The sequence below is a fragment of the Streptomyces sp. NPDC029526 genome (assembly GCF_040637405.1).
Lineage (GTDB): Bacteria > Actinomycetota > Actinomycetes > Streptomycetales > Streptomycetaceae > Streptomyces.
On the sequence record NZ_JBEZWE010000003.1, the window covers coordinates 400,339 to 441,859 of the forward strand.

Consider the following 41,521-nt stretch of genomic DNA (forward strand, 5'->3'; position numbering starts at 1 on the left):
CCGTGGGCCAGTGGCAGCGTGCGCCGGACCCGGCTGGGGTCGGTCAGGCCCAGCACCGTCTCGCCCGGCGCCGTGACGAAACGCTGGGCGGCCACATCGGTGGGCAGCGGGTCGAGGACGCGCACCGTGAGCCGGTTGCCCTCCTCGTCCCAGTCGAAGTGGTACTCGCGGCAGCGCCCCGACTTGGCGGCGAGCAGGTGCTCGATCCGGGCCCGCGCCTCCGGTTCGCCGTCGGGGAAATAGGCGGGGTAGGCGATCACCAGGTGGGAGATCCGGCCGGTGCCGTCGAACTCGTACTCCGGGAAGGCGCTCTCCCACGGCCCGCCGTGGAGGTAGAGCGGCTCCGGGTCGTCGGCGGCCGAGAAGCAGGGCACGAGGGCCTCGTAGAGGGACTTCAGCCGCTGGACCTGCGACGGGTCGGGGCCCTCGGGAGCCTGTGGGGTGCGGTCCCGGCCCTGCCAGGCCGCCGCCGCCATCAGGGTGATGCCCGCGAGGAGCGGGCCGTACGGCACCAGGGCCACGACCAGGATCAGTGACGCCACCAGGAAGAGCAGCGCGCCGCGCTTGTCCTTGGGGGTGTCGGCCCATCTGCGCCGTCCGGCCGAGGCCAGCCGGCGCAGACCGCGCGTGATCGTGATCAGCGGGTGGAGGACGTCGGTGGCGCTGTCGGCCGCCGTCCGGGCCAGCTCCCGGCTCCGGGCGAGCTGTGCGCTGCCGTTGCTCAGGATGCGGGGGAGGGGGCGCCGGGCCACTGCTGTCTCCAGGGGGTGCGTACGGGCGGGGCGGGGGTGGGGCGGCTCAGAACTTGATGCCGCCGAGCAGGCTGGCCAGGCTCTCGCCGCCGGCCTTGATGCTCGGTGCGATGGCCGTACTGGCCAGGTAGAAGCCGAAGAGCATCGCCACGATGGCGTGCACCGGCTTCAGCCCGTCCTTGCGGCAGAAGATGAACAGGACGATGCCGAGCAGGACGACGCCGGAGATCGAGAGGATCATGTGAGTTCTCCTGGTTTGCGGGGACAGTCACCATGAGTACTTCCAGGATCACAGAATGTATCTATACTATTAAAGGTGCAAGTGGGTGATTTACGGGCTTTTTCGCCCATCGGGCCGAGTGTCCGGGAGGCGCCCGCGCGAGCCCGGGTACCCGGGGACCCGTCCCCGGTGATCTTTACCTCGGGCACCCCGGCCCATGTGCCGCGCGAGCCAGTACCCTGGCGATTCACCCGTACGACCGCACCGCTCGCAGCCGTACGCCCTGTCCCCCTGTACGACGTGATCCGCAGTGAGAGGCGGTCCGGCCGATGACCGAAGCCTTCGACCCAGGGGTCGTGGAGCTGGCGACCAAGATCTTCCAGCTCGCCCGGCGCGGGCGGGCCGACGACCTCGCGGCCTACGTGGACGCCGGCGTCCCGGCCAACCTCACCAACGACCGGGGCGACTCGCTCGTGATGCTCGCCGCCTACCACGGCCACCCCGAGGCGGTGCGCGTGCTCCTGGAGCGCGGCGCCGACGCCGACCGCGTCAACGACCGGGGCCAGACGCCCCTCGCCGGAGCGGTCTTCAAGGGGGAGACCGAAGTGATCGACGCCCTCCTGGAGGCCGGCGCCGATCCCGCGCTCGGCACCCCCTCGGCCGTGGACACGGCCCGGATGTTCGAACGGACGGAACTGCTGGAGCGGTTCGGCGCGCGCTGAGACGGGCGCGCCGGACGGGACGCACGAGGACAACGGGGGAGGCGGTACGGGGCCGCCGGTATTTCGGTCGCGGCGGATGTGACCGCCGGGTCATCATGACGACGTGATTCACGGACGCGATGGCCGGGCAGGTGTTGCCGCACCGCGCGGGCCGTGACGCGGCCCGGATGGGCCACCGACGAGAGGCAGAGGAACATGGTCTACAGCAAGCAGGAAACGGCGGGCGCCCCGACGTGTTGTCACGCGGCCAGGTAATGCACGTCCCCGGTTGCGTCGACGCTTGATGTGAGGCTGTTTCCCATGTTCGATCCGGACATAGCGCCCAGCGGTACGCTGCTCGGCCTGCTCCAGCGAGGTCGCGGCGACGGCACGCTCCACGCGCTCACCGCGCCGCGCCCCGAAGCGCTCGCGGCCCTGAACCACTGCGTGCTCAACGACCCGCGCCACGACTGGCAGCTCGAGAACCGCTCCCTCTATTACGCCCGCCTCTGCCTCGACCTGCGCGCCGACCTGGACGCCGTCGAGGCCCACCTCTTCGGCCCCGAGGACGTCCTGGACACCGACGAGACCCGCACCGGGCTCGCCCTCGCCGTCCTCGGCCACCTCGCCTCCTACGGCAGGCCGGACGCCCTCCACCTGTTGCGCAGGTACGCCGCCCACGGCTCCAACTGGGCCTGGGCCCTGGACGAACTCGCCCTGCGCGACGACGACGCCGGGCTGCGGGCCCTCGCCGGGCCCGTGCTCGACCGGTTCGGCACCGACCCCGAGGGGGAGGCCGAACTCGCCGCCACCGTCCGGGACGCCTTCGAACCCCGGCCATGGCGCCTGTGGGCCGACGATCCCCGACCGGCCGTCTCCGGCCGGGTGCGCGCCGCCCAGGAGGCGGGCTGCTTCGACCGCTGGCAACGGCAGATGCGCCCCACCGGGCCCCGCCCCGGCTGGAGCGTCCGCGCGGTGTTCGACTGGGCCGAACAGGGCCTGGAGCGCGGTGCCGCCCTCGACGTTCCCGCCGCCCGCTGCCTGGCCGCCGTCGCGGGCCCCGACGACCGGCCCGACATCCTCCGGGCCGCCGACGACGGCACCGACGGTGCCCGGTGCACCGCCCTGAGGTACCTCGCCGACCACCACGACCCCGACGCCCTCACCCTGATCGAGCGCGCCGTCGCCACCGGCTCGGCCGCCGTCGCCGACGCCGCGGTCGACGCCTTCGAACGCATGCGGAGCCTCGCCGCCGTCGACCGGGCCCGCCGCTGGGCCGGCCGGCCCGACCGGCTCGGCGCCGCCGCCGGACGCGTCCTCGCCTCCCGGGGCGGCGTCCACGACCGCGAACAGGTCCTGACCGCGCTGCGCGAGGCGGTCCGGGGCGAAGGCCCCGACGCGACCTCCCTGCTCACCCTCGTCGACGGCGCCGGCCGCCTCGGCATCACCTGCGCGGCCCCCGTCCTGCGCCACGTCTACCGCGAGACCGCCTCGTCCCACCTGCGCGGCCGGACCGCCCGGGCCCTGGCCGCGACCGACCCCTCCTTCGCCGCCGGCCTCGCCGTCGAGTGCCTCTGGGACTGCGAGGAGTCCACCCGCGAGATCGCCGCCCGCCACGCCGGGACCGGTGACACCCGGGTCGTCGAGCGCCTGCGCCGCCTGGCGGCCGATCCGGCCGAGGAGGCCGAGGTGCAGACCGCGGTCCGCAGCCGCATCGGGCCGGAGGAGCCCGCCGTGTGACGGGCGGGCCCTCTCGCGGCGTCCAGCGCGCGGTCAGGGGCGTCGGCGCACCGCGACGAACCGGACCGGCGTCCCGGGTGCCGCCTGGGCGGCGGCCGGGAGGTCGGCCGGGTGCACCACCGCGATCACCGGATAGCCCCCGGTCGTCGGATGATCGGCCAGGAACACCACCGGCGTCCCGTCGGGCGGCACCTGGACCGCCCCCAGCACCATCCCCTCGCTCGGCAGCTCCTCCGTGCGGGCCCGCCGCAGCGCCGGCCCGGCCGTGCGCAGCCCGATCCGGTTGCTCGCGGACGAGACCCGGAACGCCCGGGACGTGAAGGTGCGCACCGCCTCCGGGGTGAACCAGTCGTCCCGGGGGCCGGGTGTCACCCGCAGCACCAGCTCGGCGGGGGGCGCCGGCAGCGGGGCGACGTCCACCCGTGCGGCGGGCCCCGCCGGGCAGCCCAGCGGCAGCACCGCACCGTCCGACAGGGGAGCCGGGCCCAGCCCGGAGAGCAGGTCCGTCGAACGGCTGCCGAGCACCGGATCGACGGCGATCCCGCCGGAGAAGCCCACGTAGGAGCGCACCCCGGCGCGGGCGGGGCCCACCTCCAGCAGCTCCCCGGCCCGCACCCGGACCGGCGCCCCCCAGGCGGCCGGGCGGCCGTCGACAGTGACCGCGCAGGGCGCGCCGGCCACCGCCACGGCCACGGTCGACCGCGGGCGCAGCGCGCAGCCGGTGACGGTGCTCTCCAGCACGGCCGCGTCCCCGGGGTTGCCGACCAGCCGGTTGACCAGTGTCGCTGCGGGCGCGTCCAGAGCCCCCGAGCGCGGCACGCCGAGGTGGGCGTGGCCGGGCCGGCCGCGGTCCTGCACTGTGGTGAGCGCCCCGGCCCGCATCACGGCGAGCGCACGGTCCGTCATGCGGCACCTGCCGGGCCGGCTTTGCCCACGGTGGCTGTCGCGACTGGGCTGCCTGCGACGCCTGCGGTGCCTCGGGTGCGTGGGGTGCCTGCGACGCCTGGAGCGCCTACGGTGCCTGCCGTGGCCGCGGTGCCTGCCGTGTCTGCGGCGCCTGCCGTGGCTGCGACGCTCGCCGTGTCCGCGGCTCCGGGCACGTTCGGTACGGCCGTCGGGTCCGGGGTTCCCCCCTCCTCGTCCGGACGCCCTGGTGCGTGGGCGTCCGGGCCGACCGGGACGAAGCGCACCCGGGTGCCCGGCGCCAGCAGCGCCGCGGGCTCACGGTCCGGGTCCCACAGCACCAGGTCCGTCGTGCCGATCAACTGCCAGCCGCCCGGCGAAGTCCTCGGGTACACGCCCGTGTACGGACCGGCCAGCGCCACCGAACCCGCCGGCACCGCCGTGCGCGGTGTCGCCCGGCGCGGGGTGTCGTACCGCTCGGGCAGTCCCGTGAGATAGCCGAAGCCGGGCGCGAAGCCGCAGAAGGCGACCCGGTACGTGCAGCCCGCGTGGATCCGGGCCGCCTCCCGGGGCGACACCCCCCAGTGCGCCGCGACCTCGGCGAGATCCGGGCCGTCGTAGCGCACCGGGACCTCGACCGTGCGCCGCGCGGGAGGCGCCAGGGGGGAGGGCCGGGCGCGGGTCAGTTCGGCGGCCAGCCGGGCCGGGTCGGCCAGACCGTCCAGCAGGACCGTGCGGGCGGCCGGCACGATCTCACGGACCGTCAGCGTGCCGTCCGCCCGGCGGCGCAGCAGCTCGGCGTGCAGCGCCTGGGCCTCCTCGCCCGTGGAGACCTCGACGAGCAGGGCGTCCGTACCGACGGGCAGCACGTTCACGCGAACGCCTCCAGCCGCACCCCGGCCCCCTCCAGCCGCTCCCGCACCAGCCGCGCCAGGGCCACCGCCCCGGCCGTGTCGCCGTGCAGGCACAGCGAGCGCGCCCGCACCTCGATCCGCTGCCCCGACAGGGTCTCCACCCGCCCCGAGCGGGCGAGTTCCACGGAGCGGGCCACCACGACCTCCGGCTCGGTGACCAGGGCGCCGCTCACTCCGCGCGGGACGAGGGTGCCCTCGTCGGTGTAGGCGCGGTCGGCGAACGCCTCCGGGACCGTGGGCAGGCCCGCCTTGGCCGCCAGTTCCAGCAGCCGGGAGCCGGGCAGGCCGAGCACGGGCAGTGTGGTGTCCGCCAGCAGGACGCCGTCGACGACGGCACCGGCCTGGTCCTCGTCGTGCACGACCCGGTTGTAGAGCGCGCCGTGCGGCTTGACGTAGGACACGCGGCTGCCGGCCGCGCGGGCGAAGACCTCCAGGGCGCCGATCTGGTAGGCGACCTCGGCCGCCAGTTCGGCGGGCGGCACGTCCATCGCGCGCCGCCCGAAGCCGGCCAGGTCGCGGTAGGCGACCTGAGCGCCGATCCGCACGCCCCGCTCGGCGGCGAGGTCGCACACCCGGCGCATGGTGGCGGGGTCCCCGGCGTGGAAGCCGCAGGCCACGTTGGCGCTGGTGACCACCGACAACAACCGGTCGTCGTCGGTGAGGTGCCAGCGGCCGAAGCCTTCGCCGAGGTCGGCGTTGAGATCGATCGAGGTCATGGGTCCTTCGTTTCTCCTTCTGGCGGGCGGGCGGGCGGGCGGGCGGAGCGGGCGGGGTGAGGTGAGGTGGGAGGGACGGTCGGGCGCCCGTCGCCCCGCGGCTCGATGGCACTCCGCGCGGCGGGTCATAACACCCGGTACCGGTCGTCACGGGCGTCCGTGACGAGCATGCGGCCCGGCGCGTGCGTGAGGGCGAACGGCGGGCGGGAGGCCGTCAGCGCGGCCTGCGGGGTCACCCCGCAGGCCCAGAACACCGGGATGTCGTCGGCCTCGGCGTCCACCGCCTCGCCGAAGTCCGGACGGTCCAGGTCGACGATGCCCAAGCCCGCGGGGTCACCGCAGTGCACGGGCCCGCCGTGGGCGGCCGGCAGGAGGCTGCTCTCCCGGATCGCCGCCGCGAGGTGCCGGGGCGGCACCGGCCGCATGGAGACCACCAGGGGGCCGCGCAGTCGGCCGGCCGGACGGCACTGCCGGTCGGTCACGTACAGGGGCACGTTGCGCCCCTGCTCCACGTGCCGGACGGGCACACCCGCCGCCGACAGGGCCCACTCGAAGGTGAAGCTGCACCCGATGAGGAACGAGACCAGGTCGCCGCGCCAGTGCGCGCGCACGTCGGTCGGCTCGTCGACCAGCTCGCCGTGCTCCCACACCCGGTAGCGGGGCAGATCGGTCCGCAGGTCCGCGCCGTCCGCGAGGACGGTGGTGACGGCCCCGGCGTCGGTCACGTCCAGCACCGGACACGGCTTCGGGTTGCGCTGGCAGAACAGCAGCATGTCGTACGCCCAGTCCGCCGGCACCGAGATCAGGTTCGCCTGGGTGTGGCCCTCGGCGATCCCGGCGGTCGCGCCCACCAGCCCGTCCCGTATCCGGGCGCGGGCCGCCGTCGGGCTCCAGCCGCGCGCCTGCCCGTCGGCCAGGACCACCGGACGGTCGTCCGCGGCGGTCGTGGGGCCCGTGCCCCGGCGGACCGCCGGGCGGCCGTCACCCGGCCGCCCGGTGGGCCGGGGCACGGTGGCCGTGTCCGGCCGCCTCCCGGTGCGGTTCACACCAGCTCCTTCCCGCGGGTCTCGGGCAGTCCCAGCAGCGCCAGCGCCGCGAGGCCGTAGCCGATCGCGCCGAAGACCAGCGCGCCGCCCACGCCCCAGCTGTCGGCGAGGAAGCCGACCGTCGTCGGGAACACCGCGCCCACCGCGCGCCCGGTGTTGTAGGTGAAGCCCTGTCCGGTGCCGCGCACCGCCGTCGGGTACAGCTCGCTGAGGTAGGAGCCGAAACCGCTGAAGATCGCCGACATGCAGAACCCGAGGGGGAAGCCGAGCACCAGGACGAGGGTGTCCGCGCCGCTCGGCAGGTTGGCGTACGCCAGGATGCAGACGGCCGACAGCAGGGCGAACAGCCAGATGTTGCGTCGCCGCCCGAGCCGGTCCGTCAGGTAACCGCCTGTCAGGTACCCGAGGAACGCGCCCGAGATCAGGAACGTCAGGTAGCCGCCGGTACCGACGACCGACAGGTCCCGCTCGGTCTTCAGGTACGTCGGCACCCAGGTCGCCAGGGTGTAGTACCCGCCCTGGACACCCGTGGAGAGCAGCACGGCGAAGACGGTGGTGCGCAGCAGCCCCGGGGCCCCCGGCCGGCCGGGGCGCAGGATCACCGCGAACGAGCCCTTCTGCGGGCTCCGTTCCCGCGCGGCGGCCGCCTCCGGCGCGTCCTGCACGCTGCGCCGGACCCACACCACGAGCAGGGCGGGCAGGGCACCGGTCCAGAACATGACCCGCCAGGCCAGGTCGTGGTCGAGCAGCGAGAAGATGACCGTGTACACCACCACGGACAGGGCCCAGCCGACGGCCCAGGAGCTCTGGATCGCGCCCAGCGTGCGGCCCCGGTGCCTGGCGCTCGCGTACTCGGCGACCAGGATCGCGCCGACCGCCCACTCACCGCCGAAGCCCAGGCCCTGGAGCGCCCGGAAGACCAGCAGTGTCTCGTAGTTGGGGGCGAATCCGCAGGCGACGGTGAACACCGCATACGTGATCACCGTCAGCAGGAGGGCCTTGACCCGGCCGATCCGGTCCGCCAGGACCCCGGCGAGGGCGCCGCCCACGGCGGAGACCACGAGGGTCACGGTGGTGAGCAACCCGGTCTGGGAGCTGGTCAGGCCGAAGTAGGCCGACAGCGCGACCATCGTCAGGGGCAGCGTGAAGTAGTCGTAGGAGTCGAGGGCGTAGCCGCCGAACGCGCCGCCGAAGGCGCGCCGGCCGCGCGGTCCCAGGGCCCGCAGCCAGCCGAACGGGCCGTCGTCAGGGGCCCGTTCCGCCGGGGCGGGGCGCGACGTGCCGGTGAGGGTGCGGGGCGGAGGGGTCGTGCTCATGAACACCTCGCAGGGTGAGGAGGACGTGCGGAGGGTGGTGATGAGCGGGTCGGTCGGAGCGTGCGCGTGCGGCATCCGTGGGTGCCAGGTGCGCGCCGTCCCTGCGCGGGACGGCTTCGTGCGGGAGGTGTCGTGCGGGACGACGAGGTGCGGGGGCGGCTTCGTGCGGGGTGCCGCCGCCGGGCCACGACGCCGTGTGGCGACGCTGCGGAGCAACGTAGAGGATCGTTGAACGATCCTTCAATACCCCTGTTGTCTCGCCTTCCCTCATACGATTGAATTCCGGGCATGGCGGAGCAGCTGAGCGGACTGGTCGACGACCGTGCCCTGCTGGGGCGGACCAGCACCGCGGAACGGGTGTCGGACATCCTCAGGAGCCGGATCGCCGACGGCTACTTCCCGCCCGGGACGCGACTCTCGGAGGACAGCATCGGCGGTGCTCTCGGTGTGTCCCGCAACACGTTGCGCGAGGCGTTCCGGCTGCTCACGCACGAGAGGCTGCTCGTCCACGAGTTGAACCGGGGCGTGTTCGTGCGCGTGCTGGCCGTGGAGGACGTCGAGGACATCTACCGCACCCGGCGGCTCGTCGAGTGCGCTGTCGTGCGCGGGCTCGGTGACCCGCCCCACCCGCTCGACGCGCTCGCCGCGGCGGTCGAGGAGGGGCGCGCGGCGGCCCGCGAAGGTGACTGGAAAGCAGTGGGTACGGCCAATATCCACTTCCACAGCGAACTGGTGGCCCTGGCCGGCAGCGAGCGCACCGACGAGTTGATGCGCAGCGTCTTCGCCGAACTCCGGCTGGCCTTCCACGTGGTGGACGAGCCGCAGCGTCTCCACGAACCGTACATCGCCCGTAATGTCGCGATACTTCAGGCGTTGCGTGCGGGGGAGGCCCGGCGCGCCGAGGAGTTGTTGGCCGGGTACCTCGACGACTCGCTGGAACGGGTGGTGGAGGTCTACCGACGCCGGGTCGGGGACGACGGCCGGGCGGACTGAGCCGGGCGGACCCGTCAGGACCGGGAGCGGCGGGCGGGGCTGGGGGTGGGCCCTGGCAGGCCGGGGGCGGGGTGGCCCCGGAGCGAGTGGCCCGGGGCGGCTCGGGTGGACGGATCGAGCCCGCGCGGAGGTGAGGGAGTCCGGGGGGTGTCGGGGCCGGGAGCAGTGGGCGGAGCGGCGGCCGGTGGCCCGGGGCGGCACCGCCGGGAGGCCGGGTCGCGCGGCGCGCGGGCCGAGGGGAACCGGGTGTGCGACCGGCCGTGCGACAACCGTGACGCCGGGGCGCATCTGCCTCGTTTGGGTCCTTGTCAGACCGAGGATCTAGTCTGTGCACCGTGACTTCGCCAGCATCGACGGACAGTGTTCCGCCCCAGCTCAGCGCGGGGCCGCGGCCCGCGCCGGGCCCGGCCGCCGACGAAGGGCTGGCGCGGCGGCTGCGCGCGCTCGCGTGCACCGCCCCGCTGCACGACCTCGACGCCCGCAAGGCCAACCTGGCCGGCGAGTACTCGGTGTACGGCATGGCGGAGATCGCCCTCGCCGCCATCGACCTGGTCACCCTGAACATGGACTTCGACACCGGCGCCGACCACGACCAGATAGTGGCCCGGCTGATCCCGCGCATCGCCGCCCAGGCCCCGCAGCGGCCCGCGGCCGAACACGAGCGGGTGGCGTGCTGGGTCCTGGAGAACCTGATCAACGTCGGCAGCGTCGACCGGGGCTTCCGCGCGGTGTACGGCGTGTTCGGCGCGGACGGCACCTACGTCCGCCGGGACTACGACTTCAAGCTGATCGAGGAGGTGCCCGGCCCGGGCGGCACCGTCTACCTGCGGACCACCGACGAGGCGGTGAACGTCCTCGTCGGCGCCCTGGACACCGACGTCACCAGCGCCCAGATCGCCGCCGAGGTCAAACTGGAGGTGCTGATCAGCCGGGGCCGGCTGGCCGACGCCCAACTGGCCGCCGAGCAGGCCCGTTACCGGACCGTGCAGTACAGCGAGTCCCTGCGCAGGGCCCTGGACGCCACCCGGCGCAACGTCCGCGCGGTCGACTGGCTGAGCGCCGTCCCCGACATGATCGCGGAGGCCCTGGACCACGTGGCGGACCGGTACCGCCACGAGAACGCCATCCTCACCAACATCCGCAAGGCCCGCGACGAGTCGGAGGACCCCGAGCACAAGCGGCGCGCCGCCGAACTGGTCGACATCGTCAAGGACTGCATCCGGCGCCACACACAACTGCAGTCCCGGCTGCTGGAGGCCGGCCCTCTCTTCCGTGCCGAACAGGACCGGCAGGCCTTCGCCACACCCACCGCCACCTCCGGCACCGACCTGTACGGACACCTGCTGTCGCCGCTGCTCCCGCTGCCCGTGGAGCGGGCGGCCCGGGTCACCGACGCCTTCTTCGCCCACGGCACCGGACTGCGCACCCCCGTGTCGGTCCGCCTCGTCGACCTCGTCGACCTCCTCCTGACACCGCCCGTCGAACGGGAGCACCTCGGCGCCGAGATGCCCGAGCCCGACCTGATCGCCACCCCGGACGACAGCCGGTTCAGCGAGGAACAACTGGCCGCCGCGACCGCGCTGCTGGACCTGCCCGCCGACGCGCCCCGCAGACTCTCCGGGCTGCTCGCGGACGCCCGCCGCCAGGACCCCGAACTGCCCTACCTGGTCGCGCTGCTGGCCGTGCACGCCGCCAGCCCGCCGGTCGGTACCGCCTACCGCCAGGGCGAGCGGACCCTGCTGTTCGCCGTCGACGACGGCACCGAACTCGACGACCCCGAGTTCGGTGGCGCCGACCTCATCGTCGGTACCGCACTGCTGGACGCGGCGGGCATGGCGGCGGACCGGACGGAGGCCGCGTGAACCACCCCTCGCCGCCCCGGCCCCTGCCGTCGTTGCCGCATGGGCGATCCCGGTCCCTGCCGTTGTTGCCGCATGGGCGATCCCGGTCCGTGCCGCCGTTCCCCGGGCGGCCCGCGTCCGTGCGGTCGTTCCCCGGGCAATTCCGGTCCGTGCAGCCGTCCCCCGGGCAGCTCCGGCCCGTCCCGCCGTTGTCGGGGCCGGGCCCCGTCCGGCCGGCCCCTCCCGGACCGGCCCGCCTGCTGTGGTCGCCCCTCGGGCCGGTCCGCCCCCTGCCGTCGTCCTCCGGACCGTCGCGAACCGGCCGCGCCCCCCTCGGGCGCGCCGGCCGCGCCGGCTCACCCCACCGCGCCGACCCCCACATCCACACCGAGGAGCCCCGACCGTGACCGAGCATGCCGAGTGGAGCGACACCGAGACCGGTGCGGTGGCCGCCGGCGGCGCTGTCACGCCCGCCGACGCCGCCGACGCGGCCCGGCTCGTCGCCTTCGGCCTCCAGCCCAAGCTCCAGCCCGCCCGCGACCAGGAGTACGCCGACCTGCTGCGCCGCTACCGCGAGGACCCGTCGTTCGCGCGGCTCGCCGACGCCGTGGCCACCGGCCTCGGACTGGTCGTGCTGGAGGTGTCGCCCCGCGCGGGCATGGCCGTGACCGCGGCCGAGGACTCGGTGTTCGCCGTCCGCATGGGCGACTACGCGCGCCGCACCTCCGCCGACGGCGGCGACCGCTTCCTGCACGGACTCGCCCACCTCGCCGTCGCCGCCCTCGCCTTTCCCCGCCCCGAGGACCTCGCCGACGACGGGTACATCGGGCGGGTCACGGTCAACGGCGTGGACGCCTTCGTCCGCCAGGCCTGTCACCGGCTCGAGGAACGGGCCGCCGAACAGGGCGAGATCACCGACCCCGCGAGCGACGCGCCCGGCCTGGAGGCCGCCTGGCGGGTGTGGGCCCGGCGCAGCGCGACCGGTGCCACCAAGGACGCCCGTCGGCTCTCCGGCTCCACCACCGGCATCGTCGCCAAGGCCGTCACCTTCCTCACCGACTCCGGCTTCCTGCAGCGCACCGGCGACGACGGCGGCGGCACCTACCGCACCACGGCCCGCTACCAGCTCCAGGTACGCGACATGGCCGGCAGTGCCGCCCTCGCCGAACTGCTGGAGCTGGGCGTCGTCCCGGTCACCGACGGCACCCCCACCCTGCTGCCCGCCGAGGACGGGGACGACCTCGACCTCGTCGCCGACGCCGGGCTGCCGTTCCACTCCGCCTGACCGCGTGACGGCCTGACCGCCCGACCGCCCGATCTCCGCCCCCCACTCACGACGCCTCACGAGAGTCCGCCATGTACGAGCTGTCCCGGGTCCGCCTCTACTCCATCGGGCCCGCCGGTGCGCGCTACGCCGACACCGTGCTTGACCTGCGCGGTGTCGGCGGGACCGTGCCCGACCCCGCCCCCATGCAGGCGGAGTTCTTCCAGGACGAGCCCGTCGGCCCGCCGCGTCGTCCCGCGCCCGCCGGGGTGCTGTTCCTGGAGAACGGCGGCGGCAAGTCCGTCCTGCTCAAGCTGATCTTCTCGGTGATGCTCCCCGGCCACCGCAACACCCTCGGCGGCGCCAGCTCCGGTGTGCTGCGCAAGTTCCTGCTGGCCGACGACTGCGGCCACGTGGCCCTGGAATGGCAGCACGTGCAGACCGGCGAGTGCGTGGTCGTCGGCAAGGTCAGCGAATGGCGGGGCCGCCAGGTCTCCAACGACCCGCGCAAGTTCGCCGAGGCCTGGTACTCCTTCCGGCCCGGCCCCGGACTCAGCCTCGACAGCCTCCCCGTCGCCGAAGCCACCACCGTACGGCCGCCCGTCGAGGGACAGTCGGGCGCGCGCGGCCGGCGCCGCACCATGAAGGGCTTCCGGGACGCCCTCACCGAGGCCGGCAAGACCTACCCGCACCTGGAGGTGCACTGGGAGGAGATCCACGAACGCTGGACCGAACACCTCGGCGACCTCGGCCTCGACCCCGAACTCTTCCGCTACCAGCGGGAGATGAACGCCGACGAGGGCGAGGCCGCCGGACTCTTCGCGGTCAAGAAGGACTCCGACTTCACCGACCTGCTGCTGCGCGCCGTCACCGACACCCGGGACACCGACGGGCTCGCCGACCTCGTCAGCGGCTTCGGCAACAAGCTGGGCCGGCGCGCCGAACTCATCGCCGAACGGGACTTCACCGCGGGCTCCGTCGACCTGCTCGGCCGGATCGTCGAGGCCGCCGACGCGCGCGCCCGCGCCCGCGACATCCACACCGCCGCCGAGCGCCGCACCCGCACCCTGGCCCGCCGCCTCTCCGCCCGCGGCACCCGCGAACGCCTCCGGGCCGCCGAGCTGGCCCACCAGGTCACCGCCGCCGCCCACACCGTCACCGAAGCCGGGTCGGCCCGGGACCGCAGCGCGCTGATCGCCGCCGAACTCGCCTACCGGCACGCCTCCCTGGCACTCGCCGCCGCCGAGAAGTCGGCCGCCGCGCAGAAGCGCGAACTCGCCGACGCACGCACCCTGCACGCCGCCTGGCAGGCCGCCGAGGCCGTGCTCCGGCACCGCGCCGCCGCGGACCGGGTGGCCAGGGTGTCCGCCGCGATCCAGGAGGCCGAGCGGGACGCCGCCCCGGCCCTCGCCGCCCGCACCCGCGCCGCCGTGGACCTCGTCCGTGCCCTGCACGCGGCCGCGCGCGACGCCGAACAGCTCGCCAACGAGGGCGACGAGCGGTCCGCCGCGCTCCAAGAGGCCGGCGACACCGCCCACCGCGACGCCACCGCCGCCGCCACCGAGGCACAACGCGCTCGCAGCGAACTCGGACACCTCAAGCAGCGCCTGGCCGAGGTCGAGCAGGAGACCGCCGAGGCCGTCCGGGCGGGCTGGCTCGACGACAGCGCCCCCGACGCCGACCCCGCCCGGGCGGCCCTCGCGGCCAGCGACGCCGAGAAGACCGCCGTCGACGCCTGGGACACCGCCCGCGAGGCCGCCCGCAGGGCCGGTGAGCACGCCCGCGAGGCCGCCGCCGCCGAGGCCCGCGCCGAACTCACCGCGGCCCGCGCCGCCGACGCCGCCACCGCGGCCGAGCGCGCCCACGAGGCGGAACGCCGCACCGCTGCCGCCCTCGCCGCCGAGGAGCGCGCCGCCGAACTGCTGGGCCTCGCCGGCGGCGCCACCGCCCGGCCCCCGGTCCCACGCCCCCGGCACGGCACCGACACCGCCGAAACCGCCGCCCCGGCCGAGGGTGCGCTCACCGCCGAGGAACTGGACCGCTTCGCCGACGAGCTGCGCACCCTGCTCGACGACACCGTCTCCTCCGCCGAGCGGCAGCTGTTCGAGCTGCGCACCGCCGCGGCCGACGACGCCCGGATCCTCGGCGCCCTCGGCGACGGCGGCCTCCTGCCGCCCGGCCCGGACGTCCTGGCCACCGTGGAGTTCCTCGGCGAGCACGGCATCCCCGCCCTGCCCGGCTGGCGCTACCTCGCCCAGGCCGTCGACCCCACCGACCACGCCCGCGTCCTGGCAGCCCGGCCCGAGCTGGTGGACGGCGTCGTCATCACCGACCCCGGCTCCCACGCCCGCGCCCGTGAGGTGCTCGGCGACGCCGCCCTGCTGCCCCGCTCCGCCGTGGCCGTCGGTACGGCGGCCGCCCTGCTCGCCCCGGCCCCGGCATCCGGCGCGGACACCGGCGACGTCTTCCTCGTGCCGCCCAACCCGGCCATGCACGACGAGCACGCCGCCGACGAGGAACGGCACGCGCTGCGCGCCCGGGCCGCCGAACGCGACGAGGAGATCCGCGCCCTCGCCGCACGGCTCGCCAAGGACCGTGAGCTCGCGGCCCGCCTCGCCTCCTGGCGCACCGGCTGCCCGGCCGGCCGGCTCGCCGAACTCGCCCGGGCGGCCGAGGAGGCCCGGACGTTCGCCGCGGAGACCGAGGCGGAGCTGGCTGAGGCGCGCACCGTGCGCGCGGAGGCCGAGGAGGCCGCCACCGAGGCCGCGCGGGTGCGCGACGAACGGCAGGAGGCAGCGCAGAAGGCCCGCCGCGCCGCCGACGCCCTCGCCGGACTCGCCTTCCGGCTGCGCGAACGGGCCGGCTGGCAGGCGAAACTGCGGGAACTGGCCGACGACGCCGCCGAGGCGGAGGCCCGCGCCCAGACCTGCCTGGAACGCGCCCGGGCCGCCGACGAGGACCGGCGCGCGGCGCAGCGGGCCGCGGACGACGCCCGCCGCACGGCGCGCGCCCTGCGCGCCGAACGCTCCGAGATCGCCGGCGCGCCCGACGACGTGCCTGACACGCCCGACACGCCCGACGCGACGGCGGACGGCCCCGACGGCCCGGCCGCCGACGGCGCTCAGGACGACCGTGCCTCCCGGAGCCCCCGGGACACGCCACCGCGGGCGTCCCTGCCCGCGCTGCGCGAGGCGTACCGGGCGGCCTCCCAGGTGTACGAGAAGGTCGGCGTCGGCGCCGACCTGCGCGCCGAACAGGCACGGGCGGAGAGCGACGAGAGCGCCGCCCGCGCGGAACTCGACCGCCTCAGCAACAAGGTCCGCAACCGGGCCGAGCACCTGCTCCAGTCGCCCGACGGCTCCGACGGCCCCAGCCGGCAGGCCGCCGCCGCCCGCGCCGAGGAACTCGTGCAGCTCCTGGAGACCCGCATGTCGGCCGCGAGCGAGCAGCTCGGCCGGCTGCGCGGCGAGGCCGAGCGGCTCGCCCCCGACGACGGTGGGGAGCACACCGCGCTCCCCGAGGACACACAGCCCTCCGACGCCGAGCACGCCCAGACGCTGCTGCGCACCGCCACCGCCGAACTCGCCGCGCGCACCGAGGCGTTGAACCAGGCCCGGGAGGCCCACGCCGAACTCCTCGACGCCCACCGGGCCGCCGAGGACGCGGCCGGCGGCTTCGACGAGATCGCCGCCCTGCTCCGCGACCTGCTGCGGGAGCACACTCCCGACGAGGAAGCCGACCAGCCCGAGCCCTACCCGGGCAGCCCCGAGGAAGCGCGGCAGGCCGCCGCCGAGGCGCGCCGCTCGCTGCGTGGCTGCGCCGCCGACCTGACCGCCGCCGAGACGGCCGTCCGCGAGGCGAGTGACATCCTCGTCCGGCACGCCAACTCCACGCGCTACGAGCAGGTCCGCACCCCCGCACGGCAGCAGATCCGCGAACTGCCCGCCTCCGCGCTGCCCGAGCACGCCCAGAAGTGGGCGGACGCCTTCGCTCCCCGGCTGCGGGTCCTCACCGACGAGCTCGAACAACTGGAACGCAACCGCGACTCGATCGTGGACCGGCTGCGCGGCCTGGTCGAATCGGCTCTCGCCACCCTGCGGTCGGCCCAGCGGCTGTCCCGGCTCCCCGAAGGGCTCGGTGAGTGGTCGGGACAGGAGTTCCTCCGCATCCGCTTCGAGGAGCCCGACCAGGCCACCCTCACCGAGCGGCTGGGCGAGGTCATCGACGAGGCCACCAGCGCCGCCGTGCGCAAGAACTCCGACCTGCGGCGCGACGGCATGTCCCTGCTGCTGCGCGGAGTCGCGGCAGCGCTCCGGCCGAAGGGCGTCTCGGTCGAGATCCTCAAGCCCGACGCCGTGCTGCGCGCCGAGCGCGTCCCCGTCGGACAGATGGGCGACGTCTTCTCCGGCGGCCAGCTGCTCACCGCGGCCATCGCCCTGTACTGCACGATGGCCGCACTGCGCTCCAACGACCGGGGCCGGGACCGGCACCGGCACGCGGGCACCCTGTTCCTGGACAACCCCATCGGCCGGGCCAACGCGACCTACCTGCTCGAACTCCAGCGGGCCGTGGCGGACGCGCTGGGCGTGCAGCTCCTGTACACCACCGGCCTCTTCGACACCACGGCGCTCGCGGAGTTCCCGCTGGTCATCCGGTTGCGCAACGACGCCGACCTCCGGGCCGGCCTGAAGTACATCAGCGTCGAGGAGCACCTGCGGCCCGGGCTTCCCCAGCAGGACCCGGGGCAGGAGGCGGTCCACAGCGAGATCACGGCGACCCGCATGTTCAAGCGCCCCACGGCGGAACCGGGCCGGGACCACGACCCGGTTCCCGACCCCACCGCCGACGCCGCTCCCGCCGCTGATCCGGACGGCGACCCCGGCCGGGAGCGGGACGAGGAGCCGGACACCGGGCTGGACCAGGGACCGGGCGGGGGACCGGACGCGGGACCTGGCAAGGGGCCGGGCGGAGCACAGGACGGGCGAGAGACACCGGGCCGGAGAGGCGGAGTGGGGGAGCCTCGCCCGGCCCCGGCCGCGGCTCCGGCCGCGGTCCGGACCGAGGGGTGATCCGTCGGTCCGGCGGCAACGGATCACGGGAGCGGACGTGAGCCGGGCGGCCGGGGCCGGCGGCCGGTGGAGCGCGCCGGTCCCTCACGACGTCCCCACCCGGCGTCGTCCGTACCGGCATCGTCCGGACCGGCGTGGTCTCTGTACCGACATCGTCCGGACCGGCGTGGTCCGTACCGACATCGTCGGGACCAGGCCGAAGGTGACCGGGACTGACTCTGACTCCCCTGGGCGGAAGGGCCGGCCATCGCCCGCCCTTCGGCGCCTGCCCTGCTATGACGGTGGCCCGCCGGCACCCCGCCTTGTTCGTGGTGGTACGTCAGAAGCCGTATCCCATCCGCCGCGACAGATCGGCCGCCGCCGCAGCGGTCCGCCGTCCCAGCGCGGGCAGACGTTCGGGGGTGAGCCGGTACACCGGTCCGGAGACGCTCAACGCGGCGATGACTTTGCCCTCGTGCGACCGGACCGGCGCCGCCACCGCCGCGAGGCCGACTTCCAGCTCCTCGAGCGTGGACCCGTAGCCCTCCTCCACCACTGTGTCCAATTCGCCCCGCAGGGCGACCGCCCCGGTGACCGTGCGCTCCGTGAACCGTTGAAGGGGGCGGGCCAGCAGTCCTTCCCGCAGGGTGGGCGGAAGGTGGGCGAGCAGCACCTTGCCGCTGGACGTGGCGTGCAGCGGGGTGCGCCGGCCGAGCCAGTTCTGCGCGGTCACGGCCGCCGTACCGCGCGCCTGCATGATGTTGACGGCGGCGTCGTCGTCCAACACCGCGAGGTTCACCGTCTCGCACAGTTCGTCGGCCAGCTCACGGCACACCGGAACGCCTTCCTGCGAGACGTCCATCCGGACGGCCGCCGCTCCCGCGAGGCGCAGCACACCGGCCCCCAGTCGGTACTTGCCCCGTCCGTGACTCTGGGTCACCAGGCCGCGGTTCTCCAGGACACCGAGCAGCCGGGACACCGTGGACTTGTGCACCCCGACCTCCGCGGCGACCTCCGTCACGCCCGCCTCACCGTGCCGCGCGAGGATCTCGAGCACGGTCACCGCCCGGTCCACCGACTGCACCGAGCCGGCCGAGCCCGCCGAGCCGATCGACGGGGACGAGCTGGTTGAGATGGTTGAGTCGGCCGACGGGGGCGAGCCGGCCGAGGCGGTCGACATGGCCGAGCCGGCTGACGGGGCCGGTCCTGCTGAACTGGCCGACGGGGCTGAACCTCCTGGCGAGACCGAGCCGGCCGACGAGGTGGGTTCTCCCGGCGCGGCCGAGCCCACCGACGGGACCGAGCGGGTCGGCTCGGCCGAGCTGATCGAGTGGGTCTCGCCGTCGGGTGCCTGCGCCGCGGCATGCGCGCCGTGTTTGTGTGGCTCCTCGTGAGGGCCCCGCTCACGCGTCGCGATCATGGCTGAGAACTCCTGCCGTCGGCCGGCCCGGCGAGGGCGGCCGACGGCACGAGATCGCTCTCCCGCCCCATGTCCGCAGAGTTCACGCCCCATCCGCCGGGTTGTCGTTGCGCACGGCGCACGAGAGGCGCGCGATGCGAACGAGCAGATTATCGGACGAGTGGTGACGGGATGTCCCTGGTGTACCGCCCTCCCGGGCGGGCCGGCGGGTGCCCCGCAGGTTCGGCCCACCAGACCTGCCCGTGCGGACGCCTGCCCGTACGGGACCGTTAGCCGACCGTCGGGAGGCTCAGGGGTGGGACAGCTGCCCGGTGCCGCCCCGGCGGCGTATTCGCGCCTGAGCCCGCTCCGCGGACCGCGCCTCGCGCCGGGCCCGGCGACGCTCCCGGCGCAGCGCCCGGGCGGTGCTGCTGGGCATGGAGACCACACCGTGTCGCTGGTTCCAGACCTGGCGGGTGACCCAGACGTCGAGGACCCCCCAGGTGGCCAGGATCGTGCTGACCACGCTGCTGATCACCATCGGGAACGCCAGCCACGAGCCGGCCAGGGTGCACAGGAAGGCGATCATGGCCTGGATCAGGGTCACCGCGATGACCAGCACCGCTCGGACGGCCGCCGTCCGGACCGGATCCGGCAGCCGGCGACGCCGCGCGGGCTCCTCGATCCACAGAGGCCGGGAGAACCTGGCCGGCTCGGACTCCGTGGGTGCGGGGGTCGTCTCCGCCGCCGCGTCCCGGCTCGGCTCCCGGGCGCCCCGTCCGTCCCGCACCGGCCCGGGAGAGGGCGCGCCCGTGCGGTCGGTGGCCGGCCGGCCGGTCCCGTCGGCCGGTATCCGCTCCTCCGCGTGCGCGCCCCGCTCGGCCGTGTCGGCCTCCGCACGGGTCATCACCTGGACTGCCCCGCCCTCCTCCGGCGCCTCGCGCCGCTCAGCCGTGCCCATCACCGTCGTCACTCCCCACCGCCGCCAGTCCGCTGCCCGGATCCGCGGACCCGTACTTCCCGTGACTGCCCGGCTTGCGCTGTTTTACGCCCCCAGGTGCGGGACGCGGCTCCTGTGGCCGCTTCCGCCCCCATGTCCCACTGAGAAGACGAACGGAACGTCACAAAGATTCCCGGCGAGGCGGAATTCAGGCCAACTCCTGTGCGATCCGGCGGCGATGACACACCCGGGACACCGGAACGTCACGGGGCGCCACCCGGCCGCGCACCCGTGGGGCCGGCCGGCGGCCACCCACGGGCATCCGGAGGACCGGGTGACCGTCGACCCGCCGACCCGGCCGCACACACCCCGAGGTTCCGGAAGGACCACCGCCCATCGGCACCCCCGAAAATCCGGGCCGGCGTTGCCCATCGGCACCCGAGGATCCCGGAAGACGGCACCCCCGGCACCCCGAGGATCCAGGATGACCACCGCCCACCGGCACCCCGAGGATCCGGGACCACCGCCGCCCACGGACACCCGTCGGATCCGGGACGCCCGTCTCCCGCACGCGTCGGAAGACCGGGTGGCAATCGCCCGCAATGCCCGGACACCTCCCCGCCAGGCACCGACACTTCGGACGTTCGTCCTCCGGACGGGTCTTCGAGTTGACCGTGCCTCGGTAGTAGGCTCGCGCCGTTTGTTGACGCACGTGCGCCCCCGGTCCGGACGGGGGCCGAGCTGGGGGAGGCCATGCGCTTTCGCGGGAAGTCCATCCGCCGGAAGATCGTGGCGCTGCTCCTCGTGCCGCTGTTGTCCCTGACCACCATCTGGGCCTTCGCCACCGTGCTCACGGGGCGGGAGGCGAGCCGCCTCTTCGACGTCTCCTCGGTGATGGAGGAAGTCGGCTACCCCGTCGAGGACACCGTGCGCGTCCTGCAACAGGAGCGCCGCCAGACGCTCGTCCACCTCGCCGACCCCCGCGCCTCGGACGGGCTCGCCGCCCTCCGCAGGAGCCGGGCGGCCACCGACCGGGCCGTCAGCAATGTGCGCGCCAACGCGGCGAAAGCCGAGGTGCGCGAGGCGATGGGGGAGGACACCGAGAACCTGAGCGCGGTCCTCGACTCCTTCGACGGCATCGAGTCGCTGCGGCGCAGCGTCGAGGACGGCACCGTGGACCGTTCCCAGGCACTCGATCTGTACAACCGCCTCGTCGACCCCTGCTACGTCCTGCTCGCCAACCTCCACGTCGTCGAGGACGTGAGTCTGGACAAGCAGTACCGGGCCCTGGTCAATCTGGCCCGGGCCCGCGAACTGCTCTCCCGGGAGGACGCCCTGCTCGGCTCCGCCCTCGTCGTGGGCCGGCTCTCCCGCACCGAGGTGCGGGCAGTCTCCGACCTCGTCGCCCAGCGCACGCTGCTGTACGACGCGAGCCTGCCGCAGCTGCCGACCGAGGAACGCGACCGGTACGAGAGCTTCTGGCAGAACGCCTCGTCCGCACCACTGCGCGTCGGCGAGGAGGCCGCCGTCGCCTCCGGCACCGGCCCGCCCCGCGGGGTCACCGCCAAGAGCTGGGACACCGCGGCCGGCACCGTGCTGGAGGAGCTCGGCTCCCTCAACGACCAGGCCACCGACCGCTACCAGGACCGGGTCCGTCCCGTCGCGATGGGCGTGATCACCCAGGCCGTCGTCGCCGGTGTGCTGGGCCTGCTCGCACTGCTGCTGTCCCTGTTCCTCTCCGTGCGCATCGGCCGCGGCCTCGTCCGTGACCTGCGGCAGCTCCGGCTGGAGGCCCACGAGGCGTCCGGGGTGCGGCTGCCCGGGGTGATGCGCCGGCTCTCCGCGGGCGAACAGATCGACGTCGAGACCGAGGTGCCGCGCCTGGAGTACGCCAGGAACGAGATCGGCGAGGTCGGCCAGGCGCTCAACACCCTTCACCGTGCCGCCGTCGAGGCCGCCGTGAAGCAGGCCGAACTGCGCGCCGGTGTCTCACAGGTCTTCGTCAACCTCGCCCGGCGCAGCCAGGTCCTGCTGCACAAGCAGCTCACCCTGCTGGACACCATGGAGCGCAGGACCGAGGACGCCGACGAACTGGCCGACCTGTTCCGCCTGGACCACCTCACGACCCGGATGCGCCGGCACGCCGAGGGGCTGGTGATCCTCTCCGGTGCGGCACCCTCCCGGCAGTGGCGCAAGCCGGTCCAGCTCATGGACATCGTGCGGGCCGCCGTCGCCGAGGTGGAGGACTACGAACGCATCGAGGTACGCCGGCTGCCCCGCGTCGCGGTCACCGGTCCCGCCGTCACCGACCTCACCCACCTCGTGGCCGAACTCATGGAGAACGCCACGGTGTTCTCCCCACCACACACCGCGGTGCAGGTCCTCGGTGAACGCGTCGCCAACGGCTTCACGCTGGAGATCCACGACCGCGGCCTCGGGATGACGGCCGAAGCCCTGCTGGACGCCAACCTCCGGCTCGCCGAGACCCCCGAGTTCGAACTGTCCGACACCGACCGGCTCGGCCTGTTCGTGGTCAGCCGCCTCGCCCAGCGGCAGAACGTCCGGGTCTCCCTGCAGCCCTCCCCGTACGGCGGGACCACCGCCGTCGTCTTCATCCCGGACGCGCTGCTCACGGACGACGTCCCCGACACCAACGGCGTCGGCTTCCGGCTCGACCGCCCGCAGCGCCCCAAGGACGCGCGGGACGGCCGGGACGCCCGGGACGACGAGGGCGTACGGAGCCGTCGCGCCGCCCTTTCCCAGAGGCCCGTGGCCCTTCCCGGTCTTCCCGCCGGCCTGCTCGACGGCCCCGTCGAACTGGAGGCGCCCGTCGGGCCGGAGGCCGCCGGAACGCTGGACCCCCTCGACGACTTCCCCGGAGCACTGGACGACGAGGACGGGGAACACGGAGGGCTGTTCCGCCCCCGCCGCTCCCCGGGCCGCACCGGGGGCGAGCGCCCCGGAGGCCGGCAGGAGCCGCGTCCGGAGCACCCGGGGGACATCGAGATCCCCGAGGACACCGAGGACCACCACCGGGTGAGCGCCCCCGTCCCGCTGATGCGCCGGACCAGCCCCAAGTTGGTGCGTTCGCACGGCCGGCCGGTCGGTGACCAGCGCGCCCGCCGGGACCGGGCGAGCGACGGCGGCCCGGTGCCGTCCTCCCGCCCGGAGGGGGACGGGCTCCCCTCTCTCGCGGAACGACGCCGCGGGGACACGGCCGGGCCCGCCTCCGGCCGGCCGTGCCCGGAGCCCGCTCCCGCCACCCCGCTGCCGAGCCGGCGCCGCACCGCGCGTCCCGCCATCGGGACACGCGCGGAAGGACCGCGGGAGACCGCGGCGAGCGGGCCCGGACCGGGCGACACCGCACGGAGCGGCACTGGTCGGAGCGGCACCGGACCGAGTGACACGGCACGGAGCGGCACCGGACCGAGCGACACCGGGCCGGGCGGCACCGGGCCGGGCGACGCCGAGCCGTCCCCGCTGGCGCCCCTGCCCGCCCGGCGCCGGGGCGACTCCCCCCGGGCCGCCACCGGGGACTCCGGCCGGGAACGGGACGCCCGGAAGGGCGACACCCCGCCCCGCACACCGCCGGGCCGCGACGACGGCGCCGGCACACCCCCCGGACTTCCCCGGCGCACCCGCGGTACCGGCGCCCGGCCGGGGAACCCGCGCAGGGCCGCGCCGGAGACCCGCCCGCAGCCGGGCGACGAGGCCCCCGCGGACCCGACGGGATCCGGGACCCCCCGAGCACCCGAGGCCCCCGCGTCCCCCGGAGGCCACGGAACACCCTCGGAGACCGCAGCACCCGGAACCGCTTCGCCCCGAGACGGCGCCCAACCCGGAAGGGCTTCGCCCCGAGACACCGGGAGTCCCGGCGGAGTGCTGCCCCGTCGGGTCCGGCAGGCCAGCCTCGCCCCGCAGCTCAAGCGCGAGGCGGAACGGTCCGCCGGGAACACCGGGAACGCCGGGAACACAGCACCGCTCGCCGAGCGGGACGCGGACGACGTCCGCAGCCGCATGGCATCGCTCCAGCGCGGCTGGCAGCGCGGCCGTGCCGAGAACGCCGCCGACGGCCAGGACCACGGCGGCACAGCACCAGACGCGACGACTGAGGGGGACGGTCGATGACCGCACCGCACACGACCGGCCACGACGCGACCGACGAGGGGCAGCTGAACTGGCTCCTCGACGACCTGGTGGAACGCGTCGCCGGCATCCGCAAGGCCCTCGTCCTCTCCGGCGACGGCCTGGCCACAGGGGCGTCCCGGGACCTGACCCGGGAGGACAGCGAGCACCTGGCGGCCGTCGCCTCCGGGTTCCACAGCCTCGCCAAGGGGGTGGGCCGGCACTTCGAGGCGGGCAGCGTCCGTCAGACCGTGGTGGAACTCGACGAGGCGTTCCTGTTCGTCACGGCCGCCGGCGACGGCAGCTGCCTGGCCGTCCTCGCCGACGCCGACTCCGACGTCGGCCAGGTCGCCTACGAGATGACGCTCCTGGTCAAGCGGGTCGGCGCGCATCTGGCCTCCGCTCCGCGCACCGATCTGCCCTCCGGTGGGTAGTGGGATGACATGAGCTTCGACGGGCAGGGAAGCAGCCACTGGTTCGACGACGAGGCCGGACCGGTGGTCCGCCCCTACGCCATGACCCGCGGCCGGACCACGGGCACGGCCCAGCACCGCCTCGACCTGATCGCGGTGGTCGTGACCGAGCGCCACGCCGACGACCCGGAAACCGACCCGACGCTCGCCCCGGAACACGTGGACATCGTCGGACTGTGCCGGGACACGCCCCAGACGGTCGCCGAACTCGCCGCCGGGCTGGACCTGCCGGTCGGTGTGGTCCGGGTGCTGGTCGGCGATCTCGTCGACACCGGGTTCGTCCACGTCAACCGTCCGGTTCCGCCTGCCGAACTGCCGGACGAGAGTATTCTCCGCGACGTGATCGACGGCCTCCGGGCGTTGTGAGCCGCACGGAAGCGGGGTACTGACATGACCGGCTGGCAGTTCTGGGTCGACCGGGGCGGCACGTTCACCGACATCGTCGCGCGCCGGCCCGACGGCCGGCTCCTCACCCACAAGGTGCTCTCGGACACCCCGGCCGCCGGTGCCGGTCCGTCGGCGGTCCCCGACGCGGCGGTCACGGGCATCCGCCAGCTGCTCGGGGACTCCCGGGAGCCGGTCGAGGCGGTCCGCATGGGCACGACCGTCGCCACCAACGCCCTCCTCGAACACACCGGCGAACGCACCCTGCTGGTCATCACCCGGGGCTTCCGCGACGCCCTGCGCATCGCCTACCAGAACCGTCCGCACATCTTCGCCCGCCGCATCGACCTGCCCGAGATGCTCCACGAGCGGGTCGTCGAGGTCGACGAACGGATCGCCGCCGACGGCACCGTGCTGCGGCCCCCCGACCTCGACGCGCTGGCCGGGCCGCTGCGGCAGGCGTACGACGACGGCATCCGGGCCGTGGCCGTGGTCTGCCTGCACAGCCACCTCCACCCCGCCCACGAACGGGCCGTCGGGGACCTCGCCGCCCGTATCGGCTTCCCGCAGATCTCGCTCTCCAGCGAGGTCAGCCCGCTGATGAAACTGGTGCCCCGGGGAGACACCGCCGTCGTCGACGCCTACCTCTCGCCCGGGCTGCGCCGCCACGTCCGGCGCGTCGCCGACGCCCTCGGCGGGGCGCGCCTGATGTTCATGCAGTCCAACGGCGGGCTCACCGAGGCCGGGCAGTTCCGCGGCAAGGACGCCATCCTCTCCGGTCCCGCCGGCGGCATCGTCGGGATGGCGCGCATGTCCCAGCTCGCCGGCTTCGACCGGGTCATCGGCTTCGACATGGGCGGCACCTCCACCGACGTCTCGCACTTCGCGGGCGCGTACGAACGCGTCTTCACCACGCTGATCGCGGGGGTCCGGCTGCGCGCGCCCATGCTGGACATCCACACCGTCGCCGCCGGCGGCGGCTCCGTCCTGCACTTCGACGGCTCCCGCTACCGGGTCGGCCCCGACTCGGCGGGCGCCGACCCCGGACCGGCCTGCTACCGGGGCGGCGGCCCGCTCGCCGTCACCGACGCCAACGTCATGCTCGGCCGCATCCAGGCGGCGCACTTCCCGGCCGTCTTCGGCCCGGACCGCGACCAGCCGCTCGACACCGCACTCGTGCGGGACCGCTTCACCGCCCTCGCCCGCGAGATCCGGGAGCGGACCGGCGACGACCGCACACCGGAACAGGTCGCCGAGGGCTATCTGCGGATCGCGGTCGCCAACATCGCGGCCGCCGTCAAGCGGATCTCCGTCCAGCAGGGCCACGACGTCACCCGTTACGCCCTGACGACCTTCGGGGGTGCCGGCGGCCAGCACGCCTGCAAGGTGGCCGACGCGCTCGGCATCCGCACCGTCCTCGTACCGCCCGCCGCCGGCGTCCTCTCCGCCCTCGGGATCGGACTCGCCGACACCACGGCCATGCGCGAGCAGTCCGTCGAGGCACCGCTGGAACCGGCCTCGATGCCGGGCGTCGAGCGGACCGCCGACGACCTGGAGGCCGCCGCCCGCGCCGAACTGCGGGCCGAGGACATCCCCGACGACCGGATCGAGGTCACCCGCCGCGCCCAGCTGCGCTACGACGGCACCGACACCGCCCTCACCGTCGAGCTGGCCCGTCCCGAGGCGATGCGGCGCGCCTTCGAGGAACGTCATCGCGCCACGTACTCCTTCACCCTCGACCGGCCCCTCGTGGTCGAAGCCCTCTCCGTCGAAGCCACCGGCCTCACCGAACCCCCCGATCTGTCGTCACTCGCGCCCCGCGCGCGGCGCGCCGGGCCTCCGCGGACCGTCCCGCTCCACACCGGCGGCGCGTGGCGCGACGTCCCCCTGCACCGCCGGGAGGAACTCCCTCCCGGCGGGACCGTCACCGGACCCGCGATCATCACCGAGGCCGGCTCGACCACCGTCGTCGACGACGGCTGGCGCGCCGCCGCGACGGATGCCGGGCACCTGGTCATGGAACGGGTGACGGTCACGCAGAGTTCCGACGCGGTCACGGATGTGGACCCGGTGCTGCTGGAGGTCTTCAACAACCTCTTCATGTCGATCGCCGAACAGATGGGCGCCCGCCTGGAGTCGACCGCCCAGTCCGTCAACATCAAGGAGCGCCTGGACTTCTCCTGCGCCCTGTTCGACCCGGCCGGCGGCCTCGTCGCCAACGCGCCCCACATCCCCGTCCATCTGGGCTCCATGGGCACCAGCGTCAAGGAGGTGCTCCGGCGCCGGGGGCCCCGGATGCGCCCCGGCGACACCTACGCCGTCAACGACCCGTACCACGGCGGCACCCACCTGCCGGACGTCACCGTGATCACCCCCGTCTTCGGCACCGACACCGGCACCGGCACCGGCACCGGCACCAGGACCGGCACCGGCACCGAGCGCCCGCACGGCAGCGCGGCCGACGCCGTCACCGACGACGGACCCGAGTTGCTGTTCCTCGTCGCCTCCCGCGGCCACCACGCCGAGATCGGCGGGATCGCCCCCGGCTCCATGCCCGCCGACAGCCGCACCATCGAGGAGGAGGGCGTCCTCTTCGACACCTGGCTGCTCGCCGAGGACGGCCGCCTCCGCGAGGAGGAGACCCTCCGCCTGCTGACCGGGGCGCCCCACCCCTCCCGCAACCCGGCGACCAACCTCGCCGACCTGCGGGCCCAGATCGCCGCCAACCAGAAAGGCGTCGACGAGGTCCGCCGCATGATCGGCGTCTTCGGCCTCGACGTCGTCCAGGCGTACATGCGGCACGTCCAGGACAACGCCGAGGAAGCGGTCCGGCGCGTCATCGACACCCTCGACGACGGCGCGTACGCCTACGAGACCGACTCGGGCGCCGTCATCCGGGTGCGCGTGAGAGTGGACCGCGCCCGGCGCTCCGCGACCGTCGACTTCACCGGGACGTCCGCGCAGCTGCCCACCAACTTCAACGCCCCGTTCGCCGTCGTCAACGCGGCCGTGCTGTACGTCTTCCGCACCCTCGTCGCCGACGACATCCCCCTCAACGACGGCTGCCTGCGCCCCCTGACGATCATCGTGCCGCCCGGCTCCATGCTGGCGCCCGAGCCGCCCGCCGCCGTCGTCGCGGGCAACGTCGAGACCTCCCAGGCCATCACCGGGGCCCTCTACGCCGCGCTCGGCGTCCAGGCGGAGGGATCCGGCACCATGAACAACGTCACCTTCGGCAACGACCGTCACCAGTACTACGAGACCCTTGCCTCCGGATCGGGCGCCGGCGACGGCTTCCCCGGCGCCTCCGTCGTGCAGACCCACATGACCAACTCGCGGCTCACCGACCCCGAGGTGCTCGAATGGCGGCTGCCAGTCCGGCTCGAGGAGTTCGCCGTCCGCCCCGGCAGCGGCGGCGCCGGGCGGTGGCGCGGCGGCGACGGAGCGGTGCGCCGCCTCCGCTTCCTGGAGCCCATGACCGTCTCCACCCTGTCCCAGCACCGCCGGGTCCCGCCCTACGGCATGGCCGGCGGTGGGCCCGGGGCGCTCGGAGCCAACCGGATCGAACGGGCGGACGGCAGCGTCCACCGCCTCGCCGGGAGCGACTCGGCCGAGGTCCGGCCCGGGGACGTCCTCGTCATCGAAACCCCCGGCGGCGGAGGCTACGGCCCACCGACCGCCCCGTCGAGCAGGAGAGAAGACCGATGATCTTCGGCCGTACCGAGCGCGGCAAGCCCCCGGTCGAGCCCGTCACGCTCAAGATCCTCGTGGCCGGCGGTTTCGGCGTCGGGAAGACGACGCTCGTCGGCGCGGTCAGCGAGATCCGGCCGCTGCGCACCGAGGAACTGCTCACCGAGGCCGGCCGTCCGGTCGACGACCTCAGCGGGGTCGAGGCGAAGAACACCACCACCGTGGCCATGGACTTCGGCCGCATCACCCTGCGCGAGGGGCTCGTGCTGTACCTGTTCGGCACCCCCGGCCAGGAACGGTTCTGGTTCATGTGGGACGAACTGTCCGAGGGCGCCCTCGGTGCCGTCGTCCTCGCCGACACCCGGCGGCTGGAGGACTGCTTCGCCGCCATCGACTACTTCGAGCGCCGCGCCATCCCGTTCGTGGTCGGCGTCAACTGCTTCGAGGGAGCGGACCGTTACCCCGCCGAGGACGTCCGGCAGGCGCTCGACCTCGACGACCACGTCCCCCTGCTGATGTGCGACGCACGGGACCGCGGGTCGGTCAAGGAGGTCCTCGTGGGGGTGGTCCGGCACGCCATGACGCAGGCGGCGCGCAACCGCCCCGCGGTCACCACCTGACGCCTCCCTGACGCCCAGGCGGCGTCCGTCGGCCGGCCGGCCGGTCCGTGGTCCGGGCGACGCGTCCGTCGCCCGGACCGGTCCGCGCTGCCGTCGCGCCACGGCGGCAGGACCACGCCGGCCCCCGCGCACGCCGGGACGCAGGTCAGTCGTCCCCCTCCTCGACCCAGCCGAAGCTCCGCTCCACCGCCCTGCGCCAGTTGCGGTACTCCCGGTCCCGCTCCGAAGCCGCCATGGACGGCTCCCACGCGGCGTCCTGCCGCCAGTGCGACGTCAGCTCGTCGAGGCCGTTCCACACCCCCGTGGCGAGTCCGGCGGCGTACGCGGCGCCCAGACACGTCGTCTCGGACACCCTCGGCCGGATCACCGGCACGTCGAGCACGTCGGCCTGATGCTGCATCAGCAGGTCGTTCCTCGTCATGCCGCCGTCGACCTTCAGCGAGCTGATCCGGACGCCGGAGTCCTCGTACATGGCGTCCACCACCTCCCGGGTCTGCCAGCTCGTCGCCTCCAGCACCGCCCGCGCGAGATGCGCCTTGGTGACGTAGCGGGTCAGCCCGGTCACCACGCCCCGTGCGTCGGCACGCCAGTAGGGCGCGAACAGGCCCGAGAACGCGGGCACGATGTAGGCGCCGCCGTTGTCCTCCACGCTCGCTGCCAGCCGCTCGATCTCGTCCGCGCTGCGGATGATGCCGAGCTGGTCGCGCAACCACTGGACCAGCGCCCCCGTGATGGCGATCGACCCCTCCAGGCAGTAGACGGGCGCCTCGTCCCCGATCTTGTAGCCCATCGTGGTCAGCAGCCCGCTCTTGGACGGCACCGGCCGGCCCCCCGTGTTCAGCAGCAGGAAACTGCCGGTGCCGTAGGTGTTCTTCGCGGTGCCCACCTCGTAGCAGGCCTGCCCGAACACCGCCGCCTGCTGGTCTCCGAGGGCCGACGCCACCGGGACGCCCGCCAGTTGCCCCACGGCGGTGCCGTAGACCTCCGCCGAGGAGCGGATCTCCGGCAGGACCGCCTCGGGCACGTCCATGGCCGCCAGGATCGACGGGTCCCACTGGAGCGTGTGCAGGTTCATCAGCATCGTCCGGCTCGCGTTGGTCACGTCCGTGACGTGCCGGCCGCCGTCCGGGCCGCCCGTGAGGTTCCAGATCAGCCAGGAGTCGATGGTGCCGAACGCGATCTCGCCGTTGACGGCCCGGGCCCTCAGCCCGGGTACGTTGTCCAGCAGCCAGGCCGCCTTGGGCCCGGAGAAGTAGCTGGCCAGCGGCAGTCCCGTCGCCTCGCGGAAACGGTCCTGCCCGTCGGTGCCGCCCAGCCGGTGACAGAGCGCGGCCGTCCGCGTGTCCTGCCACACGATCGCGTTGTGCACCGGCTTGCCCGTGGCGCGGTCCCACAGCACCGTCGTCTCCCGCTGGTTGGTGATGCCCAGCGCGCTCAGGTCACCGGCCCGCAGACCGGCCTTCGCGAGCGCCCCGGCCACCACCGCCCGCACCTTGGACCAGATCTCGGCGGCGTCGTGCTCCACCCAGCCCGGCTTCGGGAAGATCTGGCGGTGCTCCCGCTGGTCGACGGCGACGATCGCGCCGTGCTGGTCGAAGACGATGCAACGACTGGAGGTGGTGCCCTGATCGATCGCGGCGACGAACGTGCCCGTCATGACGTCCCCTTCGTCGGTTCGTTCAGAAGGCTGCGTTGAAGACGACCCCGGCCAGGGCCGCACCGATCAGGGGCCCCACGACGGGAACCCATGCGTAACCCCAGTCCGAGGTCCCCTTGTTGGGGATCGGCAGCAGCGCGTGCACGACGCGCGGCCCCAGGTCGCGGGCCGGATTGATGGCGTACCCGGTCGGACCGCCGAGCGAGAGGCCGATGCCGACCACCAGGAACGAGACGATCAGGATCGACGTACCGGACTCGCCGAGCCCCTTGGTCAGACCGAAGGCCAGGATGGGCAGCACCAGCCCTACGGTCGCGATGATCTCGGTCACGAGGTTGGCGAGCGGATGGCGGATCGCCGGCGTCGTGGAGAAGATGCCGAGCGTCGGCTGGGCCAGGTCCTCGTCCGCGTTGGCCCGGAACTGCGCGTAGTAGACCAGCCAGCACAGCACCGCGCCCAGCATCGCGCCCACCAACTGCCCCGCCACGTACACGTGCACCTGGTCCCACGCGCCGGTGTCGATGGCGATGCCCAGGGTGACCGCCGGGTTGAGGTGACCGCCGGACAGCGGCGCCGCGGTGTAGGCCCCCGCCATCACACCGAAGCCCCAGCCCAGCGCGATGACGACCCAGCCGGCGTCCTTCGCCTTCGAGTGGTTCAGGACGACCGCCGCGACGACCCCGGCGCCGAACAGGATGAGGATCGCGGTTCCGATGATCTCCCCGACGAATACGTCTCCATTGCTCATGGCGGCTCCTCGGCCCGGCCCGGAAGCGCCTCGTCCCGGACCTCACGTGCAGGATGCGTTTCCCATGGCGACTTCGGCCGGGGACGGGGACGTCCCGTGCCCCGTCCGGCGTCCGTGACGAGCGTGCCGTGGCCGTCACACCGCCCGCGGGGGAGCGGGCCCCGGCATGCGGGCCCCGCCGCGACGTGCAGGAAAGCGCCGGGATGAGTGGCGGTGCCGACCGACACCGGAAGTGTTCACCGGCACCCGGGGGCCGTCAAGGTCGCCGACCGCACCGGTTGCCGCCCCCGCCGAGGCGGCGCGGCCCGAACGCCACCGAGCGGCCCGAATCGCCCGGCACAACGGTGCGGCCCGTCCGACACCTCGCCGCCCGGCCCACCCGGCGCCGAACGGACGGTCCGATGATCGGATACAGTCCGCGCGTGTCCAGAACTCACCCACCGGCCCCCGACACCGCGCCCGGCTCCCACTGTTCGAGCTGCGGCACGCCCTACGGGGAGGGTGTCTCCGGCTGGCCCCGCACCTGCCCGGCCTGCGGCACCACGGCCTACCGCAACCCCCTGCCCGTCGCGGTCGCCCTCCAGCCCGTGTACGACACCCAGGGCACCGGCCTGGTCGTCATCACCCGCACCGTCCCTCCCGCCCGCGGCGGAGTCGCACTGCCCGGCGGCTTCCTCGACGACCGCGAGGACTGGCGGCAGGCCGTCGTGCGCGAACTCCGCGAGGAGACCGGCATCGACGCCGCCGCCCGCGACGTGCGGCTCGCCGACGCCATGAGCTCACCCGACGGACACCTGCTCCTGTTCGGGCTCCTCCCGGAACGCTCCGCCGAGACCCTGCCGCCCTTCGCCGCCACGGACGAGACCGACGGCCGCCACCTGCTGCGCCGTGCCGAGGAACTGGCCTTCCCCCTGCACACCGTCGCCGCCCGCGCCTGGTTCGAGGGCCGCTACATCTGAACCCGCCGCTCTGGTCCGGCCGCGCCGTACCGTCCCGCCCCCGCCACCCGGCACGTCAGCGCGGCCCGTCACCCCGCAGCCGTACCGGGTGGGGCGGCTCCGCAGCGCCCAGGTCCCCCTCCCGTTCGACGACGAGCCGGCGCCCCGCCCACCGCACCGAGTACCGCTCGGGCTCCGGCTCCTTCCACCCGTCACCGGCGTCCGGCACCACGGTGCCGCCGCCCGTGCGGCCCCGGGCGGGTGCCCACACCTCCAGTTCCAGCCCGCCGTGCGCCCCGCGCACCGGCAGCACCGCCCCGGCACGGGCGAACACCGGGATCCGCTCCGGCGGCGCCTCGGCCGTCACCCGGCCCGGACCCTCGTACGCCCGCCCCGTCACCGTGTCGTACCAGCGCCCGCGCGGCAGCGGCACGACCCGGCGGACCGCGCCGGGCTCCAGCACCGGTGCCACCAGCAGGGCGTCCCCGAGCAGGAAGGCGTCCTCGCAGTCGCGCAGCCCCCGGTCCTCCGGCGCCGACCACCACACCGGCCGCACCGGCGGCGCCCCCGTCCGCCCGGCCAGCCGGGCCAGCGTCGTCAGGTACGGCAGCAGACGCCTCCGTTCGAGCAGCGCCGCCCGGACGGCGGACGCCACGTCGGCACCGGGCCCGCCCCCGTCCGCCCACCCGGCCGGCGGCTCCCCACGGGTGCGCAGCAGCGGCAGGTGCGCCCCCAACTGCAGCCACCGCACGTACAGTTCCCCGGACACCTCGGCACCGGGCCCGCCGACGTCCGCACCCGAGAAGGGGACGCCGCACAGACCGAGCCCCACCACCAGCGCCAACGACGCCCGCAACCCCGCCCAGTCCGCCGGCACCGCCCCCGGCCGGACCCCGCCGTACCGCTGCTGCCCCGCCCACCCGGACCGCGAGACGACGCACGGCCGCTCGTCGGGCGCCGACCGCCGCAGCCCCTCGTACGCCGCCCGGGCCATGCACAACGCGTACACGTTGTGGGCCTCGCGATGGTCCCCGCCGACGCCGTCCAGGGCGTGGCGCGCCGACCGCGGCAGCGCCGCCCCGCCGAAGGCCGCGAGGGAGGCCGGCGCGTCCGCCTCGTGCCAGAAGCCCGCCGAGCCCTGCGCCCGGCCTTCCCGGTACAGACCGCCCCACCAGGCGCGCACCCGCGGGTCGGTGAGGTCCGGGTAGACGGCGTCCCCGGCCTCGTCCACGCCCCGCACCACCGCGCCCGACGCCTCCCGCACGAACACGTCCGCGGCCGTGCCCGCCGCATGGACCTCACCGCCACGCCCCACCCCCACCGAGGGGGCGACGTCCGACACCAGCCGGACCCCGTCCTGCCGCAACGCCTCCGCCAGGGTCGGCAGACCGGGGAACCGGTCCCGGTCGACGGTGAACACGCGGTGCCGGTCCAGGTGGGACGAGCCGAGGTGCACGGCGTCCAGCGGCAGCCCCCGCTCGCGGTGCGCGGCCACCACCCGGCGGACCTCCGCCTCGTCACCGGCCCCGTCCAGCGCGTGGTGGTGGCCGAACGCCCACGCGGGCGGCACGGCGGGCGCACCCGTCAGCGAGGCCCAGGCCAGCAGCACGCGCGCGGGCGCGCCCACCATCACCCAGCAGCGCAGCGGCCCCCCGTCCACCCGCAGCTCACTCGTCCCGGCCAGGTCGTGACCCGAGCCGTCGCCCTCCACCCCCTCCCGCAGCGTCACCGTGCCGTCCCAGGTGGTGTCGTGGAAGACCAGATGCGTACCCGCGTCGGCCACCACCACCTGCACCGGCATCGTCACGTGCGCGGGCGCCCCGGCAGACACCCCACCGGCCCCCGGGCAGTGCCGGGGGCCGGTGTTCCACAGCCGGTACCGGCCGGAGCGCAGCCGGGGCCCCGACGCCTGCCCGCCCAGCCCGAAGAAGCGGGCATCGGCCGGCACCTCCGCACGCACCGCCCAGCGGCCCGGGCCACCGCCGACCGGCTCCCACCAGCGGGGCGGAAGCTCCCGGCGCAGCAGCACACCGCCCGGGGTGAGCACCTCCACGGCACCCTCCCGGGACACGGACACGGTCACCCGCTCGGCCACCACCCGCCAGCCGCCGTCCGTGTCCGGTTCGAACACCGCCCGCGGATCCGGCTCCGGACACGCCCCGGCCAGCGCGTACGACGGTTCGGCAGCCGCCCCGTCCCAGCCCCAGAAGACCGCCCCGGTCACCGCCACCATCACCCGCACCTCGGACCGGGCGAACCGCACCACGCCCCCGCCCGGACCCGGTTCCACCTCCCGGACGAGGCCCGGCACCCGCGCCCGTACCCGACCACCCGCGGGCAGCCCCGCGGCGTCCGCGCGCCGCCTCCGCCACGCCGCCCGCACGGTACGCAACCCCTGAGCCGCCCCCGACGAGCCGACCGACCTCACCGAACGCACCAGGTCACGACCGTCCATACTGTTCACCCTGCCACTCGCCGCTCCCCGCAGCCGTGCCGTTCAACTGCCGTTCACCCACGATGGGAGCACACCCGCACGGCACGGATCGCGCGGGGCACCCTGGTGCGGAAGTCGATCACATGGCATCGTCCCTGTCAGCCGCGTCACGCGCACACCCCAGCCCGTGCGCGCGGGACGCACACCATGCGCACAGTCCGGGAGCCGTAATGCCGACCGCGAATGACCTGCCCCTCTGGCAGCCCGATCCGGAACGAATCGCCCGCGCGCGGATCACCCGTTTCCAGGCATGGGCCGCCCAGCACCACGGCGCTCCCGCCGAGGGCGGCTACCCGGCCCTGCACCGCTGGTCCGTGGACGAGCTAGAGGCGTTCTGGACGGCCGTCGCCCAGTGGTTCGACGTCCACTTCCCGACACCTCCCGCCCGGGTCCTCGCCGACCGCTCCATGCCGGGCGCCCAGTGGTTCCCGGGGGCGACACTGAACTACGCCGAGCACGCCCTGCGCGCCGCCGCGGACCGCCCCGACGCCCCCGCCCTGCTGCACGTCGACGAGACCCACGAGCCACGCCCCGTCACCTGGGCCGAGCTCAACCGGCAGGTCGGATCCCTCGCCGCCGAGCTGCGCGCCCTGGGCGTACGACCGGGCGACCGCGTCAGCGGCTACCTGCCCAACATCCCGCAGGCCGTCGTCGCCCTCCTCGCCACGGCCGCCGTCGGCGGCGTGTGGACCTCCTGCGCGCCCGACTTCGGCGCCCGCAGCGTCCTCGACCGCTTCCAGCAGGTCGAGCCGGTCGTCCTGTTCACCGTCGACGGCTACCGCTACGGCGGCAAGGAGCACGACCGCCGGGACGTCGTCGCCGAACTGCGCCGCGACCTGCCCACCCTGCGCGCCGTCGTGCACATCCCGCTGCTCGGCACCGACGCCCCGGACGGCGCGCTGGAGTGGACTGCGCTGACCTCCGCGGACACCGCACCCGTCTTCGACCCCGTGCCCTTCGACCACCCGTTGTGGGTGCTCTACTCCTCCGGCACCACCGGCCTGCCCAAGGCCATCGTCCAGTCCCAGGGCGGCATCCTGCTGGAGCACCTCAAGCAGCTCGGCCTGCACTGCGACCTCGGACCGGACGACCGGTTCTTCTGGTACACCTCGACCGGCTGGATGATGTGGAACTTCCTCGTCTCCGGCCTCCTCACCGGCACGACGATCGTCCTGTACGACGGCAGCCCCGGCTTCCCGGACACCGCCGCCCAGTGGCGGATCGCCGAACGCACCGGGGCCACCCTGTACGGCACCTCCGCCGCCTACGTGATGGCCTGCAGCAAGGCCGGCGTGCACCCCTCCCGCGACTTCGACCTGTCCGCCGTGCAGTGCGTCGCCACCACCGGCTCACCGCTCCCGCCCGACGGCTTCAGGTGGCTGCACGACGAGGTCCGCGACGACTTGTGGATCGCCTCCGTCAGCGGCGGCACGGACGTCTGCTCCTGCTTCGCCGGAGCCGTCCCGACCCTGCCCGTGCACATCGGTGAACTCCAGGCCCCCTGCCTGGGCACCGACCTCCAGTCCTGGGACCCCAGCGGCCGGCCCCTTACCGACGAGGTCGGTGAACTCGTCGTCACCAACCCCATGCCGTCGATGCCCGTCCACTTCTGGAACGACCCGGACGGCAGCCGGTACCACGACAGCTACTTCGACGTGTACCCCGGCGTATGGCGGCACGGCGACTGGATCACCGTCACCTCCCGCGGCTCGGTGATCATCCACGGCCGCTCGGACTCCACGCTCAACCGCCAGGGCGTGCGCATGGGGTCGGCCGACATCTACGAGGCCGTCGAACGGCTCCCGGAGATCAAGGAGTCCCTCGTCGTCGGCATCGAACAGCCCGACGGCGGCTACTGGATGCCGCTGTTCGTCCACCTCGCCCCCGGGGCCACGCTCGACGACGCCCTGCTGGACCGCATCAGGACGACCATCCGCCGCGAACTGTCACCCCGTCACGTCCCCGACGAGGTCATCGAGGTACCCGGCGTGCCGCACACCCTCACCGGCAAGCGCATCGAGGTCCCGGTCAAACGACTCCTCCAGGGCACCCCCCTGGAGAAGGCCGTCAACCCGGGCTCCGTCGACGACCTCGGCCTCCTGGCCTTCTACGAGGACCTCGCCCGCAAGCGAGCCTGAGCACCCGGGCAAGCGAGCCTGAGCACCCGGGCGGCGCCCGTCATCCCCCGTACGTGGCCTCGGACTCCCCGAGCACAGCGGCGAAGTCCGAGGCCAGGCGTGCCGCGCCGCCCGGCTCCGGCCCGGCCGTGCCGATCCGCACGCCCGCGTCCGACGCCGGCCGGAACCGGGCCCCGGCCGCCACCCACCAGCCGTACGACCGCAGACCGTTCACCACCGCGGACTCGTCCCGCACCGGCACCCACACGTTCATCCCGCTCGCCCTGTACGCCCGCACGTCCCGGGCGCCCAGCTCCCGGAGCAGCGCGGCGCGGCGCACGGTGCAGGTCTCCCCGGCGCGTGCCACCAGGGCGCGCGTGCCGTCGTCGGTCAGCATGCCGTGCAGGACCTCCTGCGGCAGATGGCTGACCCGGCCCGACGTCAGCAGCATCCGGCCGTCGTGCCTGGCCCGGGTCAGGGGGTCGCAGGCGGCCGCGGCCCGGCGCAGGTCCGGTCCCAGGAACGTGCTCACCGTCCGCACGTGCACCCACCGCGGCCCGGCGGCGGCCGGCGCGGCATCGGCCCCCTCGCGGTCACCGCACCCCGGCGCCGGACCCCCCGGACGGGCGGCCTTCGGCACGCTCATCGCCGTGACCTGCCCGGTCAGCACCGGCTGGTGCGCGACCGGCTCTCCCGGCCCCCGATGTCAGTGCCGCCGATTACGGTGAGTGAGCATTGATCGACCGACCATGCACGGGGGACACATGACCGTCACCGACCACCGCACCCTGCGACGCGTCCTGCGCCGCGAGATCGCGGGCACCATCGGCCTCCTCGCCGACGAACACGACTTCCGCACCATGCGGCGCTACCGGACCTTCGCCTTCGAGGACCACACCACCTACCTGCACCACGTGGAAACCCTCCTCAGGACCCGCGCCCTGCAGGGCGGCTTCACCACCCTGGCCCTCTTCGACCCCGAGGAGTTCGCCGACTACTGCACCCGCGGCGGTCTCGACCCCGACAGTCCCGCCAGCCGCACCCGGTTCACCGCCGAACTCGCCGCCACCGGCCCGACCGTCCCCTACGACGGCGAGCCCCTGACCCACCTCGTGCCCGCCCTCGTCGACGAAGCCGTCCGCCGGGCCACCTGGGACTACGCGGCAGCCCTCCTCGCCCGCCTCGGCGCCTGCGCCACCTGCGGCGAAGACCTCGGGCGTGCGGCCTTCGCCCGCGCCTCCCGGCTCCTCACCCGCATCCTGGACACCGCCCCACCCGGCCACCGGCACCTGGTGTGCAGCGTCGCCGGACCCGACGAGACACTCGTCGCCGTCCTCCACGCCGACTCCACCGCCCCCGCCGACGGCACCACCGGCCGCCCGGACCTGGACGAGGCCGAAGCGCTCGAGTTCACCGCCGTCCTGGCCGTCGGCCTCGCCACCCACAGCACCGGCGGACTCGTCGTCCGGATCACCGCCCCCGGCACCCCCGACCGCGTCCACGGCTGGCGGCTGCGCGGCTACGGCCTCACCCCGCTCACCGCCGGCGAGGTCTTCGACGCCTACTGCACCGACGTGACCTCCGGAGAACCCATCCCGCCCGAGTCCAACGTCGACTACTGCGCCCCACCCGACCTCGGCGACACGGAACCGCCGCTCCACGGGCACTGACCCATCGACACCGGCGCACAAGCAGCGGAGCGACACCCACGGACGGCGAAGGGGCACCCCCACACGGAGGTGCCCCTGCCCCGGACCGCACCCGCGGCCCACGATGTCCCGGTCGTCCGCCCGCTTCTGTCGGACTACTCGCCCGACAGCACCGACCGCGCCGCGTCCCGCGCCTCCTCGGCGCTGTCCGCGGCCCGCGCCGCGGACGCGGCCCGCTCACACTGCGCCAGCGTGTACTGCGCCAGCGTCGCCCGCACATACGGAATGGACGCCGCCCCCATCGAGAGAGAGGTGACTCCCAGACCGGTCAGCACACAGGCCAGCAGCGGATCCGACGCCGCCTCCCCGCAGACACCGCAACTCTTGCCCTCGGCCCGCGCCGCCTCCGCGGACAGCGCCACCAGGTCGAGCAGCGCCGGCTGCCACGGGTCCTGCAGCCGGGAGACGGCTCCCACCTGCCGGTCGGCGGCGAACGTGTACTGCGCGAGGTCGTTCGTGCCCAGCGACAGGAACTCCACCTCCTGCAGAACCGAACGGGCCCGCAGGGCCGCCGACGGGATCTCGACCATCGCACCGACCTTCGCCCGCAGGCCGGCCTCCCGGCATGCCTCGGCGAACGCCCGGGCGTCGGCGCGGTCGGCCACCATCGGAGCCATGACCTCCAGGTAGACCGACAGTCCCTCGGCCGCCTCGGCCAGCGCGGACAGCTGCGTCCGCAGCACCTCCGGGTGGTCGAGCAGCGACCGCAGACCGCGCACACCCAGAGCGGGGTTCGGCTCGTCCGCCGGCGTCAGGAAGTCCAGCGGCTTGTCCGCACCCGCGTCCAGCACCCGCACGACGACCCGGCCGTCGGGAAACGCCTGCAGCACCTGCCGGTAGGCCGCGACCTGCTTCTCCTTCGACGGAGCGTTCTTGCTGTCGTCCAGGAACAGGAACTCGGTACGGAACAGACCGACGCCCTCGGCCCCCGCCCCCACCGCGGCCTCCACGTCGGCCGGGCCGCCGATGTTGGCCAGCAGCGGCACCTTGTGCCCGTCCGCGGTCGCACCGGGCCCCGTCGCCGAGGCCAGCGCCGCCCTGCGTTCCGCGGCCGCCGCCTCCAGCTGCGCCTTCTTCTCCTCGCTCGGACTCACGAAGATCTCACCGGAGCTGCCGTCCACGGCGATCACCGTGCCCTCGGCGAGCTCGCCCGCGCCCGGCAGCGCGACCACGGCCGGCACACCGAGCGCCCGGGCCAGGATGGCACTGTGGCTGGTGGGCCCGCCCTCCTCGGTGACGAAGCCGAGCACCAGCGTCGGATCCAGCAACGCCGTGTCCGCCGGCGCCAGGTCACGGGCCACGAGGACGTAGGGCTCGTCGCTGTCGGGAACGCCCGGCATCGGCACGCCCAGCAACCGGGCCACGATGCGGTTGCGCACGTCGTCGAGGTCGGCGACCCGGCCCGCCATGTACTCCCCGGCACCGGCCAGCAGCTCGCGGTACGCCGCGAACGCGTCGTACACCGCCCGCTCCGCCGTGCTCCCGGACGTGATGCGCCGCTCCACGTCCGTCATCAGCTCCGGGTCCTGCGCCATCATGGCCTGCGCCTCGAGCACGGCCTGGGCTTCGCCGCCCGCCAGGTTGCCGCGCGCCGTCAGGTCGGCGGCCACCGCCTCCACGGCCTTGCGGGCCCGCCCCTGCTCGCGCTCGGCCTCGTCCGGGGCGATCTGCCTGGCCGGCGGTTCGAGCACGGCCGTGCCCATGTGCCGCACCTCGCCGATCGCCACACCGTGGCTGACGCCCACACCCTGCAGCGTTGTCTCCATCTCACCCGTCTCCGATAGTGCGGCGCGCCCCGCCGCCGCGTTGCTTGTCCTTCTAGCCGGTCACGCCTGGAGCGACGGCACCGGCACAGTGGTCACTTCCAGAGGAAGAGGGTGTCGCCGGCCTTGACGTCGTCGCTCTCCCGCAGCTCGGAGAGCGCGTCCGCAGTGGCCTCCAGCGCCACGACCGGGCACACCGGGGACTTGCCCGCGGCCTCGACGGCGGCGGGGTCCCACCGCACGATGCTCTGGCCGCGGGTGACCGTGTCGCCCTTGTTGACCAGGAGTTCGAAGCCCTCGCCGTTGAGCTGGACCGTGTCGATGCCGAGGTGGGTGAGGACGCCGTGTCCGCTGCCGTCGACGACGACGAAGGCGTGCGGGTGCAGCGAGACGATCACGCCGTCGACGGGGGAGACGGCCGTGGAGGGCTCCCTCACGGGGTCGATCGCGGTACCCGGGCCGACCATGGCCCCGGAGAAGACGGGATCGGGCACGGCTGCCAGTCCGATGGCCCGTCCTTCGAGCGGGGCGGTCACGGTGGTCATGGGAAGCCTCCCAGGTGGAGATCTATAGGGGTGGCGGTCACAACCTGTTCCGGACCGCGCACTGTCCAGCAGCGTATGTCATGGGACGTACCGGTTCGGGCGGAAGATCCGAACCAGAGGTCTAGACCACGCACCCTAATGGATTTGCACGCGGTCCGCGACCCCGTGTACAGTCGTCACTCCTGCTTGGGAATGAGTGACGCGATCACGTGTCCTGCCCGGCGGGGAAACCAACTCATCAGATCCTACTCCTGGGGTCGTCGTCTGCATGCCTGCGGGTGATGGTCAAAGGGCCGGAAAAACACTGATAGAGTCGGAAACGCAAGACCGAAGGGAAGCGCCCGGAGGAAAGCCCGAGAGGGTGAGTACTAAGGAAGCGTCCGTTCCTTGAGAACTCAACAGCGTGCCAAAAGTCAACGCCAGATATGTTGATACCCCGTCTCCAGCATCTGCTGGGGCGAGGTT

Annotated in this window: 28 protein-coding genes and 2 pseudogenes (1 of these 30 cut by a window edge); 15 read left to right on the forward strand and 15 right to left on the reverse strand. The window is 74.4% G+C overall.

Translation table 11 applies throughout. The features are described 5' to 3' along the window. Window positions 1-752 carry the 5' end (the start) of a hypothetical protein gene (locus AB0F01_RS12700; RefSeq protein WP_362093472.1) on the reverse strand. The gene continues 1,003 nt to the left of window position 1, outside the view, so 752 of the gene's 1,755 nt are visible here — the first part of the coding sequence; its start codon is at window positions 750-752; the stop codon falls past the left edge of the window. A gap of 46 nt (window positions 753-798) precedes the next feature. After that, complete coding sequence (locus tag AB0F01_RS12705; RefSeq protein ID WP_362093474.1) at window positions 799-993, reverse strand: hypothetical protein; 195 nt, start codon at window positions 991-993, stop codon at window positions 799-801. Window positions 994-1,301: 308 nt separating this feature from the next. Here AB0F01_RS12705 and AB0F01_RS12710 point away from each other — a divergent pair, with 308 nt between their 5' ends. Both AB0F01_RS12710 and AB0F01_RS12715 read left to right on the forward strand, forming a co-directional pair. Further along, window positions 1,302-1,694, forward strand: coding sequence for an ankyrin repeat domain-containing protein (locus AB0F01_RS12710; protein ID WP_362093476.1), 393 nt, complete (start codon window positions 1,302-1,304; stop codon window positions 1,692-1,694). A gap of 300 nt (window positions 1,695-1,994) precedes the next feature. Further along, window positions 1,995-3,413 (forward strand): HEAT repeat domain-containing protein, encoded by a 1,419-nt coding sequence (locus tag AB0F01_RS12715; RefSeq protein ID WP_362093479.1) that lies wholly within the window; start codon window positions 1,995-1,997, stop codon window positions 3,411-3,413. Between the two features lie 33 nt (window positions 3,414-3,446). On the opposite strand, the gene AB0F01_RS12720 is transcribed toward AB0F01_RS12715, so the two are convergent. The 5 genes and pseudogenes from AB0F01_RS12720 to AB0F01_RS12740 form a co-directional block, all read right to left on the reverse strand. Next, window positions 3,447-4,319, reverse strand: a complete 873-nt coding sequence (locus AB0F01_RS12720; protein WP_362093481.1) for a biotin-dependent carboxyltransferase family protein — start codon at window positions 4,317-4,319, stop codon at window positions 3,447-3,449. Window positions 4,320-4,585: 266 nt separating this feature from the next. Further along, a pseudogene (gene pxpB, locus AB0F01_RS12725) lies at window positions 4,586-5,191 on the reverse strand (5-oxoprolinase subunit PxpB); the annotation flags it as partial. Beyond that, window positions 5,188-5,946, reverse strand: a complete 759-nt coding sequence (locus tag AB0F01_RS12730) for a 5-oxoprolinase subunit PxpA (RefSeq protein ID WP_362093484.1) — start codon at window positions 5,944-5,946, stop codon at window positions 5,188-5,190. The gene AB0F01_RS12730 and the pseudogene pxpB, both read right to left, overlap by 4 nt. Window positions 5,947-6,071: 125 nt before the next feature. Further along, complete coding sequence (locus tag AB0F01_RS12735; RefSeq protein ID WP_362093589.1) at window positions 6,072-6,869, reverse strand: putative hydro-lyase; 798 nt, start codon at window positions 6,867-6,869, stop codon at window positions 6,072-6,074. Between the two features lie 119 nt (window positions 6,870-6,988). Beyond that, on the reverse strand, window positions 6,989-8,308 hold the full coding sequence (locus tag AB0F01_RS12740) for an MFS transporter (protein ID WP_362093487.1): 1,320 nt from the start codon (window positions 8,306-8,308) through the stop codon (window positions 6,989-6,991). 288 nt (window positions 8,309-8,596) lie between these two features. Between AB0F01_RS12740 and AB0F01_RS12745 the strand changes: the two genes are divergently transcribed. The 4 genes from AB0F01_RS12745 to AB0F01_RS12760 all read left to right on the forward strand — a co-directional run bounded on the left by AB0F01_RS12745 (window position 8,597) and on the right by AB0F01_RS12760 (window position 17,475). Then, window positions 8,597-9,301: a GntR family transcriptional regulator gene (locus AB0F01_RS12745; protein WP_362093490.1), complete on the forward strand. Its 705-nt coding sequence runs from the start codon at window positions 8,597-8,599 to the stop codon at window positions 9,299-9,301. Between the two features lie 335 nt (window positions 9,302-9,636). Further along, on the forward strand, window positions 9,637-11,163 hold the full coding sequence (locus tag AB0F01_RS12750) for a hypothetical protein (RefSeq protein WP_362093492.1): 1,527 nt from the start codon (window positions 9,637-9,639) through the stop codon (window positions 11,161-11,163). A gap of 382 nt (window positions 11,164-11,545) precedes the next feature. Beyond that, window positions 11,546-12,427, forward strand: coding sequence for a hypothetical protein (locus AB0F01_RS12755; RefSeq protein ID WP_362093494.1), 882 nt, complete (start codon window positions 11,546-11,548; stop codon window positions 12,425-12,427). 71 nt (window positions 12,428-12,498) lie between these two features. Continuing rightward, window positions 12,499-17,475, forward strand: a complete 4,977-nt coding sequence (locus AB0F01_RS12760) for a hypothetical protein (RefSeq protein WP_362093496.1) — start codon at window positions 12,499-12,501, stop codon at window positions 17,473-17,475. 319 nt (window positions 17,476-17,794) lie between these two features. On the opposite strand, the gene AB0F01_RS12765 is transcribed toward AB0F01_RS12760, so the two are convergent. Then, complete coding sequence (locus tag AB0F01_RS12765; protein WP_362093592.1) at window positions 17,795-18,538, reverse strand: IclR family transcriptional regulator; 744 nt, start codon at window positions 18,536-18,538, stop codon at window positions 17,795-17,797. 49 nt (window positions 18,539-18,587) lie between these two features. Here AB0F01_RS12765 and AB0F01_RS12770 point away from each other — a divergent pair, with 49 nt between their 5' ends. Beyond that, window positions 18,588-18,848 carry a hypothetical protein gene (locus AB0F01_RS12770; RefSeq protein WP_362093599.1) on the forward strand — a complete coding sequence of 87 codons (261 nt, stop codon included), beginning with the start codon at window positions 18,588-18,590 and terminating at the stop codon, window positions 18,846-18,848. 315 nt (window positions 18,849-19,163) lie between these two features. Here AB0F01_RS12770 and AB0F01_RS12775 read toward each other — a convergent pair whose 3' ends face one another. Continuing rightward, window positions 19,164-19,814, reverse strand: a complete 651-nt coding sequence (locus AB0F01_RS12775; protein ID WP_362093498.1) for a hypothetical protein — start codon at window positions 19,812-19,814, stop codon at window positions 19,164-19,166. A 732-nt stretch (window positions 19,815-20,546) separates the two neighbouring features. Between AB0F01_RS12775 and AB0F01_RS12780 the strand changes: the two genes are divergently transcribed. The 5 genes and pseudogenes from AB0F01_RS12780 (at window position 20,547) to AB0F01_RS12800 (ending at window position 29,085) form a co-directional block, all read left to right on the forward strand. Further along, window positions 20,547-23,921 carry a nitrate- and nitrite sensing domain-containing protein gene (locus AB0F01_RS12780; RefSeq protein ID WP_362093501.1) on the forward strand — a complete coding sequence of 1,125 codons (3,375 nt, stop codon included), beginning with the start codon at window positions 20,547-20,549 and terminating at the stop codon, window positions 23,919-23,921. Continuing rightward, window positions 23,918-24,352, forward strand: coding sequence for a roadblock/LC7 domain-containing protein (locus tag AB0F01_RS12785; protein ID WP_362093502.1), 435 nt, complete (start codon window positions 23,918-23,920; stop codon window positions 24,350-24,352). The genes AB0F01_RS12780 and AB0F01_RS12785 overlap by 4 nt, the downstream gene beginning before the upstream one ends. Window positions 24,353-24,361: 9 nt before the next feature. Next, window positions 24,362-24,757: a DUF742 domain-containing protein gene (locus tag AB0F01_RS12790; protein ID WP_362093505.1), complete on the forward strand. Its 396-nt coding sequence runs from the start codon at window positions 24,362-24,364 to the stop codon at window positions 24,755-24,757. A 24-nt stretch (window positions 24,758-24,781) separates the two neighbouring features. Then, window positions 24,782-28,496 (forward strand): annotated as a pseudogene (locus AB0F01_RS12795) (hydantoinase B/oxoprolinase family protein); the annotation flags it as partial. After that, window positions 28,480-29,085: an ATP/GTP-binding protein gene (locus AB0F01_RS12800; protein ID WP_362093595.1), complete on the forward strand. Its 606-nt coding sequence runs from the start codon at window positions 28,480-28,482 to the stop codon at window positions 29,083-29,085. The pseudogene AB0F01_RS12795 and the gene AB0F01_RS12800, both read left to right, overlap by 17 nt. A 145-nt stretch (window positions 29,086-29,230) precedes the next feature. On the opposite strand, the gene glpK is transcribed toward AB0F01_RS12800, so the two are convergent. Together glpK and AB0F01_RS12810 are read right to left on the reverse strand one after the other, a co-directional pair. Continuing rightward, window positions 29,231-30,742 (reverse strand): glycerol kinase GlpK, encoded by a 1,512-nt coding sequence (glpK, locus tag AB0F01_RS12805; RefSeq protein WP_362093508.1) that lies wholly within the window; start codon window positions 30,740-30,742, stop codon window positions 29,231-29,233. Window positions 30,743-30,764: 22 nt separating this feature from the next. Beyond that, window positions 30,765-31,490, reverse strand: coding sequence for an MIP/aquaporin family protein (locus AB0F01_RS12810; RefSeq protein WP_362093511.1), 726 nt, complete (start codon window positions 31,488-31,490; stop codon window positions 30,765-30,767). A 401-nt stretch (window positions 31,491-31,891) separates the two neighbouring features. Between AB0F01_RS12810 and AB0F01_RS12815 the strand changes: the two genes are divergently transcribed. Next, window positions 31,892-32,449: an NUDIX domain-containing protein gene (locus tag AB0F01_RS12815; protein WP_362093513.1), complete on the forward strand. Its 558-nt coding sequence runs from the start codon at window positions 31,892-31,894 to the stop codon at window positions 32,447-32,449. A 55-nt stretch (window positions 32,450-32,504) separates the two neighbouring features. Here the strand turns inward: AB0F01_RS12815 and AB0F01_RS12820 are convergent, their stop codons facing one another. Beyond that, window positions 32,505-34,883, reverse strand: a complete 2,379-nt coding sequence (locus AB0F01_RS12820; protein WP_362093515.1) for a glycoside hydrolase family 31 protein — start codon at window positions 34,881-34,883, stop codon at window positions 32,505-32,507. Between the two features lie 209 nt (window positions 34,884-35,092). On the opposite strand from AB0F01_RS12820, the gene AB0F01_RS12825 reads away from it, so the two are divergent. Continuing rightward, window positions 35,093-37,060 carry an acetoacetate--CoA ligase gene (locus tag AB0F01_RS12825; RefSeq protein ID WP_362093517.1) on the forward strand — a complete coding sequence of 656 codons (1,968 nt, stop codon included), beginning with the start codon at window positions 35,093-35,095 and terminating at the stop codon, window positions 37,058-37,060. A gap of 40 nt (window positions 37,061-37,100) precedes the next feature. Here AB0F01_RS12825 and AB0F01_RS12830 read toward each other — a convergent pair whose 3' ends face one another. Then, window positions 37,101-37,571, reverse strand: a complete 471-nt coding sequence (locus AB0F01_RS12830) for a hypothetical protein (protein ID WP_362093520.1) — start codon at window positions 37,569-37,571, stop codon at window positions 37,101-37,103. Window positions 37,572-37,803: 232 nt separating this feature from the next. On the opposite strand from AB0F01_RS12830, the gene AB0F01_RS12835 reads away from it, so the two are divergent. Further along, complete coding sequence (locus tag AB0F01_RS12835) at window positions 37,804-38,709, forward strand: hypothetical protein (protein WP_362093522.1); 906 nt, start codon at window positions 37,804-37,806, stop codon at window positions 38,707-38,709. A 134-nt stretch (window positions 38,710-38,843) separates the two neighbouring features. Here AB0F01_RS12835 and ptsP read toward each other — a convergent pair whose 3' ends face one another. Then, the gene (ptsP, locus tag AB0F01_RS12840) at window positions 38,844-40,514 is read right to left on the reverse strand and encodes a phosphoenolpyruvate--protein phosphotransferase (RefSeq protein ID WP_362093525.1); all 1,671 of its coding nucleotides are present in this window, start codon (window positions 40,512-40,514) and stop codon (window positions 38,844-38,846) included. A 92-nt stretch (window positions 40,515-40,606) separates the two neighbouring features. Further along, window positions 40,607-41,056, reverse strand: coding sequence for a PTS glucose transporter subunit IIA (locus AB0F01_RS12845; RefSeq protein ID WP_362093528.1), 450 nt, complete (start codon window positions 41,054-41,056; stop codon window positions 40,607-40,609). Window positions 41,057-41,521: the final 465 nt, after the last annotated feature.

Excerpts from the sequence above, each read along its gene's own strand:
- AB0F01_RS12835 (WP_362093522.1), top strand. The coding sequence starts at position 37,804 with ATGACCGTCACCGACCACCGCACCCTGCGACGCGTCCTGCGCCGCGAG.
- AB0F01_RS12780 (WP_362093501.1), top strand. The coding sequence starts at position 20,547 with ATGCGCTTTCGCGGGAAGTCCATCCGCCGGAAGATCGTGGCGCTGCTC.
- AB0F01_RS12815 (WP_362093513.1), top strand. The coding sequence starts at position 31,892 with ATGATCGGATACAGTCCGCGCGTGTCCAGAACTCACCCACCGGCCCCC.
- AB0F01_RS12730 (WP_362093484.1), bottom strand. The coding sequence starts at position 5,946 with ATGACCTCGATCGATCTCAACGCCGACCTCGGCGAAGGCTTCGGCCGC.
- AB0F01_RS12820 (WP_362093515.1), bottom strand. The coding sequence starts at position 34,883 with ATGGACGGTCGTGACCTGGTGCGTTCGGTGAGGTCGGTCGGCTCGTCG.
- glpK (WP_362093508.1), bottom strand. The coding sequence starts at position 30,742 with ATGACGGGCACGTTCGTCGCCGCGATCGATCAGGGCACCACCTCCAGT.
- AB0F01_RS12770 (WP_362093599.1), top strand. The coding sequence starts at position 18,588 with ATGGTTGAGTCGGCCGACGGGGGCGAGCCGGCCGAGGCGGTCGACATG.
- AB0F01_RS12745 (WP_362093490.1), top strand. The coding sequence starts at position 8,597 with ATGGCGGAGCAGCTGAGCGGACTGGTCGACGACCGTGCCCTGCTGGGG.
- AB0F01_RS12785 (WP_362093502.1), top strand. The coding sequence starts at position 23,918 with ATGACCGCACCGCACACGACCGGCCACGACGCGACCGACGAGGGGCAG.
- AB0F01_RS12720 (WP_362093481.1), bottom strand. The coding sequence starts at position 4,319 with ATGACGGACCGTGCGCTCGCCGTGATGCGGGCCGGGGCGCTCACCACA.
- AB0F01_RS12775 (WP_362093498.1), bottom strand. The coding sequence starts at position 19,814 with ATGGGCACGGCTGAGCGGCGCGAGGCGCCGGAGGAGGGCGGGGCAGTC.
- AB0F01_RS12715 (WP_362093479.1), top strand. The coding sequence starts at position 1,995 with ATGTTCGATCCGGACATAGCGCCCAGCGGTACGCTGCTCGGCCTGCTC.
- AB0F01_RS12710 (WP_362093476.1), top strand. The coding sequence starts at position 1,302 with ATGACCGAAGCCTTCGACCCAGGGGTCGTGGAGCTGGCGACCAAGATC.
- AB0F01_RS12740 (WP_362093487.1), bottom strand. The coding sequence starts at position 8,308 with ATGAGCACGACCCCTCCGCCCCGCACCCTCACCGGCACGTCGCGCCCC.
- AB0F01_RS12825 (WP_362093517.1), top strand. The coding sequence starts at position 35,093 with ATGCCGACCGCGAATGACCTGCCCCTCTGGCAGCCCGATCCGGAACGA.
- ptsP (WP_362093525.1), bottom strand. The coding sequence starts at position 40,514 with ATGGAGACAACGCTGCAGGGTGTGGGCGTCAGCCACGGTGTGGCGATC.
- AB0F01_RS12800 (WP_362093595.1), top strand. The coding sequence starts at position 28,480 with ATGATCTTCGGCCGTACCGAGCGCGGCAAGCCCCCGGTCGAGCCCGTC.
- AB0F01_RS12760 (WP_362093496.1), top strand. The coding sequence starts at position 12,499 with ATGTACGAGCTGTCCCGGGTCCGCCTCTACTCCATCGGGCCCGCCGGT.
- AB0F01_RS12810 (WP_362093511.1), bottom strand. The coding sequence starts at position 31,490 with ATGAGCAATGGAGACGTATTCGTCGGGGAGATCATCGGAACCGCGATC.
- AB0F01_RS12845 (WP_362093528.1), bottom strand. The coding sequence starts at position 41,056 with ATGACCACCGTGACCGCCCCGCTCGAAGGACGGGCCATCGGACTGGCA.
- AB0F01_RS12705 (WP_362093474.1), bottom strand. The coding sequence starts at position 993 with ATGATCCTCTCGATCTCCGGCGTCGTCCTGCTCGGCATCGTCCTGTTC.
- AB0F01_RS12790 (WP_362093505.1), top strand. The coding sequence starts at position 24,362 with ATGAGCTTCGACGGGCAGGGAAGCAGCCACTGGTTCGACGACGAGGCC.